General features: G+C 59.8%; 54 protein-coding genes and 1 pseudogene (2 of these 55 running past the window's edge). 27 read left to right on the forward strand and 28 right to left on the reverse strand.

Annotation, left to right across the window (positions count from 1 at the left end):
• On the reverse strand, positions 1-299 hold the 5' portion of the coding sequence (locus PHA8399_RS21465) for an MBL fold metallo-hydrolase (RefSeq protein WP_058288106.1). It extends 619 nt beyond the left edge of the window; the window shows 299 of its 918 coding nt (coding positions 1-299); it begins with the start codon at positions 297-299; its stop codon lies beyond the left edge, outside the window.
• A gap of 84 nt (positions 300-383) precedes the next feature.
• Here PHA8399_RS21465 and PHA8399_RS21470 point away from each other — a divergent pair, with 84 nt between their 5' ends.
• The 6 genes and pseudogenes from PHA8399_RS21470 (at position 384) to PHA8399_RS21480 (ending at position 8,310) form a co-directional block, all read left to right on the forward strand.
• Positions 384-1,703, forward strand: coding sequence for an ATP-binding protein (locus PHA8399_RS21470; RefSeq protein ID WP_058288107.1), 1,320 nt, complete (start codon positions 384-386; stop codon positions 1,701-1,703).
• Positions 1,704-2,172: 469 nt separating this feature from the next.
• Complete coding sequence (locus PHA8399_RS22130; protein ID WP_158509284.1) at positions 2,173-3,690, forward strand: tyrosine-type recombinase/integrase; 1,518 nt, start codon at positions 2,173-2,175, stop codon at positions 3,688-3,690.
• The gene (locus PHA8399_RS21475; protein WP_145977106.1) at positions 3,674-6,853 is read left to right on the forward strand and encodes a VPA1269 family protein; all 3,180 of its coding nucleotides are present in this window, start codon (positions 3,674-3,676) and stop codon (positions 6,851-6,853) included. Before PHA8399_RS22130 ends, PHA8399_RS21475 begins: the two co-directional genes overlap by 17 nt.
• 82 nt (positions 6,854-6,935) lie before the next feature.
• Positions 6,936-7,046: pseudogene (locus PHA8399_RS23055) on the forward strand (VPA1267 family protein); the annotation flags it as partial.
• Positions 7,047-7,367: 321 nt separating this feature from the next.
• Positions 7,368-7,622, forward strand: a complete 255-nt coding sequence (locus PHA8399_RS22985; protein ID WP_158509285.1) for an ATP-binding domain-containing protein — start codon at positions 7,368-7,370, stop codon at positions 7,620-7,622.
• Positions 7,609-8,310 carry a hypothetical protein gene (locus tag PHA8399_RS21480; protein WP_058288109.1) on the forward strand — a complete coding sequence of 234 codons (702 nt, stop codon included), beginning with the start codon at positions 7,609-7,611 and terminating at the stop codon, positions 8,308-8,310. Before PHA8399_RS22985 ends, PHA8399_RS21480 begins: the two co-directional genes overlap by 14 nt.
• 483 nt (positions 8,311-8,793) lie before the next feature.
• Here PHA8399_RS21480 and PHA8399_RS21485 read toward each other — a convergent pair whose 3' ends face one another.
• From PHA8399_RS21485 to PHA8399_RS21495, 3 genes are all read right to left on the reverse strand, one after another.
• Complete coding sequence (locus PHA8399_RS21485; protein WP_082649605.1) at positions 8,794-11,025, reverse strand: AAA family ATPase; 2,232 nt, start codon at positions 11,023-11,025, stop codon at positions 8,794-8,796.
• A gap of 89 nt (positions 11,026-11,114) precedes the next feature.
• Positions 11,115-12,029: a hypothetical protein gene (locus tag PHA8399_RS21490; protein WP_058288110.1), complete on the reverse strand. Its 915-nt coding sequence runs from the start codon at positions 12,027-12,029 to the stop codon at positions 11,115-11,117.
• A gap of 153 nt (positions 12,030-12,182) precedes the next feature.
• Positions 12,183-12,428, reverse strand: a complete 246-nt coding sequence (locus PHA8399_RS21495) for a hypothetical protein (protein WP_058288111.1) — start codon at positions 12,426-12,428, stop codon at positions 12,183-12,185.
• Positions 12,429-12,686: 258 nt separating this feature from the next.
• On the opposite strand from PHA8399_RS21495, the gene PHA8399_RS21500 reads away from it, so the two are divergent.
• Positions 12,687-12,944, forward strand: coding sequence for a helix-turn-helix domain-containing protein (locus tag PHA8399_RS21500; RefSeq protein WP_058288112.1), 258 nt, complete (start codon positions 12,687-12,689; stop codon positions 12,942-12,944).
• Between the two features lie 163 nt (positions 12,945-13,107).
• On the opposite strand, the gene PHA8399_RS21505 is transcribed toward PHA8399_RS21500, so the two are convergent.
• Positions 13,108-13,830 (reverse strand): response regulator transcription factor, encoded by a 723-nt coding sequence (locus PHA8399_RS21505; RefSeq protein WP_145977107.1) that lies wholly within the window; start codon positions 13,828-13,830, stop codon positions 13,108-13,110.
• Positions 13,831-14,128: 298 nt separating this feature from the next.
• Between PHA8399_RS21505 and PHA8399_RS21510 the strand changes: the two genes are divergently transcribed.
• Positions 14,129-14,449, forward strand: coding sequence for a YgiT-type zinc finger protein (locus PHA8399_RS21510; RefSeq protein WP_058288114.1), 321 nt, complete (start codon positions 14,129-14,131; stop codon positions 14,447-14,449).
• Between the two features lie 206 nt (positions 14,450-14,655).
• Here the strand turns inward: PHA8399_RS21510 and PHA8399_RS21515 are convergent, their stop codons facing one another.
• The 5 genes from PHA8399_RS21515 to PHA8399_RS21540 form a co-directional block, all read right to left on the reverse strand.
• Complete coding sequence (locus PHA8399_RS21515) at positions 14,656-14,895, reverse strand: hypothetical protein (RefSeq protein WP_058288115.1); 240 nt, start codon at positions 14,893-14,895, stop codon at positions 14,656-14,658.
• 123 nt (positions 14,896-15,018) lie between these two features.
• Positions 15,019-15,372: an EF-hand domain-containing protein gene (locus PHA8399_RS21520; protein ID WP_058288116.1), complete on the reverse strand. Its 354-nt coding sequence runs from the start codon at positions 15,370-15,372 to the stop codon at positions 15,019-15,021.
• A gap of 631 nt (positions 15,373-16,003) precedes the next feature.
• Positions 16,004-16,399 carry a DUF3775 domain-containing protein gene (locus tag PHA8399_RS21530; RefSeq protein WP_208856360.1) on the reverse strand — a complete coding sequence of 132 codons (396 nt, stop codon included), beginning with the start codon at positions 16,397-16,399 and terminating at the stop codon, positions 16,004-16,006.
• Positions 16,400-16,482: 83 nt separating this feature from the next.
• On the reverse strand, positions 16,483-17,004 hold the full coding sequence (locus PHA8399_RS21535; protein WP_058288119.1) for a universal stress protein: 522 nt from the start codon (positions 17,002-17,004) through the stop codon (positions 16,483-16,485).
• Between the two features lie 79 nt (positions 17,005-17,083).
• Positions 17,084-17,545 (reverse strand): SPW repeat protein, encoded by a 462-nt coding sequence (locus PHA8399_RS21540; protein ID WP_208856362.1) that lies wholly within the window; start codon positions 17,543-17,545, stop codon positions 17,084-17,086.
• A gap of 86 nt (positions 17,546-17,631) precedes the next feature.
• Here PHA8399_RS21540 and PHA8399_RS21545 point away from each other — a divergent pair, with 86 nt between their 5' ends.
• Entirely contained in the window at positions 17,632-19,194 is a 1,563-nt protein-coding gene (locus tag PHA8399_RS21545) for an ATP-binding protein (RefSeq protein WP_058288121.1), read from the forward strand.
• Between the two features lie 188 nt (positions 19,195-19,382).
• Here PHA8399_RS21545 and PHA8399_RS22605 read toward each other — a convergent pair whose 3' ends face one another.
• From PHA8399_RS22605 to PHA8399_RS21560, 3 genes are all read right to left on the reverse strand, one after another.
• The gene (locus PHA8399_RS22605; RefSeq protein WP_058288122.1) at positions 19,383-19,832 is read right to left on the reverse strand and encodes a host attachment protein; all 450 of its coding nucleotides are present in this window, start codon (positions 19,830-19,832) and stop codon (positions 19,383-19,385) included.
• A 296-nt stretch (positions 19,833-20,128) separates the two neighbouring features.
• A complete protein-coding gene (locus PHA8399_RS21555; RefSeq protein WP_058288123.1) occupies positions 20,129-20,485 on the reverse strand; it encodes an SPW repeat domain-containing protein in 357 nt (118 codons plus the stop codon).
• A gap of 28 nt (positions 20,486-20,513) precedes the next feature.
• Positions 20,514-21,164, reverse strand: coding sequence for a BON domain-containing protein (locus PHA8399_RS21560; RefSeq protein WP_058288124.1), 651 nt, complete (start codon positions 21,162-21,164; stop codon positions 20,514-20,516).
• Between the two features lie 159 nt (positions 21,165-21,323).
• On the opposite strand from PHA8399_RS21560, the gene PHA8399_RS21565 reads away from it, so the two are divergent.
• From PHA8399_RS21565 to PHA8399_RS21575, 3 genes are all read left to right on the forward strand, one after another.
• The gene (locus PHA8399_RS21565) at positions 21,324-22,208 is read left to right on the forward strand and encodes a LysR family transcriptional regulator (protein WP_058288125.1); all 885 of its coding nucleotides are present in this window, start codon (positions 21,324-21,326) and stop codon (positions 22,206-22,208) included.
• Between the two features lie 132 nt (positions 22,209-22,340).
• Positions 22,341-23,972, forward strand: a complete 1,632-nt coding sequence (gene groL / locus PHA8399_RS21570) for a chaperonin GroEL (protein ID WP_058288126.1) — start codon at positions 22,341-22,343, stop codon at positions 23,970-23,972.
• A 115-nt stretch (positions 23,973-24,087) separates the two neighbouring features.
• A complete protein-coding gene (locus PHA8399_RS21575) occupies positions 24,088-25,461 on the forward strand; it encodes a magnesium transporter (protein ID WP_082649608.1) in 1,374 nt (457 codons plus the stop codon).
• Positions 25,462-25,481: 20 nt separating this feature from the next.
• On the opposite strand, the gene PHA8399_RS21580 is transcribed toward PHA8399_RS21575, so the two are convergent.
• The 3 genes from PHA8399_RS21580 to PHA8399_RS21590 form a co-directional block, all read right to left on the reverse strand.
• Positions 25,482-25,862 (reverse strand): CBS domain-containing protein, encoded by a 381-nt coding sequence (locus PHA8399_RS21580; RefSeq protein WP_158509286.1) that lies wholly within the window; start codon positions 25,860-25,862, stop codon positions 25,482-25,484.
• Between the two features lie 104 nt (positions 25,863-25,966).
• A complete protein-coding gene (locus PHA8399_RS21585) occupies positions 25,967-26,266 on the reverse strand; it encodes a chaperone modulator CbpM (RefSeq protein WP_058288128.1) in 300 nt (99 codons plus the stop codon).
• Between the two features lie 4 nt (positions 26,267-26,270).
• Positions 26,271-27,203 carry a DnaJ C-terminal domain-containing protein gene (locus PHA8399_RS21590; RefSeq protein WP_058288129.1) on the reverse strand — a complete coding sequence of 311 codons (933 nt, stop codon included), beginning with the start codon at positions 27,201-27,203 and terminating at the stop codon, positions 26,271-26,273.
• Between the two features lie 705 nt (positions 27,204-27,908).
• Here PHA8399_RS21590 and PHA8399_RS21595 point away from each other — a divergent pair.
• The 9 genes from PHA8399_RS21595 to PHA8399_RS22610 all read left to right on the forward strand — a co-directional run bounded on the left by PHA8399_RS21595 (position 27,909) and on the right by PHA8399_RS22610 (position 36,022).
• The gene (locus tag PHA8399_RS21595; protein ID WP_082649609.1) at positions 27,909-28,745 is read left to right on the forward strand and encodes a Crp/Fnr family transcriptional regulator; all 837 of its coding nucleotides are present in this window, start codon (positions 27,909-27,911) and stop codon (positions 28,743-28,745) included.
• A 138-nt stretch (positions 28,746-28,883) separates the two neighbouring features.
• Positions 28,884-29,270: a hypothetical protein gene (locus PHA8399_RS21600; RefSeq protein ID WP_058288131.1), complete on the forward strand. Its 387-nt coding sequence runs from the start codon at positions 28,884-28,886 to the stop codon at positions 29,268-29,270.
• Between the two features lie 102 nt (positions 29,271-29,372).
• Positions 29,373-29,729, forward strand: a complete 357-nt coding sequence (locus PHA8399_RS21605; protein WP_058288132.1) for an SPW repeat protein — start codon at positions 29,373-29,375, stop codon at positions 29,727-29,729.
• A gap of 105 nt (positions 29,730-29,834) precedes the next feature.
• Entirely contained in the window at positions 29,835-30,230 is a 396-nt protein-coding gene (locus PHA8399_RS21610) for an Hsp20/alpha crystallin family protein (protein WP_058288133.1), read from the forward strand.
• Entirely contained in the window at positions 30,227-32,620 is a 2,394-nt protein-coding gene (gene lon / locus PHA8399_RS21615; RefSeq protein WP_058288134.1) for an endopeptidase La, read from the forward strand. Before PHA8399_RS21610 ends, lon begins: the two co-directional genes overlap by 4 nt.
• 319 nt (positions 32,621-32,939) lie before the next feature.
• A complete protein-coding gene (locus tag PHA8399_RS21620) occupies positions 32,940-34,727 on the forward strand; it encodes an SLC13 family permease (protein WP_058288135.1) in 1,788 nt (595 codons plus the stop codon).
• 173 nt (positions 34,728-34,900) lie between these two features.
• Complete coding sequence (locus tag PHA8399_RS21625; RefSeq protein WP_058288136.1) at positions 34,901-35,149, forward strand: EF-hand domain-containing protein; 249 nt, start codon at positions 34,901-34,903, stop codon at positions 35,147-35,149.
• Between the two features lie 67 nt (positions 35,150-35,216).
• Positions 35,217-35,684, forward strand: coding sequence for a CBS domain-containing protein (locus PHA8399_RS21630; protein WP_082649610.1), 468 nt, complete (start codon positions 35,217-35,219; stop codon positions 35,682-35,684).
• Positions 35,685-35,881: 197 nt separating this feature from the next.
• A complete protein-coding gene (locus tag PHA8399_RS22610) occupies positions 35,882-36,022 on the forward strand; it encodes a hypothetical protein (protein WP_158509287.1) in 141 nt (46 codons plus the stop codon).
• Positions 36,023-36,055: 33 nt separating this feature from the next.
• On the opposite strand, the gene PHA8399_RS21635 is transcribed toward PHA8399_RS22610, so the two are convergent.
• The 6 genes from PHA8399_RS21635 to PHA8399_RS21660 form a co-directional block, all read right to left on the reverse strand.
• Entirely contained in the window at positions 36,056-38,308 is a 2,253-nt protein-coding gene (locus PHA8399_RS21635) for a GNAT family N-acetyltransferase (protein WP_058288138.1), read from the reverse strand.
• Complete coding sequence (locus PHA8399_RS21640; RefSeq protein WP_058288139.1) at positions 38,283-39,290, reverse strand: D-alanine--D-alanine ligase family protein; 1,008 nt, start codon at positions 39,288-39,290, stop codon at positions 38,283-38,285. The genes PHA8399_RS21635 and PHA8399_RS21640 overlap by 26 nt, the downstream gene beginning before the upstream one ends.
• The gene (locus PHA8399_RS21645; RefSeq protein WP_058288140.1) at positions 39,287-40,297 is read right to left on the reverse strand and encodes a D-alanine--D-alanine ligase family protein; all 1,011 of its coding nucleotides are present in this window, start codon (positions 40,295-40,297) and stop codon (positions 39,287-39,289) included. Before PHA8399_RS21645 ends, PHA8399_RS21640 begins: the two co-directional genes overlap by 4 nt.
• Positions 40,291-41,613, reverse strand: coding sequence for a KamA family radical SAM protein (locus PHA8399_RS21650; protein ID WP_082649611.1), 1,323 nt, complete (start codon positions 41,611-41,613; stop codon positions 40,291-40,293). The genes PHA8399_RS21645 and PHA8399_RS21650 overlap by 7 nt, the downstream gene beginning before the upstream one ends.
• Positions 41,614-41,826: 213 nt before the next feature.
• Complete coding sequence (locus PHA8399_RS21655) at positions 41,827-43,272, reverse strand: trypsin-like peptidase domain-containing protein (protein ID WP_058288142.1); 1,446 nt, start codon at positions 43,270-43,272, stop codon at positions 41,827-41,829.
• A gap of 600 nt (positions 43,273-43,872) precedes the next feature.
• On the reverse strand, positions 43,873-44,934 hold the full coding sequence (locus tag PHA8399_RS21660) for a DMT family transporter (RefSeq protein WP_058288143.1): 1,062 nt from the start codon (positions 44,932-44,934) through the stop codon (positions 43,873-43,875).
• Between the two features lie 701 nt (positions 44,935-45,635).
• Between PHA8399_RS21660 and PHA8399_RS21665 the strand changes: the two genes are divergently transcribed.
• Both PHA8399_RS21665 and PHA8399_RS21670 read left to right on the forward strand, forming a co-directional pair.
• The gene (locus PHA8399_RS21665) at positions 45,636-45,998 is read left to right on the forward strand and encodes a Rid family hydrolase (protein ID WP_082649617.1); all 363 of its coding nucleotides are present in this window, start codon (positions 45,636-45,638) and stop codon (positions 45,996-45,998) included.
• Positions 45,973-46,665, forward strand: coding sequence for an MOSC domain-containing protein (locus PHA8399_RS21670; protein ID WP_208856364.1), 693 nt, complete (start codon positions 45,973-45,975; stop codon positions 46,663-46,665). Before PHA8399_RS21665 ends, PHA8399_RS21670 begins: the two co-directional genes overlap by 26 nt.
• Positions 46,666-47,020: 355 nt before the next feature.
• Here the strand turns inward: PHA8399_RS21670 and PHA8399_RS21675 are convergent, their stop codons facing one another.
• The gene (locus PHA8399_RS21675) at positions 47,021-47,830 is read right to left on the reverse strand and encodes a class I SAM-dependent methyltransferase (protein WP_058288146.1); all 810 of its coding nucleotides are present in this window, start codon (positions 47,828-47,830) and stop codon (positions 47,021-47,023) included.
• Between the two features lie 132 nt (positions 47,831-47,962).
• Between PHA8399_RS21675 and PHA8399_RS22500 the strand changes: the two genes are divergently transcribed.
• Positions 47,963-48,193 carry a hypothetical protein gene (locus tag PHA8399_RS22500; RefSeq protein WP_145977110.1) on the forward strand — a complete coding sequence of 77 codons (231 nt, stop codon included), beginning with the start codon at positions 47,963-47,965 and terminating at the stop codon, positions 48,191-48,193.
• 219 nt (positions 48,194-48,412) lie between these two features.
• Here PHA8399_RS22500 and phnE read toward each other — a convergent pair whose 3' ends face one another.
• The 4 genes from phnE to PHA8399_RS21695 are packed head-to-tail and all read right to left on the reverse strand — an operon-like array spanning position 48,413 to position 52,444.
• The gene (phnE, locus tag PHA8399_RS21680) at positions 48,413-49,156 is read right to left on the reverse strand and encodes a phosphonate ABC transporter, permease protein PhnE (RefSeq protein ID WP_058288147.1); all 744 of its coding nucleotides are present in this window, start codon (positions 49,154-49,156) and stop codon (positions 48,413-48,415) included.
• Positions 49,156-49,926, reverse strand: coding sequence for a phosphonate ABC transporter ATP-binding protein (locus PHA8399_RS21685; protein ID WP_058288148.1), 771 nt, complete (start codon positions 49,924-49,926; stop codon positions 49,156-49,158). The genes phnE and PHA8399_RS21685 overlap by 1 nt, the downstream gene beginning before the upstream one ends.
• Positions 49,923-50,780, reverse strand: coding sequence for a phosphate/phosphite/phosphonate ABC transporter substrate-binding protein (locus PHA8399_RS21690; RefSeq protein ID WP_058288149.1), 858 nt, complete (start codon positions 50,778-50,780; stop codon positions 49,923-49,925). Before PHA8399_RS21690 ends, PHA8399_RS21685 begins: the two co-directional genes overlap by 4 nt.
• Entirely contained in the window at positions 50,780-52,444 is a 1,665-nt protein-coding gene (locus PHA8399_RS21695) for a cytochrome c peroxidase (protein WP_244270279.1), read from the reverse strand. The genes PHA8399_RS21690 and PHA8399_RS21695 overlap by 1 nt, the downstream gene beginning before the upstream one ends.
• 306 nt (positions 52,445-52,750) lie before the next feature.
• On the opposite strand from PHA8399_RS21695, the gene mntR reads away from it, so the two are divergent.
• From mntR to PHA8399_RS21710, 3 genes are all read left to right on the forward strand, one after another.
• The gene (gene mntR, locus PHA8399_RS21700; protein ID WP_208856366.1) at positions 52,751-53,200 is read left to right on the forward strand and encodes a manganese-binding transcriptional regulator MntR; all 450 of its coding nucleotides are present in this window, start codon (positions 52,751-52,753) and stop codon (positions 53,198-53,200) included.
• A 637-nt stretch (positions 53,201-53,837) separates the two neighbouring features.
• Entirely contained in the window at positions 53,838-54,155 is a 318-nt protein-coding gene (locus tag PHA8399_RS22990; protein WP_369324001.1) for an ankyrin repeat domain-containing protein, read from the forward strand.
• Positions 54,085-54,534, forward strand: a complete 450-nt coding sequence (locus tag PHA8399_RS21710) for a c-type cytochrome (protein WP_082649613.1) — start codon at positions 54,085-54,087, stop codon at positions 54,532-54,534. Before PHA8399_RS22990 ends, PHA8399_RS21710 begins: the two co-directional genes overlap by 71 nt.
• A gap of 1,283 nt (positions 54,535-55,817) precedes the next feature.
• Here PHA8399_RS21710 and PHA8399_RS21720 read toward each other — a convergent pair.
• On the reverse strand, positions 55,818-55,867 hold the 3' portion of the coding sequence (locus PHA8399_RS21720; protein ID WP_058288155.1) for an AAA family ATPase. The gene runs 1,528 nt beyond the window's last position; the window shows 50 of its 1,578 coding nt (coding positions 1,529-1,578); its start codon lies off the right edge, out of view; the stop codon is at positions 55,818-55,820.

Consider the following 55,867-nt stretch of genomic DNA (forward strand, 5'->3'; position numbering starts at 1 on the left):
ACCGGCGCGCCTGTGGCCTGGCTCAGCCCGCGCGCCAGCGGGGAGTGGTCCAGATGGCTGTGGGTCACGATAATATGGGTGATCCGCTGACCGGGCTGGACGGCGGCGAGAATCGCCTCCAGATGCGGTGCGCACTCCGGCCCTGGGTCGATCACGGCCAGGCTGCCGGTGCCGATCAGATAGGTATTGGTGCCGCGAAAGGTCATCGGAGAAGGATTCGGCGCAAGGATGCGGCGCAGGCCGGGCTCCAGCTCCACGGCGCGGCCGGGCTGCGGATTAAAGTCGTCTGCTGAATTCATGGTCTTGCACCGCTGTTGTTTTCCTGCACTGATGCGCCGCTGGACCGTCTTTTCTCTTTTCCTGGCGCCCTATAGGCTTAGCCCATGTCCTTCAATTGGCTCAAACGTTATATGCCGCGCAGCCTTTACGCCCGGGCGGCCCTGATCCTGGTGGTGCCGATCGTGGCGCTGCAGATCGTGGTCTCGGTTGTATTTATCAAGCGGGATCTGGAGGATGTGACCGTTCAGATGACCGCCACCATCCAGCGCGAGCTGGAACTGCTGCGGCAGGTGGCGGAAGCGGCGCCGGATCAGGAGACGGCACTGGCACAGATGGCGCCGCTGCTGCAGCCGCTGAACATGCAGGCGCGGTATCTGGCGCCCGGGGCGCCGCTGCCAAAGGACCAGTTCAGCCTGATCGAGTTTTCCGGCCGGGTGGTGCGCGACGAGCTGGAGAAAACCTTCCCGGGGTTCCTGGCAGCACGGTTTCCGGCGGACCGCAGGGCGCTGGTCTATTTCGGCACCGCGCACGGGCTGGTCGAGCTGAGCTTTGACCGCCGCCGCCTGACCGCCGCGGCACCGCATCAGCTGATTGTCACCATGTTGCTGTTCGGCTTCCTGATGATGCTGATCTCCTTTCTGTACATGCGCAACCAGCTGCGCCCGATCAAGCGGCTGGCCGATGCCGCAGAGGCTTTTGGCCGCGGGCGGGTGGTGCCGTACTCGCCCAGCGGCGCCACTGAGGTGCGCGCGGCCGGCAGCGCGTTTCTGGATATGCGGGCCCGGATCGAGCGGCAGATCGAACAGCGCACGCTGATGCTGTCCGGCGTGAGCCATGACCTGCGCACGCCGCTGACGCGGATGAAGCTGGAACTGGCGATGCTGGACGAGGAAGACGCCGCGCCGATGCTGCGCGATGTCGACGAGATGCAGGCGCTGCTGGATGCGTTCCTGGATTTCTCCCGCGGTTCCGCGGTGAGCGAGCCGGAGCCGGTGGACCCCCACGACCTGGTCCGCACCATCATTGCCGACTGGCAGCGTCAGGAAAACCAGGTGGCATTGGGCGAGATGAGCGGAGCAGGCGAAGTGCTGCTGCGGCGCCAGCCGGTGCGCCGGGCGGTGGAAAACCTGATTTCCAATGCCGTGCGCTATGGCACCAGGGCGCGGGTGTCGGTGGCGCTGACAGAGCGGTCCCTGCGCATCCGGGTCGAAGATGACGGTCCCGGCATCCCGCCAGAGCAGCGCGGCGATGCGATCCGGCCCTTTACCCGGCTGGATCCGGCCCGCAATCAGAACCGCGGCTCGGGTGTCGGCCTTGGGCTGGCGATTGTGGCGGACACTGCCCGCGCCCATGGCGGCACGCTGCGGCTGGGGGAAAGCGCCGACTTGGGCGGCTTGCAGGCCGATATCGTCATCGCCCGCTGATCCGGCGGCCAGGGTGCCGCCCTGTTGCAGGTATCTCTGGTGCCCCTGGGTTGCCAGTCCTGACGCAAAACGGTGTTGAAAGACCTGCCATGCCTCAGACCGAACCGTTCACCAGCTACCGCCCCGGTCTGGAACGCCCGGCTGCGCATCGCACAGCTATCACGCCGCACGCGGGGTGCATCTGCGGGTGCGGAAGCGGGGGGCTTGGGTCCGGCGCGCGGAGATTGCAGGCCGCGTCCGGTGCAGTGGCGGATGATCTGGTAGGCCCGGCAGGATTCAAGTTAGTAGTATGGCCGGGGTTACTAGAGATATTTCAGTCACGTTGCTCGTTAGCATGAAAATTATAAGTTTTATAATGGCTTAGTTGGGGCGTGGGTCGATTTAGTTCTTGCTTTAACTTGATCAAAACTGTTGATGAAAAGTGGTGTTTGGTAGTACAGGTTACTTATTACTAGTAACGAGTAGCTATATGCGGCGCACCACCGGGCATCACTACACTATCGTTCAGATCGGTTTCGACGCACGGCAGCCTGGTGTGCCGGTTATTGTCACGGACGAAGACGGTGGGCGCATTCTGTTTGAAGCGTTCTATTTCATCACTAGAGTTCCACATCGAGATAAATCTAGAACCTGGCAAGGGGAAGCTGTCCGTGCAATAGCTAGGTTTTATGATTTCTATCGGGTGGTTGTTCCTGATTGTGTCATTGCATCCGAACAAATGGCGGGAACTTTAATTGCGAAGTTTATCGAAAGCCAAAAGTATGGGTCAAGTTGGGTGCCAGAGCTGGACAATTCTAGTCTGTATTGGAAGGCACTCTCTCCGGCCGATTTGGGAAAGACAAAGCAGTACCTAAGTAAATTCTTGGAGACTATTGCTGAGGTTAAAGACAACGCACTCTCGAACGCGGGATTTAAGAGCTTCGCTTTGTCAACATACAGGGCTGTGAGCGCCCGAAGGAGGGAGGGCGACAATAGATCTCTTTTGTATCACATTTCTGAAACTGCCCAAAAAGATCGAAAGGGGCGGTACCCGTTTCCTGATAGGGCGGCTTACAAATCTGCCACGGTAAGAGCAAGACACTTTCCGTTTGACGCAGTTGGAGAATTGATAGTCGAAGGTTGTCGTCGTAAACGCAGGAGGTCTGAATATACTGGGCTGGCAAGTGAATACAACCTCAATCTGTTAATGGCGGTTCTCTTGTGTGCTGGTGCAGGGCTCCGTTCCAGCGAAATATTCCATATGTTTGTGCGTGATGTGACTCGAAAACACGTCCGTCTGTTGCACCCAGAGCATGGGAGGGTGAAACACCAAGGTTCATTTGTTTCACGACAACAATTTCTACGTGAGGTCTATTACCGATTACCACGGACTCGGTTATCTGGAGCTCAGTTTGCTGGGTTCAAATCGATGGCGATGACGGAAAAAGACAGTGATCAAGAAGGGCCATACTCTGTCGCACATTTCTTGCCGGAATCCATACATGGAATTCCGTTTCGAGAGTGGTTCTACTCTGCACACCGGGAATACATACTGAATATCTTACCTGAAGGGGCCGATCACCCATACTTGTTTGTTAATTCCTCCAACTCCGATGGTTTTGGTGATCCATGGACCAAAACCGCAATGCGTGACGCTTTCAACGTCGCGGTCAGAAAAATTGGGCTTAACCCCGACAGATCTAAAGGCGTGCATCCGCACGGTCTCAGGCACTTCTACGGCCAATCGCTGAAATCCCTGAATGTCAGCCCTTTGGTTATTCAGACATGCATGCACCACAAAACCTTGGAGGCCCAGTTAGCTTACACCTCGGCGACCGAGGTTGAAGTCAACCGAGAGTTAACGGCATTGGAAGCTACGTTAAAGCGTGGAGAAACTTACATGCCTCAAGGGGAACCAATCGATCTTCTCGTTTTCAAATACAAGAGCGACCCCGCAGGATTATTCACTACAGCAAAAATTGGGGCAAGCAGTGACAGGCTCAGATGATCCGATCCGTACCGACTATGTGACTACTTCCGCTAATAGATACCCTAACGGCCTTTTTATCAACCTGGACCCAATTCGCCTTGCTTTGATTGAGCACTCGGTGGGCAAATGGAAGAGTATCGCCTTACCGATTGATGAAGAGGTTCAGTCCTGGATTCGGCATTCTCCAAAAAACAGGCGTTTCCACATCACTGTAAAACGCCTGAATGAAGGCTTGAACGGGGCTCAAACACTTGATGACGTAGTGCGGGCATTCGATGAGTACTTGAAAACATTCATCCCGGGGAAGTGGCATAGGCAGCACTTAGATGGGCAGAATGTTGTTCTGAATATTTTGACGGAGCAGCGAGCCGCGTTAATTCCCTGGGTGGCAGAACACAAATCTCACTGGTTGAACGAAAAAACGAAGGCGAAAAAGGCTGGGTCAGATTTCTCGAGCAGAGTTGCATTGGAGATGCACCCGAATGCCAAGGGTGAAAGGCAATTGGTTTCCGTAGCTGAAGGGCGATATAATTTTACTCACGCTAGACTTCTTCGCTCAACGAATTGTCGGCACTATTCCGAAGTGTCACTCAAGTTCTGTCGCGATTTTGTAGAATTAGCAAATAAAAACGCTTCAGGTAATACCGAGAAGACTAGAGAGAATTTTAGAACAGCCACTTCGAAAATGTTGAGGGGCCTCGCTGGTCCTCCAAGTGATCTTTCAAAAGACTGGCGAGCACACATTACACCCGGACAACGACGAGATTCATGCAGCGAAGCAAATTCGTGGTGGGTTCTAGATCCTGAGATTGGTCACCCTTCGTTTGAAAGATGGCAGCATATCTTTTCGGCGTATCTGGAGAATCAAGAACAGACAAATACCACGCGAGTTCACAAGGCCAAATACCTAAGAGAAGGGCTGCTGAAATGGCTGCGTACTTATGGAGATATTTTGTCAAGCCCAGAAGATTTGACTGCAGCTGACTTTGTTCAAACGGGAGGAAGCAACAATTTGAACGGCGGCCTGACCTTCGAGGAGTTCATTCTCAATCAAAATGAGGAGTTGATGAGAAAGGGGGAAGGTGGACCGGAAGCGTTGGCAAGAATCGCTGCGACTCCTGGGCAGATGTTCGACTATATCATAAAAAACCGACCCCATCTGTATGGGCATTCGAGAAATCACGTTCCAAGTAGGCTCGGGCAATACCCGACCGGTGTGACGTCCATTGGTGAAAGGCCATCGAAGACGCAGAAGTCGATCTTGCCGGTAACTATCGTGGAAATGGCGTTGAAAATCTTGTCAGAGGATGACGCCGCTTGGCCCAAGCAACAACGAATGTGCCGCGCGGAAGTTTATGATCCAGAAGAACAATGTTGGATGGAAAAGTACTTCCCTGGTCCAGCGGTTCTTCTCGAGACTCTTTTCTCTCTTCCTTTGCGCGGTCTTCAAGCTCGCTACTTAGATAGCGGTGAATTTGATGAATTCTTGGTAGATGCGTCGGGAAATCAGACTTTCAACACCAATGCCAAAGCTATGAAAGGCCGCCAAAGAGGGTTTTGTCAGATCATGTCAACCGCGCTCGGCGAACAAGCATTCCCAGGTTTTAGGGTTAATACCAACAAATCTAGCGTGAAGAAGGCTCCAGGCGTTGAAGAACCTTATGATATCCCGTGGCACAAGAAAGATCTTCTTGGAAAATTGTGCGATCTTCGAGATTGGCAAACCAAGTTTAATCCTGCGGATAAATTGTTGAAGCGCTGCCAACTGCCTTGCGACAACACACCTGACAGCGAACTGGCTACAGAGTTTGTTTTCCTTTTTCGCGATGCCGGAAGGCAGAGGACAATAAATAAATTCGCCGATATCAGGACTTTAGCGCCGTTGGGATCAGGTAAAATTGTGAGCCTATTTCTTTTACTTCTTCGGGAAATACAAGACAGAATTTTGTCGGAGGAGCAGCGTGAAATACAGTTGGTGGAGGTAGACGAGAAAGGTAAAATATCATCCAACTTCACCATTCACGCACTTAGAGCTTCGCTAATTACACACTTTATTGAAGCGGGTCTGCCAGTTCACATCGTGTCGGAGTTCGTCGCAGGGCACGCGAACCTTATTATGACGTTGTATTACAATAAAACAAACCCAGCGACTATCAGTGACCTTTTAAATGATGCAGCAGCAAAATTGGAAGGGTTGGAAACGGACGAATATCTAACGCTTCTGTATGAGCAGTCTGATGACAGCTTCAGGGATGCCTTTGTGTTTCCATCTGACCACAATAATGCGTTCCGAGAATTGGAGCCAGGTCTGTGGCATACGCGGATTGACGGCATTTGCCCTGTCGCGTGTACTCGTTGCCACGAAGGAATGGTGGTTCAGCAAGAGGACAAGAAATGGAGGAAAAGAGCAGAATACACTTCAATCACTAGAAACGAATTCTCCTGCGGAAGATGTAGGTTCAACTTGACCGGGCCGATGTTCCTTTCCGGACAGGTAATCGTCCATACGAATTTGGTCTACACGTTGCGGGAAAAGGCTCGGGCTCGTTCCGAATTGATTAAACGGCACGCCAATTTGTTGGAATCTGGTAGCAAGTTTAAAACGACGCAAAGCCAGAAAAATATCAATAAGTTAAGTGATGAGATCGACGAGCTCATGGTTGATCTCAGCTTCCGCACTCAACGGATTAACCAATCCATCGTACTATTGCAAAAAGCGAAGGGTAGAGGAAAGGGCAATGCGTTGATCACTGGGTTGGAGGAAGCCGACCTAGATGCAGTTCTGGTAGAGACGTCCGAGGAGGCGTTGACAGCTATGGTATCCGAAGCACAGTTTCTTCACCCCGAAGTCGGCCAAGGTTCCGCCCCGTCGCGCCATCGCTTACTTATCCAAAAACTACTTTCAGAAAATGGTTTCGACGATCTCCTGATCCGACTGCCGGAAGATATACAGCATGAGGCATCGGTAAAACTCACACAATTCCTGCGCCGAAACGTTGGTGAGAAAGGTTTGAATGATCTCTTCTCCGGAATAACAAGCTTGGCCGAGTTCGGCTTGATCAATGACTTTGAGAAGGAAGTTCAAAATTTTAGGGAGATTAAAGTTGGCGATGGTATCCTAGCAATGATCGACGGGTCAACTATCAGTGATGGTGTCTTGGAGGGTTTGGAAAATGAATAGGAGTATCGCGAAAATTAAGTTAAAGAGTGTTGATCGTTTCAAGAATTGGATCGCCGAGCAGAAAGCGTGAGATGATCGGTCTGACTACATTCGCCGAGGTCGGCTTAACAGAAGTGAAATATCCACTGAATATGGCTTTGCTAGATCGGCATTCTCAACCAATAAACTTCTTATAGAATGTTTGAGAGGCTGAGGAAGAGTTTACTGCAGGCGGCATTCTTTTCCCGCTTTCAGATTTGACCGAGCTTAGAGATCATCAAGATAAACAAATCCCCATCGCCAACAACCACTGAGATAAGGAGGTCAGGCTATTTCGCGAAACCAAACCGCCCAGCCATGTTAGGTAGACCTGATATCAGAGTCGGAGACCCGTTGGTCTATTTAGCAACAGACTTAAGAAGAGGACTAAAAATGGTATTTTGGGACGTATCCTAGAAGCTTAGTTGGCCAAGTTTGGGGGAGAAAAGTCAAACTGACAAGAGCGGACTCGAGCAATATTGACCTCGACTATTGCTTGACCGTCCATAAGTCTCAGGGGTCTCAATGGGGTCTTATCATCATGCCCATATTCAATACGACGAAGAGTGACTTCATCGATAGGTCAATGATTTATACGGTATTTATGTGTGGTTCCGAACAAGTAGTTTTGGTCGGCGACTTTGAGGCTCTGAAAACTGCTGTGGGAGGTCAAACAGCAGCAAACCGTGGAGAAACAGCAATGGACTACCACATCGGGAGATGTTTGGAGGAGCGCAATGCCCTTGGTTAATTTAGCGGAAGTAGAAATTTTCTATCAAGCACTTAGGGCTAATGCAAAGAGCCCTAAGAAATTGAGGAGCTTGGAACGCCTGTGGGCGGCGCTTAACGAAATGGTAGACCGCGGAGTATCCCTGAATGTAATTCCGGACGTCGGTCAGTACCTGAAAGAACACTATCACGGTTCACCGGCTTTAAGCACGATCACAAATGACACAGATGGAATGAACGAGCTTGTCAAGTTGGCGATCCAAGCTTGCAGGGATGCAGGCCATGGAACCGGGAAGCAGGCTCGAAAGAAATTAACTGAGCGGGAGAAACTCCATGAGACGCTCATGGAGAAAATGATCTCTGAAAAGAGCCGCGCACTGCTCGAAGAGGTGTTTCGTGAGAACGATCAGTTACGGAAAGAAAACAAGATTCTCCGGGGAGCCTATGCCAATCTAACTCAGCGTGACATCAAAAATGCGACACTAAAATTGGGGGAAAATCACAGTCTAGAAAAGCGAGAATTGGTGAAGCCCTTGGTGACAGGTTTGGATTTGATGGAGCGCAGAAGGCTCCAAAGTCTATTCGACGTTCTAAGCCGAGATTTCGATATTACACTTGATCCAAATGCAGGAGACTTGATGCATCCTGCTCTAGGTTATTTGGGTGCGGAGGATGCGGTGTCAGTTCTGATGAAGATGTTAGGAGATTGACCGGGACCGTCTGCTCACCCTTTGACCTGCCCCCACTGGTCCCTCGTTCATAACGTGAGTATTCGGGTTTGGTGATGTGCTACCCAACGTGCCCTCGGCCGTTGTTAGAATTTCCGCGGTTCTGCTCTGAGCCCCAACCTTGGACCGCCAGAAGCTGGATTTTTTCGGCTCTGTCACGATGACGGGCTGGTGACGCCATCGGGATAATGCATGGCAATCGGGACGTTGTATGCGCTCGCAACAAGGCGATTTTGCCGGTAACTTCAGGGGCAATTTGCTGGGAGGGGACTTCGGCGTTCATAGTCTATTCCTTTTCTACCGCACACTCAGGTTTGACCCTCAGTTGGTTTTGACGCCAACGATTGATCTCGCGCTCCCCGCGGATGAGGTCCGGATTTTGGACCAACCGGGCCTGCACCGCGGAAGTTTGCACATAAGAATTGTGCAAACCTCGCGGCGGAGCGGCTTGGTTGGCGGGCGCATCTACTGGTCCTGGACCGGCTCCGGACCATTGTTGCGCGGCACGTCACGCAGCCAGGACCGGACCGCTTTGGCATCGAACTCTCGTTTCTGCACCAAGTCTGCAGCCATGTCCTGCAGCAACTGCTGATGGGGGTACAGCAGCGCGCGCGCTTGGTCCTCGGCGTAGTCGAGCCGCTCCTGCAGGCGCTGGCGTTCGCTGTCCGTCAAGCGGGAGGGATCCTGCGGTCCAAACCAGCCGTTGCCGTGGATGCCGATTCCCAGCTCGTGGTCCATTGCCAACGCAATCCGTGCAGCCTGTGCCAAATCGGACGTCGTGCCCCCGCCGGCTCCGGCAGAAACAACCCCGAAGATGAGCCGCTCCGCCGCCCGCCCTGCGAGGTGGATATACAGCTGGCATTCAAAGTCTGCCGGCAGACCCGCGTTCGCGGGAACATCCCGCTCAATTGTGCCGCCAGATGGAGACAGGCTGATCCGCGTGATCGTCTCGCCGTAGCTCCACGAGGTGATGGCGTGACCGACTTCATGAATGGCGATGCGGTAAAGCAGGTCGTGGTTCTCCTCCTGTGCCATGACTTGCAAATGGCGGCGCAGAAGCTGCAGATCGAGCGCGCAGCCGCTGTGCCGGGCCTCACTGCGGGCAGAGCGCACCGCGGCGTCAACGTCGGCGGCGGTCTTTCCAATGCAGTCCCGCGCCAGCTCCAACATCGCATCCTCGGGGACTGCGTCCTGCAGCCGCTCAGCAAGGAGGTGCTGCAGCATTGCCTTGCTTGGCAGCGGCATCTCGATCTTGATGTCAAACCGCCCGGCTCTAAGAACTGCGGGGTCGATGTGCTGCGGGTGGTTGCAGGCACCAACCACCATGATCCCTGCATCCCGGCTGATGCGGTCCATCTGCTCCAAAAAGCCAGCAACCACTTGCCTTCTATAGCTAGCACTGTTGTCGCCGGCACTGTCGCGGGAACCGATCGCGTCGATCTCATCGATGAAGAGGATACAGGGAGCATTCTTCCGGGCTTCATCGAAGCTTTTGCGCATGGCGTGCAGGAGGTTGCCCAGATGCCCCTTGGCCTGCCATTCGGCGCAGCTTGTCTCGACGCAATTGACCCCGGCGCTCCGGCCCATCGCGCGGGCGAGGTGGCTCTTGCCGGTGCCCGGCAGGCCAAAAAGCAGCAAGGAGTGCGGGATCTCATTCCAGGCCACGCCGCCTTCGTCCCAGAGTCGCAGGTCTGCAACCAGTTGCCGGGCGGTGTCATAGGACCGGCCAATGCCTGTGATCTTCTCCCTTGGCGCGTGGGCTTCGGGCGGTGAAGCGGCAGCGGCGGTTAGCGCCTGGGACAGGCGCTGAGCCATCTTCTTCGCTGTGGGCGCACGCAGGGCGAATGAGAGTGCGGCGGTGGAGAGCTCTTGCAACTGGCCGTTCGGGGGCAGCGCGGCGCAGGTGGCGGCTTCATCGATGCGGCCCGTGCGGCTGTGCGTCTGGCGCAGCAGGGCGATCAGAAAATCCGCGTCCACTTGCGGCAATGCCAGCTGATGACAGTGCTCCGCCACCAGCGGCGACGGCAGTGCCATCTCATCCGGCAGGCAGATCCACAAAGGCTGGCTGTGCGCTAGACCCTTGATGATCAGATCGTGCAGCTCATCAATGTGTTGCTGTTCAATCGCACCATCGCGGGCACTGGGGACAGCGAGGGTCACGCGCTGGTTCAGTTGCACTTGGCGCCGGCCGTCATAGGCCTGCCAGCCCGGCGGCAGCAGGGCGTGGTTGAGGAGATTTTCCACGCTTGAAAACCCGGAGGCAGGAATGTTGTGCAGGATCAGCACGGCGCCACGGGCAAGCTGCGTGTCCACCGCAGCCGGGGAGCCGAAGGCCGCGGCGATCCGAAGCAGAAGAAGCAGCTTGTCTGCCGGCAGGTCTGTGTGCGGCAGCCAGCGACCTGTCTCATCGCAGGCAAATGGGTCGGCGCCTTCCTGCTCCAGGTGTTCCCAGAGTTCTGGCGGCAGATGCCGCGCGTTCGGGTGCTCGCTCAGATGCTGCAGCAAAGAATGGGGCTGTTCCGGGGGCGTGGACACAAGCGGCTCCTCGGTGTCGGCACCGTCGGCTGGCGCGTCTTCTTTGAGTGTCTTGCGCCGCGTCTGCTGCAGCTCTTCGTAGTAGAGATGATAGCGGCGGGCGCAGTCTTCAGCGAACTTCCACCAATCGGGGCGCGCGGGGGAGTGGTTGGATTGGTTCATGGCAAGCCTCCTGTGAACAGGCAAAAGGGATCGGGCGCCCAGCGGGGCCGGGCGGAAAACAGGTCGGAAATTGAAGGGGAGGGAGGCGCTTAGCTGTCTTCTTCCGCCTTGATGGCGTCGAGCATCGCGAAGATCACCTGGGCCGCACCGGCAAAGTAGACCTCGCTGCGGACCCGCAGGGCGTCACTGTAGAGCTCTGGCGGCGCGATCTGATCGGGAAACCCCGCCTGCAGCTTCGCATGCAGCCGCTTCTCGGCCTGCAAGGCCAGCTGCCCGGTTGCCATCGGAACGGTCTTCAGGATCTTCGCGTCCAGGTCACGGTGCTTCAGCAATTGGTGGCGCAGGCGGGAATCCGGGTTCCGTGAAAAACCAAGTTTGACCAAGCAGGTTCCGTTTGGAAGCTTGAACTGCATGGCGTAGAGATGGCTCGGTGCTGCGGGCCAGTCTTCTCCGCATAAGCCGCACCCGAACCGGCCGGTTTGCATGTTGGCACGGGCCACCCTTTGTTCATGGCCGCATTCTGGATGCCGGTACAGACGGTAGTTCTGGTTGCCGTCCGGGTCCGTTCCGATCAGCTCCCAGCCCTGGGCTTCGGCTTCTTCTTGCTCCTTCTGTTGCTGGCAGAGTTCGCAGCGTACGTCGCAGATCCCGGCGGCAGCTCTTTTGATCAGCTCAAACTGGCGGCGCAAACGGTGGCCGCAGTTCGCGATGTAGAAGCTGTGATGGCGGCTTTGCGGGTCGCGGCCTGCCCACTGCAGCCCGGCGGCCTCGGCATCGGCCTGCCACCGGTCTTGAATGCAGTGCGGGCACTGCGGCTGGCTGTTCATAAGAACAAAGATCTTGCTGGCGTGTGTCCGTCGGCAGGTGTGGCAGGACAGGAGCAGGTGATAGCGGTCCTTGACCCGCTGCAGGATGCCGAAGCCCTTGGCTTCGGCGGCGGCGCGCCAGTGGGGGTGAATGGTGAGCGGGAAGGCGGCAGGCGTGGCGGTTGATGAATTGTTCATTGAGAGCTCCATTTGCGCAAGGCGGGAGAGAGGGCAGGCACCGCATATGGGGCACCTGCCGGGAAAATCTGGAATTGGGCATGAAGCGGCCGGGCGCAGGCGGGGAGAACCGCCGCGGGCCGGGTCTGGTTATGTCACGGGGGATTGGGCGGATCAGACCGGCGCGAATTCCGGGGCTGTCCCTGCCATCTCCACCACGGCGCCGACTTGCCGCGCCACGCAGTTCAGTGCTTCGCGGACACCGGGATCATCGGTAGTGAAAAAGTCCCGGTGCTCATGCATCAGCTGCTGGAACCGAAGTGCCTCGTCCAGGCTCTCAGATTCGATCAGAAAGTGCAGCAGCATGCCCATGAGCTGCATTGGCAAATCATCGGCGCTGACGGAAATCGGTTGCTCCATTGCACTTCAGTTCACAGATCGGACGCAAAAACGGGTCGGACAACTAGCGCCAGGCGCGAACGTTGATCGAATTCCTGAGCTTGTCGTTTCAAAGCGATTCCTCTCGTGCGGTGCTGAGATGCAGTTTGCTTTTCAACAAAAATTTCGGTTCAAAACCAGTAGGGTAGTCGATCACGCTCGCTCCAATGCCGTGAAATATCTAAATTTTAGATAATCCGGTTTATAGATCATTGTGCCGCTGAGCAAGGCGAAGCGGCAATGAGCAACACTATTCACAGCAAAGGTCAGGAAGTGCTCTGCCAAGTCTTGGTCGAAGCAAGAAAGGCGGCTGGCCTGTCGCAGGCGGACCTTGCGAAAAAGCTAAACTGTCACCAGTCTATGGTCGCTAGGGTCGAAAGCGGTCAGCGTCGCATTGACGTTGTAGAGCTTATTGTCATCGCGCGCGCCATCGGTGTTGAAACTCGGGAAATCTTGGCCGTCGTTGAGCCGAATGTGTTGTTGGACCAGCGCTTGTGAAGGCCTATTCGCTGTGGAGATGTGCTGGATAGTGGGACACTCCAACTGACCGGTTGCAAGGTTTACAACACGCTGTGCTAGTTTGCGAAAATCCATAGTTAGTGTTTTCCTGGCGACCAGAAATAACGTCCCAAACTGCAGAGCCTTCCAACCTTCCGTGTATCTATTGTGCCGGGTTGTCATGTTGTTGTGGAAGGGGGTTACTGTTCCAGACATAGCCTATCCCGCGAACTGAGCGGATCAGAACCGGGGCTTCTCCAGGTTCCTCGATCTTTCGCCGAAGCCGTGCGACATGGCCGTCGATGGTGCGGTCCAATGGTGCCCAGTTGCGGCCGTGCAAAGCCATTGAGATGTCATCGCGGCTCAGTACCCGGCCAGGATAGCGTAGAAAAAGTTCCAGCAATTGCTGTTCCATGTTTGTCAGATCAATGGTCTGTCCATTCGGACGGAGGATTATTCCACGCTTTATATCCAGCACATTGCGGCCCAGTGTGATCCTGCTACCGGCTACTGATGGCGTCCGATACCGTTCAAGGATGGCTGCAATCCTCAGGATAACCTCCCGGACGAGGAAAGGTTTGACCACGTAATCGTCGGCGCCGTTTTCCAGGCCCTGAACCCGATCAAATGGTTCGGTCCTGCCGGAAATTATCAGGATTGGAAGGTTGCGTTGCTGGCGAAGTTCCCGGGCCAATTCCAGCCCGTCCTCCTGGCCCAGTTTCAGGTCCAGGGTGACAATGTCTATATGGTGGTCCCTGATGGCCGTGAACAGGGATTCCCGGTCCCAAGCCTCAACCACAGTCCAACCCTGTCCCTCCAACCCAATGCGCAGCGTTTCCCTCACATCGGGTTCGTCTTCAACGGCAAGGACAGAAATCTGAGCCATGAGAGCAAATGTCCAGTTCTGGCCCATTGTAGCCATTTCCCACTTGCGAGGGAAGCCACGCGGGGCGGTTCAGCTTCTAGCTGCCAGAACCCTCTGCGACCCGCAGGTGCGCTCCTCATTGACGGCTGTCATTGCAGGTTTTGCAGCACGGCGCACCATTCAGATCCCCGCTGCCGTCCCTGCCGATTCCATGGCCCTAGGGCCAGGGATTTCACATGGGGCAGCGGCTCAATGAAGTTTATGCATCTGGCCAGGGTCAAACCGGTCGTCGGTGCGCCACAATGGGACAGTACGAGTCATGAAAACGAACATCGCCAATATTGATGAGCTTCGGCACCGCCAGGAAGGAACCGGGCAGTTGCCGCTCTGCGGCCGCTGCGTTCAAAGCCAACTGGAGCGGCAGCACGTCAAGACCGCGGTCTGGCGCGAAGCCAAACTGATGGTCGTGGAGAATATTCCGGCTTTGGTCTGCCCGGCCTGCGGTGAGGAGTTTATCGGCCCGGAAACAGCGGCCGGCTTGCAGCAGATGTGTCAGAACGGAGAGAGTATAGTCGGCTTGGTCTCGCGCCTGATCGTGCCGGTGTTCGATTTCGCCGTGCTGAATCCGGAACGCTTATGACATCGGTAAAACCGGTACTCCTTGGACTGGTCATCTTACTGGTCCTGGCGCTTTCCTAGGGCCGGCTTTTTGATTGGCGTGGTGAAATGGGGGATCTGCTGCCAATCGGGGTAACCAGTCTTCTGGTGTCAGACGCGAAACGGCCCTGCTGGCGGGTGGTAACCGCCCAGCAGGGCCGCCCTGTTGCGATGGCTTCAGCCGCAGATTCAGTCCAGCGCAGCCAAAGTTCCCGCTTCAGTCGCGGCGTCCATTTCCTCCTGATCGAGGCTGCCGTCCTCATTGGCGTCCATTGCGGTGAACTGGTCTTCAGTGACATCGGGGTAGACCGCTGTCAGTTCCTCGTAGCTCGCCATGCCGTCTTCGTCGGCATCGACGTCCGACATCGCTGCCAGGGCAGCACTTGCCGCCATGGCCATAGCAGCAGCAGTAAGTGTGTAAACTTTCATGGTAATCTCCACTGCAAAACGGTGCGTACTTTTTACGGACCGGCAACAGCAGGATAGTCACGGTCAAACGGGTTTCATTGACGGGCGTCAACGCTGTTTGCGGGCCAACCCGGACCGGCGGGTTTACGCCTCACGGCTGTCTTCCGTCCATAAGCTGGGCCCGCTCTTAATAGTGCTCACTTGACCGGCGTGGCGGTCCAGAGCGCACCGCGCCGGAGCCAGGCAATGCTGCAGCACCGACGCCGCCAGCCTGCGTGTCTCCAGGCAGCCCGCTGTGGCGGCGGCGTCATATTCCGCCCCGTCCAGGAAACCGTCCCGGCTGCAGTCCAATGAGGCAAAAAGGGTTCTGCTGACATCCGGGTAGGCTTGGGTCAGCTCCTGATAGCTGAGTTTTCTGTCGTTGTTGGAATCGACCTTGCCGAGCGGTTCAACCGGCACTGCGAGCAGGGCAAAGGCGGCTGCAACGGCAGCGGCCAAACCTGGGACTGCATATGTGAATACTCTCATTCTCACCTCCAAAACCAAAAGGCGCCTTACAGATACGCGCCCGCTGGTTCAGGTTAGAAAGCGCCCCGCGACCGGCCATTGATAGCCGTCAACGGCGGCGCGGCTGAGCCGAGGCTATAAGCGGAAAGGGGGATATTTCTAGGCGGGAAGCTGCCGCCGTTGACGCCCGTCAATGTTGTGCGGTCATGCGTCCTGTATCTGCTACGGGAGTTGTCTGTGAAGAGTGCCGGTCCAATGCCCCACCCAGATAAACTGCCGCTGCAGGCGGCTGATGATGACCATGAGATCGCGCCAGAGAGCACTCCCTGGACTTTCGAGACAATCGGAACTGGAGGGACCGCCGGGGGACTGCTTTGTGATTGCGAAAAGCTTGGGTCAGAGCCGGAGAAATCCGTCGGGGCGCTGGCTGACTTGGGTCTGAGCTGTGCCGAAATAGCAAGCTATTACTCGGTGGAGCAGAGGTGTGTTCAGCATTTGCTGGGGCGGCGGCAGCTGGCACAGGGAAAGACCAAGCTGCGCGCGTTTGCGCGGTTGATGCGAGCTAAGCTGTTTCCCCGTTTTCGGTGAGAGCGAACCGCAGGGCGGTGGCGGGTGCAGGGTGCTATCCGTACCGCGCGTCGAATGTACCGCAGTTGAGGCCAATCAGATCAAGGCCTGCCGCCAAGTGGTCGCATAACATGGGAGTGCCACAGAGGTATCCGGCGGTACTGCCATTCTGATGATCTTCTGCCATGGCACGCAATTCCGGCCAGTCGTCAATGCTGGTGCCGTCACGCCCCAGCCACATCAGTGCAACTAGGTCCATCTGCGCATCCAGGCTGAGGTCGGATATGATAGAGATCAGTTCCTCCTCCACAGGATCGGAGGGGCGGTCCTCAAGAATGCCAAGCGCCATGTCGTCCTCGTCCATGCCGCTGGCAGAGGGGTCGGTGCAGTCCGATTTGCCGTCATAGTCTCTGGCGAGGGCGATGATGTAACACACTGTGTCCAGTGGCACCTCTAAGTCCAGAGGTGCGACTTCAGGTTGCACGGTACTGTGGTCTAAACTTGCCATGGCAGATCTTTCTGCGTTGTCTAGCTTTAGCGGGCTAGGATTACTGTGCATTGCGCACGGCGCAGCACCTTATTTGAGACGCTGTCGTGCAGATATCGCCGCGCCGGCCCCAGCCCTTTCTGCCCGACCACGACTATGTCGCACCCTTCCAGTTCGGCGACGTTCAGGATTTCTTCGGCGCAATCACCGGGCAGGGTCAGGGTGCGAATGTTGCTGGCCCCTGCGGCGCGGGCGGATTTCTCGGCCCATCGCTGGATAAGCCGTCCGATTGCGGTCACGGCCTGCGCAATGGTGCCGGCACGGCTGGTTTCACTAATCAGCTGACTGATGTTTTCAGGCACATTGGTGAGCGCCAATTCTCCTGCTACGTGGTCCAAGATGTGCTCGGCCTCTGCCAGATTTATAAGTTCTTCTGAGCGTCGGCTGTGCAGCAGGACATGCAGGATGATCAGCTCTGCCTCCAGACCCGCGGCCAGGCCTGCAGCGAACTGAACCGCCCGCTTCGCAGCTTTGGAGCCGTCTGTTGCCACAAGAATTTTCTGAGCCATGGCGGGACCCTTCAGTATCGGCAGGAACGCAGGCGCCAGCCCGTCGACATTTTGTCCGGCAGGCTGGCGCCGGGATGTGTCAAGCGTGGCCGCCGCGATAAACCTCGATGGCGGTCCAGCCGCTGAGAGCGGCGACTATCAGACCGCTGACCACAGCATTCGCCGTTGCGGGGAAGGATACTTGGAACCCGAGCACCCATGGTGAGATCACCAGCCAAGCGCCGAGCGCTGCGCCAATCCATTCTTCCCATTCGCGGAAGGCGAACAGCTCAAAGGCTGCAAGGACCGCGACGACGGCGCCAATGATCATGAAATTCCAGGTGGCGGCTGAAACACCAGCAGCTGGTTCTGCACCACCATCTGGCAAGCCGAGCAGCCGGGGGGACAGTATCAGCCAGATCCCAACAATCAGCGTGATCCAGTCTTGCCAGTGCTGTTTACTCAATTGCCGTTTCATTGGTTCATCCTCATGTCTTGAACCGCGGCTTTCTGCCGCCTTAGCAATATTGCCATGTTGGTGCGGATCTGCATTGACTGCCATCAATCCGCCCCCCCCTTGTGCCTGTGCCGCTCCCTTGGCGTGGTCTGCTGTGGTATCATCCAGAGGCACAGGGCGGAGCGCAGCTGATGGCCAAGCCGGAACAGCCATTTTCCGAACAGGAAGCCGCATCCCTCGGCGGCGCGCTGGTGCGGTTCATTACAGCTGCACCGGCGGCACTGGCGTTTCTTGACGCGGATCTTCGCTATTCCGCGTGGTCGAAGGCCTGGGCAGGGTTGCACGGGTTTGGGGCCCGCGATCTCGCTGGGGTGCGGCATCAGCAACTGCGTCCAGATAGCCCCGCGGCCTGGTGCGCGGCTCTGCACCGGGCGCTGGAGACGGGCAGTGGCAGTGCAGGAATGGACAGTTTTGCGACGGGCGGTCACCGGACAGTATTGCTGCGGTGGCGGGTAGAGCCGGTGAAAGACCTGGACGGAGCCGTAGCGGGGCTCAGCCTGTATTGCGAGGCGGCGGAGGCGGACGGTGACTATGAGACGGAGCAATCCAAGCGGCAGCGGCTGGAAACCATCGGGCGGCTGGCTGGTGTTATCGCTCATGACTTCAACAACCTGCTGACGGTGATCCTCGCCAATCTGGAGCTGGCGGCGTTCCGTATCCGGAATGAGGACGCGCGCGGATTGCTGCGGCGGGCGAGCGAGGCAGCCGAGATGGGAGCCAGCTTCAATAAGCGGCTTCTGGCACTGGCGGGGGGGCGGAGGTCCGAACCGGCTGTGATTAAAGTGAACCGGCATATCACCGACACTTGGCAGGTCGTGGAAAGAATTCTGAGTGAGGATACCCGGCTGCAGTTCCATCCCGGCGCGGATGTCTGGCCGGTAAAAGCCGACCCAAGCGAGTTGGACGGTGCTCTCTTAAACTTAGTGGCGAATGCGCGTGATGCGATTGACGGCAGCGGTGAGGTCACGATTGCCACGAAGAATGTTCAACTAACGACTGCGGAGGCTGCCCGAATAGCCGGAGCGATGCCTGGTGATTTTGTGCGTATCTCCGTCGCTGACACTGGAAGCGGAATGCCGTCCGAAGTTGCAGAGCAGGCGATGGAGCCGTTTTTCACCACCAAACCAACCGGTGCGGGCAGCGGGCTGGGGCTGACGAGCGTCGGGATGACAGTGGCCCGGGCGGGTGGCTTCCTGCTGCTGGACAGCCTGCCAGGGGAAGGGACCACGGTCAGCCTATACCTGCCGCGCACTCTTGAGGCTGCGCAGGATCCGGACGACGGGGAGGATGCGGATCTCCCCTTTGGCGACGGTCAGTTGATCCTGGTCGTAGAAGACGACCCACTGGTGCGGGAAGCGGTCCTGCAGCGGCTGGAAGTGTTAGGCTATGCCGTTCTGGAGGCCGCCGACGGCGAGGCAGCACTAGCGCTGCTGAAACAGGGGGAACCGGTAGACTTGGTGTTTTCCGATGTTGTGATGCCGGGCAGGCTTTCGGGCTATGACCTGGCACTGCTACTGCGCCGCAGGTTTCCGGGGGTCGGGGTTCTGCTGACCTCGGGCTATGCTTCGCGCATGGTGCCACGGCGGCGGCGGATTATGGTTCGCTCCGAGCTGATCGCTAAGCCTTATTCGTTGCAGGTGCTGGCGCGGGCGGTCCGCCGGGCCCTATTGGCAGCAGGAAAGGCGGAGGGGTAAGACGCAGGCCGGAACGCCGGGGCGGATCCGGCCTGCCGGAATGCCCGCGGCCTCGCTAGGAACAGGGTTGCAAGGGCATTCGCTCTGCCGCGCAGCCCGTGCAGCGGGCGGCGGCGGCAGCAGTCTGGCAGTTTGCACCGCAAAGTGCATTGACAGCCGTCAACGGCCATGAAGAGAGGTGCAGTGTTTCAGGAGGAGAGTGCTTCGCGAATTGCATCAGCCAGCGAATGGTAGGGCAGGCGCACCAGGTTCTTTGCAAATTCCCGTGTCACTTTTGCCTGCAGACTGTCCGGTACCTCTTCGCGCCAGACTCCCAGAATGCTGGGCGAAGCAAACAGCACAAGCCTGTCGAAGTTCTGATCACGTAGCGCCGAGTTCAGGAAATCGGACACATCGCGCAAGAATTCGCACTGGTCGGCCCGCTGCGGCGACTGGTGCGATTGCCTGGCCGGACGGCGTCCGTTGCCGGTGGGGGCAAAGGCGCGCCCGGGTTTGCCGGCGATGATGCCGCGGACGTGCCGTTCTGGAGCCTGCAGCACAATCTCCAGCCCTGCGGGGCTATGGGGTTTAGGCAGCCCCTGCAGGATCCGCGCACGGTGCGAATTGATGATGACATACCAGTTGCGGTCCGAGTTCATGAGGTTCTCCGGAACCTGCGCATTCAGCGGTGCTGGGGCTGTCGTGCCATGCTGCAAACTCACTGATCCGATGCGGGCAGGCGGCAAAGAAAGCGTGGAACAGGATGCGGTAGGCTTCTGAAGGGGGCCCTGGGGTTGGCAAGCTGCTTTACGTATCGTGTCCGGTGCGGGCATGGCATCCTCGCTGTTCGCCTCTCCAGAACTATTTTGAACGGTTTTGCGAAGCGCGCATTGACTGCTGACAAGACTGATGGGGCTATTGTCTCCCATGGCCCGCTGCCCGATGGCGAAAAGGGTCAGGGCATGTCGTCCCAAGAAGGTTGCAGCAGTGATAAGCCTCCCATCAGCGCCAGCACAGAGCCGCAGACCAGTGATTGGGCCAGTGCGGCGGGAACCAGATAGAAACCGAGCATCCAAGGCGCCCAGATTACCCAAAGCCCAAGCAGCGTGATGGCCAGTTCCAGCCATCTGAGAAAGACAAACATTTCCAGCATGGCCAGTGCCGCTGCCGCTAGACCGGATGCCAGGGAGTTCATGGCGATATGCGTAAGGTCAAGGCCGACAGGCCAGTCGATGCGGAAGGCAAGCGGTGCCAGTAAAAGCCAGAGGCCAGCAGTGAAACTCACGCAGTCCTGCCAATGGGCGCGGTTCATCGTGCGAACCTTCTCTGAGTTGGGCAGATCACGGTTCCACGCTGAGACCGTCGACTACGCTGCTGACGCCAGGCACCGCCCAGGCAGCTCGTCGGGCGGCATCCCGTTCGGCCTCGGTGCGCACTCGCCCGGTCAATGTGACCGCGCGGTCGTCGATATTGATCTGAATGCCCTTGGCCTCCCTGGCGGCGTCGCGCCGCAGGGCGGTTTCAATGCTCATCCGAACGTTTGTGTGGCTGACTGCGGAGGTGATCCCGATTTGGTTGATGATTTGCTTTACACCTGAAACCTTCTGCACAGCCCGTTCAGCCGCGGCTTTCTCAAAGCTCCAGCCGGCCTGTCCGGTGAGGGTCAGAACGCCGTGCTCGACCTCGACCTTGACCGTGTCCTTGGGGACCGAGTCGCCCCAACGAAGCGCCTCAACCGCACGCCGGGCGATTTCATCGTCGGCGTCCAGATGCTCACCGATGGGCCGCACTTCAATTTCCATCACGACAGCGCGCACGCCGCTGACGCGTTTGACGGTCTTGCCGATTGCCTGTTTCTGCGCGCCGGTTGGAACATGGCCGGTGAGGGTCGCGATCCCATCCTCCACCGAGACGCCGATTGAGGCCGCGTCGATGCTGGGGACGAGGTCCAGTTCCTCGATGATTTCCCGTCTGAGTGTGGTGTCTTTCATGGCTGGCTTCCCGAACGCGCCGCAGCGCCTTTCGCCGCGGTGACACCAGTATGAACCATTTGCCGGAAGTTTCATTGATGGCGGGCAAGAGTTGTGTCTCTGCGCTTCGGGACACGGGCGGCTTCTGCTAGACTGTATCGCCCGCATTGGAGTTGAGCCATGGATATCGAACTGGCACGGACCTTTCTGGCTGTGGCCGAAACCGGCAGCTTTCTGGAGGCCGCCAAGCGGGTGCATGTGGCTCAGTCGACCGTCAGCCTGCGCATCCGGGCGCTGGAACAGCAGCTGGGGCGGAGCCTGTTTGACCGCAGCAAGACTGGGGCAGCGCTGACAGAGGCCGGGCGGCATTTTCAGCGCCATGCGCAGACATTGGCGCGGACCTGGATGCAGGCCAAACTGGATGCGGCGCTGCCTGCTGGGATGGAGACGGTGCTGGCGGTCGGGGCGCCCTCCAGTCTGTGGGACGGGTTCCTGACTGGGGCCTTGCCGGGTCTACGGCGGGCGCTCCCGGAAGTGGCAGTGCGGGCATCAGCCATGGCGTCTGACGCTCTGGTTCAACTGTTCGGCCAAGGCGGACTGGACCTGATGGTCGCCTACCGACCTAAAGCGGCGGCGGGGCTGGCGGTGGAGCAGCTGTTCGAGGATGAATTTGTGCTGGTCAGCAGCGACCCGGACACCAGCACGGATCCGTTCGGCACCGAGTATGTGCTGGTCGACTGGGGACCGGAATTTCGCGCCGATCACCTGCTGGTCTTGCCGGACATTCGCACGCCGGGGTTTCAGCTGGACATCGGAACGCTGGCCTTGCAGCACCTGAGGAACGTGCCGGCCTCCGCCTACTTTCCTAAACGGCTGGTTGCGGCGGATCTGAGGGCGGGCTGGCTGCGCCGGATCGAAGGGGCGCCGCGGTTTGGCTATTCGGCCTATGCCGTGATCAGTGAAGGTCAACGCGGTGAGTATGCGGGGCAGGCGGTGCAGTTTTTGCGGCAGTATGCCCTCGGTGGCGGAACCGTGGAGCGGGATGAGGCGGTAGGTGGCGTGTAGAGCACTGAAAAATATGATGTATTCGAATACTCGATAACATCGGTGAGAAAAAATCATCACTGAAGCGCTTTCACAGATCAGGCGCATGGCACATTTTCGCGGGACGAGACAACTTTTGGCTGGATCAGTCCCATGAGTGCGAAAGACATCATTTTTTCCGAGAACGCCCGGCACCGTATGCTGGGCGGTGTAAATGTTCTTGCCGATGCGGTGAACGCGACGCTGGGTCCTCGCGGCCGTAACGTGCTGATCGAAAAAAGCTTTGGAGCGCCGCGCTCGACCAAAGACGGCGTGTCCGTTGCCAAGTCCATTGAGTTGCCGGACCCGGTGGAAAACACTGGTATCCGGCTGATCCGCGAAGTGGCGGAGCGCACTGCCAAGCTGGCAGGCGACGGCACGTCCACTGCCACTGTTCTGGCCCGCTCCATCCTGCGCGAAGGCTGCAAGGCGGTTGCAGCAGGGATGAACCCGATGGACGTGAAGCGCGGAATTGACCGCGGCGCCGAAGCCTTGGTGGAAGCGTTGACGGGTCTGTCGCGCCCGGTAAACACCAGCGCGCAAATCACACAGGTTGCAACCATTGCTTCCAATGGCGACACCGAGGCCGGGCAAATTCTGACCGAAGCGATGGAGCGGGTAGGGAGAACCGGGGTGATCACCATCGAGGAGGCCAAGTCGCGCGAAACCCGGTTGGAAACGGTGGAGGGAATGCAATTTGATCGCGGTTACCTTTCCCCTTATTTCATCACCGAGGCGGACAGCCTCAGCGTGGAGCTGGAAGCGCCGTTCATCCTTCTGTTTGACAAGAAAATCTCAAATCTGGCGCCGTTTATTCCGGTGCTGGAGGCGGTGATCAAACACGGTAAGCCGGTACTGGTGATTGCCGAGGATGTGGATGGGGAGGCGCTGGCGGCTCTGGTTGTCAACAAGCTGCGCGGCAGCCTGCAATGCGCTGCGGTGAAGGCGCCCGGTTTTGGCGACCGCCGCAAGGAGATGCTGCAGGACATTGCAGTGCTGACCGGAGCCACAGTCATTTCCGCCGATTTGGGTATGAAGCTAGAGAATGTCACGCTGGACATGCTGGGGCAGGCGGCGCGGGTTATGGTCAGCAAGGATGACACCACACTAATCGGCGGCGGCGGTGCCAAACCGGAAATAGAGGCGCGCTGCAAAGCGATCCGGCAGCAGATCGAAGAAACAAAGTCTGACTATGACCGAGAAAAGCTGGAGGAGCGGCTGGCGAAGCTGAGCGGCGGTGTCGCGATTGTCCAGGTCGGCGGTGCCAGCGAAGCGGAGGTTAAGGAGCGCAAGGACCGGATCGAGGATGCGCTGCATGCCACCCGCGCGGCGACCGAGGAAGGGATTGTGCCGGGCGGCGGCGCAGCGCTGCTCTATGCGGCGCGGGCGCTGGATGGGCTGGAAGCCGCAAACGGCGATATGCGGGCCGGCATTGCCATCGTCCGCAAAGCGGCGGCAGAGCCGGTGCGCCGGATTATCCGTAATGCGGGCAAGGACGAAGCGCTGATCGCAGGCAAGCTGCTGGAGAAGAACGACACCGCCTGGGGCTACGATGCGCAGAATGACTGTTTGGCCGACATGTTCGAGGCGGGGATCGTGGATCCTGCCAAGGTGGTGCGGATCGCCTTGCAAAACGCAGTGTCGGTTGCCGGTCTAATGATGACCACCGAAGCGGTGGTGGTGGACCATCCCAAGGCGGCAGCGCACTCCGGTTATCCGGGTGGCTTGGACGGCATGGATTTCTAACGCGGCCTTGCGGCTTCCGGTGCAGCAGACTGAAGCCTCGTGGTGAAGTTGCAGCCGGGCGGCACTGCCTTTCGATGGTTTGTTTCCGCTGCCGCACAGACAGAATGAGAAAAACATGGCCGATGCCAGGACAGACCCCGGTAACGTGAACGAGGCCGAAGATCGGCTCAACCGGGCACTGGCGGAGCGGGACGGTGCGGCGCTGGCAGAGGTGCTGGAGCCGCTTGCAGTTAGTGATGCGCTGCGAGAGCTGACCAACCTTCCGCCAGAGGACCGGAGCCTTGCGCTGTCGCTGCTTCCTGCTGCGCGGGCTGCGGAAATCGTCGAGGAAGCCCCGAACGAGCTGGCTGCCAGCCTCGTGGTGGGGTTGGAATCCGGGACCGCCGCCGGGATCATTGATGAGCTGGGTTCGAACATCAGGGCCGATGTGATCGGCGGTCTTGATGATACGGAGGCGGAGGCTATTCTGGCTCGTTTGACGCCGGCTGATGCAGCTGACGTCAGGCGTCTTTCAAGTTACGAAGGCCACGTCGCCGGCGGTCTTATGGCAGCAGAGGCCTTCACGTTTCAGGAATCTGACAAGGTCGGCGATGTCTTGCGGCGTTTCGTTTCGGATTCCGAGGATTTCGAACGGTATCGTGGTCAGCACCCCTATGTGGTCAATTCCAGCGGCGTTCCTGTAGGAGTGGTTTCGCTGCGACGGCTGCTGACTACCCGCCGGGGGGCCAGCCTGACGGAGATCATGACAGCGCCGCTGACTGTTCCGGCCAACACGCCGCTGGAGGAGCTTCAGGATATTTTCAGTGAACATCCGTTTCTGGGGCTTCCGGTTGTGGAGGAGGGCGGTGTGCTGGCTGGTGTGGTCTCGCGCTCTGCCGTGGATGAGGCGCTGCTTTCGCGGGCTGAGACGGAGAACCTGCGGCGGCAAGGGGTGTTTGGAGACGAACTGCGGACGATGCCGTTGAAACTGCGCGCCCGCCGGCGACTGCAATGGCTGTCGGCAAATATCGTTCTCAACGTCATCGCTGCGAGCGTTATTGCAGCCTACGAGGAGACCCTGGCGGCGGTGATTGCTATTGCTGTCTTTCTGCCAATGGTTTCGGACATGAGCGGCTGCTCCGGCAATCAGGCTGTTGCAGTCAGCATGCGCGAGCTTTCTCTGGGTTTGGCACGTCCCGCTGATGTCTGGCGTATTTGGAAGAAAGAAGCGGCAGTTGGTGTGATCAACGGGATTGTTCTTGGTATCCTGATCGGGCTTGTGGCCTGGGGCTGGAAGGGCAATCCGTTTTTGGGGCTTGTGATCGGCGGGGCGCTGGCTCTGAACACTTTTGTGGCTGTGTCAATCGGCGGTATCGTTCCCTTGGTGCTGAAACGTGCCGGCCAGGACCCTGCTGCCGCCAGCGGGCCGTTGCTGACCACGATCACCGACATGGCCGGGTTTTTCCTGGTCCTCAGCTTTGCCAGCGCGATGATGCCGTTCCTGGTATGACACCTGTGTCTCCCGGCAAATCATGCCGCGGATTCACTCCCTTGGCCCTGCGCCGCCCGTTGTGGCTCGCCTCCTAGGCGGAGCATTCCGCAAAGCCGCCCCTTTCCGTCCAGCACCGGCATTTGCCGGAACCGCCCGATCTCCATCAGAAATACCGCATCATCCAAAGGTTCATCGGCACTGCAATAGACCGGGTTGCGGGTCATAACTTCACCGGCGGTCACCGTGGCGGGGTCGCCGCCGGCTGCCAGCACCCGGATCACTATATCCCGGTCAGTGAGAATGCCTAGCAGGCAGTCCCTGCTGCCGATGACAACCGCACCCGTGTTCTGCTGCTGCATGATACGCGCGATACTGCGGATGGGAGTATTCGTCCCAGCGGTCGCAGTTGCACGTGACATGGCCTGCCTGACTATCATAGCTGCATTCCTGTGCTGAACGTTGGGAGGATAACCTTCCGGGCCGAAACGGCATTGACCGCCGTCAACAGCCCGCGAACCGCCAGTCAGAGGTTTTCGTACCGGCCGAGCCGCCGCAGGAGATATTCCCGCTGCTCCAGAAGGTCCAGCACCAGTGCCACGCCGACGGCATTGATACCCAGATCGCAGCTGAGCCGCCGCGCCTTCTTGGCGCGGGTTATGGATAGGCCGTGGAAGCGCCAGTTCGCCGCTCCGGTGCCTTCGGGTTCCAGGACGCCTTGCTGCACCAGTTCCACGACCCAGCTCTCTTCGGCGCGGCAGAAACGGCATAATTCCTGCAGCGTAAGACTGTCGAGAATCTGGCTATCCGGTGCGGTGGTTTTCATGCGCTTATCCCCCTATACTGGCGCGCGGGTTGAACGGGATTTCCCGGGCCATTTGCTCAAACAGTCTGCGAGCGGTATCGGTCGTGACCTTCGGGTTTACTATCTTGAAAGTTGCGTAGATGTCGCCGGAGGGCGATCCTGGCAGCCCCTTGCCCCTAAGGCGAAGGATCTGGCCATTGCGGGCGTTGGGCGGCACTTTCACCGCGAGGCTGCCAACTGGCGCGGGCATCCGGATTTTGCCACCGAGAACCGCCTCCCAAGGCGCTAGCGGCAGATCGAGGTACAGATCCTTTCCGTCGGCCCGGTAAACCGGGTGGGGTGCAAAAAACACTTCCAGCAGAAGGTCGCCGGGCGGACCGCCGCCGGGAGACTGCGGACCTTGGCCGGGCAGACGGATGTGCTGGCCTTCCACAATCCCCTTGGGGATATAGACCGGGATATCGCGGGACTTCAGCTGTACGGTCCCATCTTCGGCTGCTACAGGGGTCTGCAGCGTCAGCACCCGGCTGCCGCCAGTGTAGGCGTCCGGGATATCGATCCGGATGCGGGCATGCTGGCTGGTGCTGCGTTCGTGCCTTGCCTTGGCAAAGGGCGAGGGCCGACGGAACAGGGTTTCGAAGAAGTCGCTGAAAACTTCGCCCCGATCAGTGCCGCCGCTGGTAAAGCTGAACCCCTGCTGCCAGCCTGGCGGCGGTGTGAAGGCCCCGCCGGAGGATTGTTGCTGCTGGTTCCAGAGCCGGTCATAGGCGGCGCGCCGCTCTGGATCCTTCAGCACCTCGTAGGCTTCGGTAATCTCCCGGAACCGCGTCTCGGCCTCGGGAGAGGCGTTGATGTCGGGATGAAACTGACGTGCCAGCCCGCGGTAGGCTCGCTTGATCTCTTCGCTGCCGGCGTCCTTCTGCAACTCCAACGCCTGGTAATAATCCTTGAACTCCATGCCAGCGCCTCCGCTGCTCCAGTCCTTCCGCAACTGTGCCACACCGGGGCCGGGGCGCGGTTGACGGCCATCAATGCCGTACAGTCGGGAATCTGCGACATTTGTGCGGTACGCAGCTTGTCCCCATGACGGCTAGATGCTGCCGGAGCTTTCCGGCTGCCGCGGAACCTCCTTCAGCCGGGAAATCCGGCCAGGACAACCGGCTGAAGGATCAATCGGACAGAGGAGCTTTGGGTGTCTTCAAGAGTACGCGGCTTTCAGCTTGCAGGACGGGTGCCGCTGGGCGGGGACAATAAGGTATTTGTTGTCTGGGGCATGAGGCTGGCCGGGTAGCTGAGGACCTGGAGGCTTTTGCCCGGCGAAAGAAGTTTTTTTTGTGACGCATTTCAAGCCGGAAACGGCACAGGCTGAGGAACGGATAATCGGGGTCTGTGCCGGCTGAAAATGCCTTTGCACAGCAGTGGTCCGCGGCAGGCCGAGAAGAGAGCAGACTGTTCGGGGGAAGGTCTGCTGCCAGCCGCGGATCACGAAACAATTTTGCACTGAAAGTTTCACAGCTTTGGGAGCGCTTTGCGCACAATTCTTTACAAAACAGTCTCTTCCTCAAAACAGCGTGCAGGTGCAGACTGGCACTCCGCTGGCAGCGCTGCGCCGGTGAGTCGCGCCGTGCCTGCCTGGTTCATCCTGTCTGGGGGGAGAGCCGGAATGCATTATGGGAAAGTCACAGCCACTGCTTCAGCAGGGCGTTGCCGGGAGTGCCCGGTCAGCCACTTGAGTATTTGCGCAGCAGCGGGAGAGCAAGCCTTTGCTTCATTTTCAAGCCGGGCCCGTCTGGCAGGGTTCCGGGCGGGGGAAACGATTGTGCCGCAGGGCGAAGAGGCCGGGCACGGCGGCATCATCGTGGAAGGCGCGGTGAAAATCGTTTGCATTACGGAAGCCGGTGCAGCGTATGTGCTGCAGGTGCTGCAACCAGGTGAATGGGTCGGTCCGGTGTTTCCGGAACGGCCGGGAGTTGCCTGGGAGGCCGCGAGCGATGTCATGCTATGTTGGATCGCGCTGCCCGCGCTGGAGACGCTAATGCAGATGGAACCCAAGCTAAGCCGGGCGTTGCTCGCCTCAGTCACCCGACAGTTGAAAGCACAGTGGGACTGGGCAGTGCTGCTGCGCAGCGGCGGCACATTGGGTAGGATTGCCAGCTGGCTGCTGCGCGAGGTTGAGGGGGCAGGTGCTGGTCAGGGCAACTGTAGCGAAGGTGCCGTTGTGGTTATCGACCTGCGGCGCCGGGATTTGGCCTCGTTGCTGGATATGACGGTGGAGACCCTGTGCCGGGGATTGAGCCAGCTGGAGCAGCGCCAAGCCATTGTCATGCTGACGCCTAAACAGGCGGCGGTAAGCAATATGGGTGTGTTGCAGCAGATCGCTAACGGCGAGCGTGGCGCAGGGGAGGGAAAGGCAGCAAAGAGAGTACTGCGGTCGAATAATTCTCACATTGTGACGCAGTCGCCGTCTGCCATCGGCGAAGCTTTCTTTCGCGGCGCTTGATCAGCCAAAACCTGCCGGGACCCGAGCGGGCAGGGCAGGAACCAGCCGGCCTATGACCGCTGTCAATGCCCCTCCGGCAGGGGTGTGGTTTGGGTGGCCTTGTTCATACTATTGCGGAGCAAAATCCCGGAGGGTGTCATGAAAGTGTCCAGTCAGCAAATTCAGAATGAGCGACCAGCCATGGCTGCGGATCGAACGGTCCCTTTGCCGGTAGCGCAGGCAATGCAGGTCTGTGCCGAAGTCTGGGGGGAGGCCTGCAGTTTCACCATGGCCCGTCTCGACGAAAACTTCAAAACGCAGCACTGCATACTGGGCTGCATCAGTCTTGACGAGATCCAGATGGTGCAGTGGCGCCATGTTCAGAAGATGATGGATGATTACCACGAAGAAGCCGGGCGAATGGCCCGGTACTGGCAGGGATTGCCGGAAACTCCGCGGTTTCAGCCTGCGCCGTGGGGGCAACAGCCGGCAGGGCGCCGCGATGGAAAGGCTCCGGAGCACCCGGCTGGCAGTCAGGCAGCGTAGGGTCTGCGGTCCGGCGGGTTGACTGCTGTCAATGAAATCCTGTGCCGATGCGGCAGACTGGAGGTAAGGCAGTTTTCTGCCGTTTGGGGAAAGGACGTGCCGATGATACGCAAGCATTGGCAGAATTGGATCATCACCGCCCTGGGTTGCTGGCTCGCCGTCACGCCGTGGCTTCATAATTCAGGGCTAGCCGACGGCGGTTTGGCCATCCCGGTCAGCTGGAGCTTCATCGCAGCCGGATCGGCAGCCGCAGTCCTGGCGGCCGCAGCCCAGTACACAGGAAACAGCTGGGAGGAATGGGGCTGCGTGGCAATTGGTCTTTGGCTGGTCCTCTCGCCTTGGACACTTGGATTTACTGACAATGGGCCGGTTGCATGGACGGCGGTTCTAAGCGGTGGGGCTATCATGGTGCTGGCCGGTTGGTGCATCGCGCAGGACCCCTGGCGGAGGAAAACCTGACCCAGCGCTTGGCAGGCGGATGCTCTGAGGCCTGCGGCAGAAACTCCGGGTAAGGGATACTAGGATAAACTTTGGTGAAGCATGGACCGTCAGCCTCCTGAGAACATGTTGCTTTCCGAAGCGATGGCGCAGCTTGCGGCGACAGAGAAGTTCTGCCGTCAGCTGTTTCTGCTCACATCCTTGCAGGACGGGCAGCCCTGCTGGGAACCGCCGGTGGATCTCTTGGAAACCGACGACGAGCTGCTTGTCTATGTGGTGTTGCCAGGCGCCAAGGCCGATGACGTTGAGGTGCGCATCAGAAACAACGAACTGATCATCCGGGGGCGGCGGGAGCCGCCGCCGGAGCTGTGCCATGCCACAGTGATCCGGCTAGAGCTGCCCTTTGGCCGGTTCGAACGGCGCATTCCGATCCCGCCGGGCACCTATGCCGTCAAGCGGCAGACGGTGCGGGGGCATTTGCTGATCCGGCTGTGCAAGAGCGGAGAGGGAGAGACGGCATGAACCAAGCCAGCGCTTCAGATATGGCCCAGCTGCAGGACATGCAGAACGTTCCGTTGCCGGAAGACGGGTTGATTCTGCTGCCGGTGCGCGACGTGGTCGCCTTTCCCGGCACAGTCTTCCCTGTCTCTACCGGGCGAGCCAAATCCATTGCGGCAATCCAGCAGGCGATCCGCCAGTCGCGGCCTGTAGGGCTGCTGCTGCAGCGCAACCCGGCGGTCAGCGATCCCAGGGCGGAGGATCTATTTCGCATTGGCTGCGCTGCGAATATCCTTCGGCTGATGACTTCGCCCGACGGCGCGCATCACATAATCTGCCAGGGAGTGGCCCGGTTTAGGCTGGTCGAGATGCTGAAGGGGCCGCCGTTTCCGGTGGGCCGGGTGCTGAACCTGCCAGATGTGACCAGCCATCTGCCGCAGGTCGAGGCCCGGTTTTTGCATCTCAGAAGCCAAGCGGCAGAGCTGCTGTCGCTGTTGCCGCAGAGCCCCGCTGGGTTGGAGGAGGCGGCCCAAGCAGCCACCGAGCCGGGGGCGTTGGCGGATCTGGCAGCGGCCTATTCCGACATCCCAATTGAGGATCGGCAAGAGATCCTTGAAACCGTCGATATTGCTGCCCGGTTGGACAAGGTGTCGAAGATCCTGGCGCGGCGGCTGGAAGTGCTGCGCATCACCCGAGAGATCAGCGAACAGACGCGCGCTGCTTTTGACGAACGCCACCGCGAGGCAATCCTGCGCGAGCAGTTGGCGGCAATCCAGCATGAGCTGGGCGAGGACGGCGGCAATGCGGAGGAGATTGCTCAACTGGGCGAGGCAATCACTCGGGCCGGCATGCCACCGGAAGCCGAGGCAATGGCACGCAAGGAACTGGCCCGCTATGCGCGCCTGTCTGACGCTGCGGGGGAAGGGGCGGTTCTGCGAAACTGGCTCGACTGGATGGTGGAATTGCCCTGGCAGGCGCCAAGCGGCCGACCGGTTAGCCTGATCCAAGCGCGGGGCATTCTGAACGCCGACCACTATGGGCTGGAAAAAGTCAAAGCGCGGATCATCGAGTTCCTGGCTGTGCGCAAGTTATCACCTGAAAGCCGGGCGCCGATCCTGTGCTTTTCCGGGCCGCCAGGGGTTGGAAAAACCTCCCTGGGCCAGTCGATTGCGCGCGCCCTGGGGCGGACCTTTGGCCGGGTCAGCCTGGGCGGGGTGCATGACGAGGCCGAGATCCGGGGCCACCGGCGCACCTATATCGGGGCGCTGCCCGGCAGTATTATTCAGGCGGTGCGGCGGGCCGGCAGCCGAGATTGCGTGCTGATGCTGGATGAAATCGACAAGCTGGGCCACGGTGTCCAGGGCGATCCCTCCGCAGCGCTTCTGGAAGTGCTGGACCCGGAACAGAACAGCACATTCCGCGACAATTACCTTGGGGTGGATTTCGACCTGTCTCGAGTGGTGTTCCTGACCACGGCCAACATGCTGGAAGGCATTCCGCGGCCGCTCCTGGACAGGATGGAGGTAATCAGCCTGCCGGGGTACACCGAAGAAGAAAAGCTGGAGATCGCCAAGCGCTATCTGGTGCCGCGGCAACTGAGGGCCAACGGTTTGATGTACGAGCGCCTCCGGTTCACACCGCCGGCGCTGCGGCTGATAATCCGCAGCTATACCAGGGAAGCCGGGGTGCGCCAGCTGGAACGTCAGATCGGCGCCGTCCTGCGGGCTGCAGCTGTGCGCTATGCTGAAGGCAAGCCAGCGAAAAACAAGCTTGGGGTGGATCAGGTGGAGGCCGCGCTGGGTGCGCCGCTGTTTGAAAATGAGACCGCGCTGCGCATCAGTACGCCGGGAGTTGCCACCGGGCTGGCCTGGACGCCTGCCGGAGGCGACATCCTGTTTATCGAGGCCAGCCGAGCGCCGGGCAAGGGGCGGCTGATCCTCACTGGCCAATTGGGTGAGGTGATGCGGGAAAGCGCCCAGACCGCGTTGTCGCTTTTGAAGGCCCAGGCCGGGAGTCTGGGTCTGGAGGCCAAGAGCTTTGACAGCGTTGACATTCACGTCCACGTGCCCGCCGGCGCCACGCCAAAGGACGGTCCCAGCGCCGGGGTAGCGATATACACCGCACTGGCTTCCCTGTTTCTGGATCGTACTGTGCGCAACGATACTGCGATGACTGGAGAGATATCGCTGCGCGGGGTGGTGTTGCCAGTGGGCGGAATCAAGGAAAAAGTGCTGGCCGCCGCTGCAGCGGGGATTAACCGGGTGATGCTGCCCGCGCGCAACCGGCGCGATCTGGAGGACATTCCCGAGAGCACCCGTAAGCAGCTGGATTTCATCTGGCTCGACACTGCCAGCGAGGCGCTGCGCAAAGCGCTGCAGCGCGCTGCGGGCAGAAAGGGCGCATCGGCTGGGTAGGGGGCAATTACACTCCGGGCAGATGAATGCCCTTGAGGCGTCCAGCGGTGCCAATCTGCGATTGCAAATTCTTCATTTTCTATCATCACATGATCTTCGGTTGGGAAAGTCGGCACAATGCCGTCGGCCAGTGTCAGCAAGCAGTCTTCATCACATGCCTCTAAAGGCGGGGCACAAGGATCCGGCATATTGCATCAAACTCGGTGCTCATGATGTTGATACTTCTGCGTGGGCAGTGTCTGGGCCGCCTTGCTGGGCTGAGCCTGCTCGCAGGGTTTTCGATTTTTCTGGAGGGCGCAGGCATGAGGGGAGCTGAGCGGTGTTCATAGATCCGGGCAACTTTGCTCCGGCGCTGGCGCTGGCATTGACGGTAATGGTCTTTGCTGCCTTTGCCAGCGAGCGGTGGCCTGCGGATCTGGTGGCCTTCACCGGTGCCTGCGCCGCGCTGGCGCTGGGACTGGTAAGCACGGAGGATGTGCTAGCGGCACTGGCAAATCCGGCACCGGCAACAATTGGCGTCATGTTCATTCTGAGTGCCGCGCTGGTGCGGACCGGGGTGCTGGAAGGGCTGACCAGCTTCATGGCGCGGATGGCAAAACGCCATGCTGTCCTAGCGGTGGCAGCTTTCTTTGCCACGGCGGCTGCGGCTTCGGCGGTACTGAACAACACGCCGGTGGTAATGGTGCTGATCCCGGTTGCTATCGGCCTCGCCCGGCAGGCCGGTACGGTCCCGTCCAAGCTGCTGATCCCCTTGTCTTATTCTGTGATTCTGGGCGGCACGGTCACTATGATCGGCACCTCCACCAACCTCTTGGTGGACGGGGTCGCCCGTGGCCTGGGGATGGTTCCGTTCGGGCTGTTCGAGATTGCGCCGCTGGGGCTTGCGGTTGCATTGGCGGGGGGCGGGTTCCTGACTCTGGCCGGGCGGCATCTGCTTCCGGAGAGGGTAACGGTTACTGCCCAGACGGCTGAGCGGGAGGCGAAGAGCTGGCTGGTGGATGTCTTCATCCCAGCGGGCTCGCCGCTGATTGGCGCGCCACCGCTTACGGCGTTGGAGCTGACACGGGGCGGTACGCGAGTGATAGACGTGGTGCGCGGCGATGCGTCACTGCGCCGCGATCTGGCGGCGGTACGGCTGGAGGCCGGAGATATTGTGGTGCTGAAAGCCCGTGACAGCGCACTGATGGCCTTCAGCGAAGGAACCGCGCGGGGAGCCGGGATTCCGGACTTAGAGAGCGGCCGCACCCGATTGTCACAAACTGCTGAACTGCTGGTGGGGCCGGGGTCAAAGGCCGTGGGTCGCACCTTGGGGCGGCTGCGCTGGCGGCGGCGGTTTGGGGTCTATCCCTTGGCGCTGCACCGAAAAGGCGCCTCTGCCGGGAGGCGTCTGGAAAATACCGTGTTGCGGGTAGGGGACACGTTGCTGGTGGAGGGAACGCTTGCTGACATTCAGCGGCTAGCTCTGGAGCAAAGCCTAGTGAGGCTGGTGCAGCGGCAGGCCCGCGCCTTCCGGCACCGCAAGGCGCCGCTGGCAGTGGCGATCCTGCTGGGAGTTGTGGTGCTGGCTGGGTTTAATGCGGCGCCGATCCTAGCGTTGGCGCTGATTGGAGCGGCACTGGTGATGCTGACACGCTGCATCGAGCCGGACGAGGCGTTTTCGGCGGTGGACGGTCGTCTGCTGATCCTTATTGTTTCAATGCTTGTTATCGGCCGCGCATTGGACAGCAGCGGCGCCGTCGAGCTGATTGTTGGAGCGCTGAAACCGTTGATGGCCTTGGCAGGGCCATGGGTGGCGCTGGCCATTGTCTATGCCGTAACTTCGGTGCTGACCGAAGTTCTGACCAACAGCGCGATTGCGGTGATCATGACGCCGCTGGCAGCGGGGCTTGCGGCAGCCCTGGGAGTGGATCCGCGTCCATTTGTCGTGGCGGTGATGTTTGCGGCATCCGCCAGTTTCGCCACCCCGATCGGTTATCAGACAAACACTCTGGTCTATGGAGCAGGCGGCTACAAGTTCGCGGATTTCCTGCGTATCGGCGTGCCAATGAACATAGTCACAGGCGCGGTTACCGTGCTCTTGATCCCGCTGTTGTGGCCGCTGGCTTGAGTCTGGTGGACAGCTAGGGGATGTGGAAAGGGGCGGGTTTGCGCGGGGTTGGGTAAGTAACTGAATTTGCTTTTTTAAAAGTTTACTTTGTTCCCTTGCCTTCAACGATTGCCGGTCCCATTTCAACGATAGGCAGCTCATGACGGGTTGCCGGGTTTCTGATGGAGAAACACATGAGCAGAGTAGCTTTCGGCGCTCTTCTCGCGGCCCTGGCGGCAGTTTCGGCCAATGCAATGAGTGCCGGAATTGATACAGACGGCGACGGCAAGGCGTCCTTGGAGGAACTGCAGGCTGTCTATTCCGGCGTGACCAGCGAACTGTTTGCGGAAATTGATGCAGATGCGGACGGTTTCGTGGATGACGAGGAAATGGCGGATGCGGTCGCCGCCGGAGTTCTGGAAGACCCAGTGACAGAGTTGTAGCAGCTGGAGCGGCGGCGTTCCTGCAGCTTCTTCCGGCTGAACCCTTGTTTCGGAAAGGGGTATCACCATGACAATTCGCAGACTGCTTGATGAACTGGAAGCAGACATCCAGTGGATTGCTCCAGTCTCACCCATGGATGTGGCCATCGCTCTGCTTGCGCAGGAGGATACATCAGCGCTGCTGGTGTCCTCGGACAAGCGGTCGATGGCCGGCATTCTGACCAGCAGTGATATCGTACGTTATCTTGAGGCCCACCAGAAGCTGCCCGGTCATTTGCGGGTGCGGAGCGTGATGACGCACCCCGTCATTTCCTGCGATGCCCGCCAGTCCGTGCAGCGGCTGGAATGGCTGATGTCAAAGCACCATGTGCGCCATATTCCAGTTACTGAGGATGGGGAACCTGTTGCGGTGATCAGCATTCTGGACGTCACCCGCTACCGGCTGCTGACCGCGGAACAGGAGGCAGCTGAACTTCGGGACTATGTTGCTGGGGCATCCTGGCGGGTCAGACCGCGCCCGCACCGGCAGAACTAAAGCGGATCGAAACCGCGCCCGCCTGGCTGGCGCATCTGAGGACTACGCTTATGGTTTTGGCAGGCCATACCACATTGGCAGCCGCCAGACAGGCGGCACATGCTCTGGCGGGGAAGCTTCTGCGCCTGATTCCGCGAACCCGTTCGCGTACTGAGTTGCGCCAAGGGGATACGCCACCGCCGCGTCCGGAAACCCTGATGGAGGATGGCTGGGAACCGGCGGAAACGCTCCAGCAGGAAGCGGCAGAGCGGCGGTGCCTGCCGCCGGATTGCGATGCCAACGAAGTGGAAAACGGCGATACGCCTGGACGCTATGGCGGCGGCCGGTACCGCGGCTGAACTGCTGGAAAAGGCTCCTCGCGCAGCGTCCTGTCAGCGGTCCAGGGTTTTCTCGTAAACCGATTTGCCGTCGCCGTCGCGGTAGAAATCTGGAAACTCGGCGCAAATAACGTAACCCATCCGTTCATAGAACCGGCGCGTCGCCGCATAGGGCGGGCTGCTTGAGGTGTCGATATAGACCTTGCGGCCCTGAGCCTGGCGGATTGCGGCCTCGGACCGTTGCATCAGCAGCCGCCCCAGGCCCGTGCCCTGATGGGACGGGTCTACTGCGATCCAGTAGAGATCCCAGCTGTGATCGCTGCCCGGCACCGGGCCGAAGCAAGCGTAACCCTGCAGCCTGGTGCCGGATTCGGCCAGCAGGAAGTGGTAGCCGGAGGCAGCTCCGGCGCTGAGCCGCTCCTGAGCCAGCTCGCCAGCGATTTCGATCTCCTCCGTGGAGAACTTACCGGTTTCCGCAACCAGCTGCGTGATTCGGGCGGCGTCTCCGGCCCGCAGGGTCTTGCGCCAGCGGCGTTTCGGGGACGGGGCGGGGCGGGGCGATGCCGCCGGTTTCGGGCGCTGCGCAATTCCCTCGGCCAGTCCGCTAAAAAAGGCAGCAGCATTGTCGCCCAAGGTGCGCACCAGGTAGCCGCCTTCCTGAACCACAAGAATGGGAAACGGCTGCCGCCCGATGCAGGCACCAGTCTGGCGGAAGTCTTGCGGTCTCAGCTTCCAGGTGCCGGTCGGGTCGCCGCGGCCAGTGTCAAATCCAAGGCAAAGGACCAGAAAACCCGGATCATGTTCCGCAATCCGCGCCAGAGCCTTTTGCAACGCGGTGTGGAAGTCTCCAGGCGTTGCCTGTTCGGCCAGAGGCAGGTTGAGGTTGTACCCGGCGCCGCTGCCTTGCCCTGTTTCATCGCGAAAGCCGGTGAAATAGGGGTAGGCAAAGCTGGGGTCGCCGTGGATGGAGACCGTCAGCACGTCGGCGCGGGTGTAGAAGATATCCTGCTGGCCGTTGCCGTGGTGGTAGTCAATGTCGAGCATCGCGACCCGCCCGTGCCGGGACAGGAAGTTGGCGGCAATAGCGGCGTTGGAGAGGTAACAGAACCCGCCGAAGGTCTTGTATTCGGCGTGGTGGCCGGGCGGGCGGACCAGTGCATAGGCGGCAGGGGCGCCGTTTAGCACCTCCTCTGCAGCGGTGAGCGTGCAATCGACAGCGCGGCGGGCGGCAGGCCAGGCATTTCGGTTGATCGGGGTGAAGGTGTCGATGCACCAGTAGCCAGCCAGCACGGTGCGTTCGCGCGGGCGGCGGGCCGAATTGCGGACCGGAAAGACATAGGGGTAGACCGCGCCTTTTTCCGGCGCTTCGGCGCAGGCGCTGCGAAGGTACTCCACCAGTTTCGGGTCATGCGCCGCCTTGATCCAGCGGTCCGGGAAATGCCGCGGCGGCAGGCGGGCGAACAGACCGGTGGCGTCCAGCGCTGCGGTAACGGCGGCAATTCGCACCGGGCTTTCGACATAGCCGCGGGTATGGACATGGTGGATGTCGTGGCGATCGTTGATAACCATCGGAATCTGCAGCCCGGTCGGCGGCGGCATGCTGACCGCGCGGGCGGCATAGCGCGGCGGCCGCAACCCGTAGCCCCCCGAGATGGCAGAAGCCACTACTTTCCGGACGTATTCCGGCGGGCAGAGGTCCGCGTATTTACGTTCCAGGATGGCGCGGAAGATCTCTTTGAGCCGTTCCGCTTGCGGCAAGTCAAACTGGCCTAGGCCATCGAACACCAGATGCGGCATATCGGTGTCCTCTGGCGAGAGCGGCAACTCATAGCTTGTGCCGGTGATGGGACGGGCACCGTAGCGTTCGTAGAATTTGAGCCGGGCCGCGTTTTGGGCCAGGGCTGCGCTGTCGTGGACGCTTTCAGGATTATCGGGCAGGCATTCGAAGTAAAGCCCCGCAGCCCCAAGCGCGGCTGCCTCCTGCCGGATCCGCTGATAGAGTGCCCCGCCGGTGCCGGAGCCTGCGGCCTCTACCGGGGTTGCCGCCAGAATGTCCAGGAATGCGAAATCGAGTTCCGGGTCGAACAGCAGCAGGGCAGTACCGCGCACGTCGCCGCGCCCGTTTTCCGCGACAAAGAGCGACGGGATGAACCGTTTGGCAAACGGATTGTTCAGATGCTCCGGCAGCGCGTCGATATCGGCGGACCGTTTGCCCGGAAACTGGGCGCGCAAGATCGCCAGAGCCTTGCCGATTGCGGCTTGGCTGGCGGAGGCGTGGGCATCAGCAATCTTGCGGATGCGGAACATGGCGCGGGTCCTTTTCAGCTGCGGCGAGGGGGAGCGCTGCGAGATGCGCGATCAGGGCGTCATAGCCCATCCCGGCCTGCTCAGCGGCGGCGGCGAAACCGGCATCCGGCGCGAGGCAGGGATTGGTGTTCACTTCCAGGATCCAGGGCCGGCCGCCCTCATCGACCCGAAAATCCACACGCGCGTAGCCAGAAAGACCAAAGATCTGCCAGGTGCGCCGGGCAAGATCCGAAAGCAGGCCCAGCAGAGCATTGTCGCGCTCCGGAAAGGTGAACCGCCGGGGTGTGTGATGGTAGCTGTGTGCGGTTTCATCCCATTTGGCGGCGTAATCGACGATGCAGGGGGCATCGGAGGTGATATCCTGAAACAGGATTTCGGCGGGCGGCAGCACTTTTATGCCTTCGCCGCATTCCAGCAGCGACAGGTTGAACTCGCGCCCGGGAATATATTCCTCTGCAAAGAACCTGCCGCCAAAACGGGCCTCGCGGCGGACAATCTCCTCAGTTGCGTGGGCGCCGGACACAACTGATTGAGCATCGATCCCCAGCGAGGCATGTTCCGTGACGGATTTGACAATCACCCGGTCAAGCTTCGCGAGGGCAGGGCCGGATTGCGGCCAGACCGGTGTCGGCAAGCCGTGCCGGGACATGAGATTCTTTTGCGCGGTCTTGCTGAGAGCAGCCAACTGCGCTGCCGCGGAGCAGCCGGTATAGGGAATACCCACTTCTTCCAGCAGCGGCAGCACCTCAGCCGCGCGCTGCATGTCGCGGTCGATGGCTTCCACCATGTTGAAAACCAGCTCCGGGCGGTCTTTTGCCGCCCAGGGCAGCTTCGCAGGACGGCCCGAGACATGCGCGAGCCGGGCGTCAAAGCCTTGCCGGCTCAACGCGGCGCGGATTGCCTCCGCAGTATCGCGGGTGTCACGTTCGTCGGGATCGTCTCCGCTCGCCCCGTGCAGAACGATGATGGACAGCGGTTTCATAGCGCTGCGCTGAGCGCCTCGGTTCTGTCCGCCAGGCGGCAGCGGCGGATGGCGGCATCCAGAATGCCGCCGATCAACCCCTGGTAATCAAGCCCCGCCTTGGCCGACAGGATCGGCAGGTCGGAATGGCTGGGGTGCAGGCCCGGCAGGGTGTTCACCTCCAGGAAATGCGGCGTGCCGCCAGCGTCGGAGCGCAAATCGATCCGCGCCGCGTCGCGGCAGCCGAGCGCGTGGTAGGCGGCCAGTGCGGAGGCGCCAGCGGCGCGTGCCTCCAGGTCTTCGGCAAGGCGGTAGATGACCCGGGTTTCCCAATGCTCTTTGTTCTGGAAGCTGTAGATTTCCGGCTCTGCCGAGTCGAGCAGAAGGATTTCCATCACCGCAATCACCCGCGCATCCGCCCCGTTGCCGAGAATGCCGACGGTGAATTCGCGCCCGGGCAGGAAGCTCTCAGCCAGAACCGGCTGGCAGAAGCGCTGGCGCAAGGAGCGGGCAGCGGCAGCGGCCTGGTCCACGCCGTTCGCCTTGGAGGCATGTTCGCACCCCTTGCCGGTGCCCTCGGCCAGAGGTTTCAGAAAGACCGGGAACGGCAGGTCCAGTCCGCTATCGTCCGCCGGTGTCTCCAGCACCGCAAAGGGGGCTGTCGGGATGCCCGCATCGCGCACAACCCGTTTGGCCATCGCCTTGTCCAGCCCCAGCGCCTGGGTCAGCGGGTCGGAAAAGGTATAGGGGATACCGAAAGCTTCCAGCAGGGCAGGGACCTGCGCTTCACGGGCGCGGCCTTGCAGCCCCTCTGCGATATTGAAGACCAGATCCCAGCAGTCGCCTGCCGCCAGCCGCTGCGCCAGGATACGGACATGGCCGATCCGTTGTGTTTCGTGGCCCCGCGCACGCAGGGCGTTTTCTATGGCGGTAATAGTTTCCGGGCTGTCGAACTCGGCCATCGCCTCATCGCTGAGGCTGCTGCCCCGGTAGTCGTCGCGCAAATCGTATGTCAGGCCGATCAGCATGGCCGGTGTTCCTTTGATGCGCCCAGGCTGCCGCCCGGATCGGGGTAATGGTAGAGATTGTTTTCGAAGTTGCGCAGGATCAGGTCGCTGCTGCCGCGCCCTGCAACATAATCCGGCAGCAGCGGGATCTTGCCGCCGCCGCCGGGGGCATCGATCACAAACTGCGGCACCGCATAGCCTGTGGTATGGCCGCGCAGGCCCTCAATGATCTCCAGCCCCTTGGCTACCGGCGTGCGGAAATGGGCGGAGCCGGTGATCGGGTCGCATTGGTAGAGGTAATAGGGCCTGACCCGCCGCATCAGCAGCGCCTGGTACATCGGTTTGAGGATATCAACGCTGTCATTGATCCCTTTCAGCAGTACGGTTTGCGAGCCGAGCGGGATGCCCGCGTCCGCCAGCCGCTTGCAGGCCTCTGTGGCCTCTGGTGTCAGCTCGTTGGGGTGGGTGACATGGATCGACGTCCACAGAGGGTGGTGCCGTTTTAGCATCCGCACAAGCTCGCGGGTGACCCGCATCGGCAAGACGATCGGTATTTTTGTGCCAAGCCGGATGAATTCCACATGCGGGATCGCGCGCAAGCGGCCCAGAAGGTAATCAAGCTTGTCATCCGCGATGGTAAGCGGGTCGCCGCCGGACAGCAGCACATCGCGGACCTCGGGGTGCGCAGCGACGTAGTCCAGCGCCCGGTCCCACTGGGAGACCGAAAACTGGTATTCACCGCCTGCCTGGCCCACCATCCGCGACCGGGTGCAATACCGGCAGTAGGTCGAGCAGGTGCCGGTGGTCAGAAACAGCACCCGGTCCGGGTAACGGTGGACCAGTCCCGGCACCGGGGTGTCGTGGTCCTCGCCCAGCGGGTCACCTGCTTCTCCCGGGAGTTGTAAGTATTCCTGTCCGACGGGAATATGGGTGCGCCGCAGCGGCTCATCCGGATCATCCAGCCCCATCAGGCTGGCGTAATAGGGGGTGATGCCGACCGGCAGCCCGCCCTGATGCTGGGCCAGTGCCTCCTGTTCCTCATCGCTCAGGTCAAAGATCCGGCTGAGCACCTCCTGGCTGCGGATGCGGTTGCGCATCTGCCAGCGCCAGTCGTTCCAGTCTTCCGCGGCGGCCTTCGGGAAGTAGATCTTGCGGAAAGCTTTTGTCCTTTCCCCGGCCGGGAATTTCGGTGGCCGTGCCCGGCGGTTTCTAAGGAGGGGCGGGGAGATGCGGGCCTTAGCGTGGTCTGGCAATTGCAGATCAGCGTGGTCCGCGGCGGTCTCTGGTGGGTCCTGGCTTTCCTGAACGCCGGGACCTGCAGCAAGGGGATGGTCCATCCATGGTTTTCCTTGCGCCCAGAGTGCCGTCGCGCGCCAATCGTCGTTGCTGTCGCAGCTCTGGGACAAGAAAAACCTGTGGCCGATTCAGGATAAAATCAAGAAGTTTTGCAGGCGCTTACACAGAATTTTGGCGGTTTTTTGCCAAGGGCTTCCGTCCGCGGGCCGACCGTGGAAAACCCGCAGGTGAGGCGGCTGAAATGGGCTGCATTATTACTCTTCCGTGAAGCTGCCAGACTTGACTGAACGATGCACTGACTTGCTCCAGACCGGAACAAACAGGGCGGATCCGTTGCGCCAAACCCGGGCTAGGACGGCATCCTTGCGGCTAGAGGCCAGCCTGGCTTCGGCAGTGCGGAAAGCAGCCAGATCGGGCAGAGGTATTCCGTCCAGGTGGGTGATCACATCGCCGGGGGCGAGGCTGCCGGGCCGTTCCGCGCCACCGGTCCACACCAGCAGCCAGCCCTTCTCATCAGCTGGGATAGCCAGTTCGCGCCGTGTTTCGTCATCCGCTGGAACCGCGGCCAGCACTAGACCAAAAAAAGAAAGTTCCACCTCGCTCTGCGGTTCCTGCATTGCCATCCCTGCCGGGGCAGAGGCGATCCTGATCGCCTGTTGTGACGGCGTGCCGTTGCGCCACAGCGATAGCTCTGCGACGCTGCCTTCCGGCAGTCCGGCGATTAACTCAACCAAATGCTGTGTGGCGGTAACGTGGGTGCCGTTCACCGCCAGAACGATATCTCCAGGCTGCAGCCCGGCGGCCATGGCCGGAGAAGCGGGCTCAACCCTGGTGATGATCTCGCCTGCCTGCCCCTGCGCATCTGTGAGCGTGGCCAGCCCTGGCGTAAGCGGCTGGCTCTGGGCGCCAATATAACCGCGCGGCACCCGGCCGTTTTCCAGCAACTGGGCGGCGACCTCCATCGCGAGGTCGGCCGGTACCGCGAAACCCATTCCCGTGCAGCCCTCGCACCAGGACATCATGGCAGTGTTGACGCCCACCACATAACCGCCTGCATCGATTAGCGGGCCACCGGAGTCGCCGCTAACCACCGAGGCGTCGATCTGGATGAACCGGTCATAGGGGCTGGTCAGCAGATCGCGGTCCAGCCCGGCGATAATGCCTTCGGTCGCAGACAGGCCAAGGCCGAAGGGGTTACCCAGCACCACCACCCGGTGTCCGGGTTTAAGGCTGTCGGGATTGCCCCAGCCAAGAACCGGCAGCGGCTCATCTGCTGATATTGCTAGCAGCGCAATATCGGTGTGCTCATCCTGCCCGATCAGGATTCCCTCATAGGAACGGCCGTTTAGCAGGCTGACAATTATGGAACCTGCACCATTCACGACATGGGCATTAGTTACAATCAGACCGTCCGCACTGATAATGAAGCCGCTTGCCGAGGTGCCGCTTGGCTCCGGAGACGTTGGGTCGTCCTGTGCCAGAGCGTGGCCGGAGGTGTTTTTGCCGGCTACGGCATAGCCGCCATAGGTCCTGATCATAACGGTGGCAGGCAGGAGTTCTTCGACGATCGGCGCAAAAGAACCGGTGGAATCCAACTTGGACGGCTGTGGGTCGGATTGCGCCTGGACGGCAATGGGGAAGGCTAGCAGGCAGGCGGCTGCAATCTGCAGAGCTGCATTTCGGAAAAGGTCGATAGGCATAGACTGATCACGCGGGGTGGGTTGTACGCTGCGGCGTGAGACTTTCCGTCTGTCCAGCGGTCCGGCTGCACCTGCCGCAGTCCCGTAGAGCGGCAACACAGAGTAGACATGCAACTAGATGGCATCGATGCCGGGAAAGAAAAGATGCTGCCGCGGATTTTGTTTCGCAGGGTTGCAGGTCCTAACCAGTCCGGCAAATACTGTACTAGAGGCGTAGGACCTAGTGGCACTTGTCTTCTTGAAGCCTCTTTGGACCAAAATGCGGAATGTGGCTGGTAGGCTGAAAAGAACAAGCTGCCAAGTGTAGCGGGTTTTGGGGCGACAGCAGAGTGCCGGTCACGTGCTGCGCTAAACTGTGAAACGTTATAGAACACAGTCGGAGCGGCAGAGGCCGAACGCTGGAGGGGCATCGGGCTGCTCCTAGTTGTCTGCTTAACCATGCTCGCTTGATGAGAGAAAATGGGTTAAGCATCGCAAAATGCTCTGTTCGCAAACTCGGCATCGACGTACTGCAACCAGACATCGGATCCATTGCTAATTAGCTCGTGGGCACGCACTCGCTTCTTGGATATGTAATCCTGAGCCCCAGCGGCCCGTCGATCAGTTCAGCTGCTCTTCAGATTCATCAAGTTCCACCGCCTCCGCATCCAGCGCATCCTCCAGTACCACTGCGGGCGCACCTGGCGTAAAGACGGTCTGAGCGATGGGGGGATTGTCGGCCTCGGCGCGGTTGACGCGCAGTTCCCGATATGCGGTATACAGTCCGCTCGCTACGATCAGCACCATTCCAGCGAAAGTCGTGTAGGGCGGCACCTCTCCCCACAGCAGAAATCCGAGGGCCGCAGCCAGAGGCAGATAACTGTAGTCAAAAGGTGCAATCACGCTGGCGTTAGCGATTTGATAGGCGCGGGAAACCAGCGTGTAGGCCACTGTTCCGATACTCCCCAGCAAAGCGAGCATGGCAACGCCCTCCGCCTGAGGTACCGGCCAGCCCATGCGGAGGTGGCTCAATTCAGGTGTGATCACGATCATCTGCGACACGGCGTATCCCATCGGTACAATCAGAACACCTGAAAATGAGATTGTGTAAAGACCGATGGTCAGCGAGGTATCTTGCTCACCGATCTTGCGCACAATCGTCTGACTGATGGCATAAGTGAGAGCGCAAAGGAGCGGAAGGATGGCAATCCAGCCAAAACTGTCGCCTGCCGGGTTCATTGCAATTACTACACCTGTGAAGCCAACAAGCAGTGCTGCTGCACGGTGAAGCCCGATTTTTTCGTGTAGAAAAAGAGCCGCAAGTGCCGCTGTCATTAAAGGTGCCGAGAAAAACAGCGTAGTGACCTCAGCCAGTCCCATGAAGGGAAATGCTGAATAGAACATCGCGAATCCGGAGGCGAAAAGCATGGCCCGCGCCAGATACCACGGCCAGAGAGGGGTGAAGATGCGATGCGGTGCGCCTAGCCAAATGACGAGCGGCAGTAGAGTGATCAAGGCTACGATGGACCGGACAAATATCAGCATCCAAACCGGGTAATGGCTTAACATGTCCTTCATCAGAACGTCCTGCCCGACAAACAGGACCATCCCGGAAAGCACACAGGCGATCCCTTGGGTAGTGCGGGGCAGCGGCGGTGCGCCAATTTCGGGTGAGGCTGACATTAGGGCAGCTTGCAAATTCCAATAGGTTTGTCTTGCTCTGCAGCGACCTGAATGTCGAAAATACCTGATTGCGGGTACCAGCGAACGCATTGGTTTGTCTTGTATAGTGAACCGCAAAACCGGAGGGGGATATTGCATCCGCCTGGCGTGAACAGTGGCCTCAGGACCCAAGGAAGAAGCCACCCGCGCCAATGCCGTGGAGCAGCTTCGTCCTTGGGCTCTTCAAGGTCATCGGAAGCAGCGCAGCATCCAGCCGATTAGGTTCCGGCTAAGCGTTGAGGACGGCCCATTCCTGCCGTTCATCCATGACAGTGCTCGCCGCAGTGCGGCCCGTCAGACCGGACTTTCGCCGCGCTGCAATAATCTTTGCCTGCTCGAATTCACAGTTCGCGGGACGGAGCCGCCCTTTGCTCTTGCAGCTATTGCTGACGCAGCATCCGCTGAGCTGCTGCAGCAAACCTCTCGCTGCGATGCAATCCACTGTCGTCAAAATGGTCAATGAAAGCCGGGTTGAGGCGCGAATTTCAAACTGCCTATTCGCCGCAGTCTGGTCCTACAATAGAGACGCGGGACAAAACCGACATTCCGCAAAGCAGAAATCGGCGAGATACCTTGGTTGTTTCATAATAGAATTTCACCAAGCTCAACAAGGAAGATCAGATATGGCTGCAAATCGGAAATTGATCTCGAACGGGAACCCGATGGAGGAAATCGTCGGATTCAGCCGCGCGGTAAGGGTTGGCCCCTTCATTGCGGTAGGCGGGACAGCGCCTGTTGATTCCGAAGGGAAGACTGTTGGCGTTGGCGATGTATTTGCGCAGACCAAGCAGTGTTTTGAGATTATCAAAACGGCCCTGGAGGATGCAGGGTCGGGGTTGCACGACATCGTGCGGACACGTGTCATCCTCACGGATATCGAGAATTGGAAGCAGGCTATCGAGGCTCGAAAACTCTACTGCAAGGATGCCCGGCCAGTAGACACGATTATGGCAATTGACCGGTTTGTGAACCCTGAGTGGCTGGTGGAAATCGAAGTGGATGCCGTGGTTTCAGAACCGCGATAAGGCCGGGGAGGGCGCGATGCAGGTTTTGGCGCTTAGTGTCGCACGGCCTGTCGAGATTGAATACGGCAGCCGCAAAATATCGACTGGATTCTATAAAAGTGCGGTGGAGGGCCCGCGTATGGTGCGGGAGACCAATATCGACGGGGATCAGCAGGCCGACCTGACAGTCCATGGCGGCCCGCACAAAGCGGTCTATGCGTTTCCTGCGGAACACTACGAATTCTATCAAAACCAGCTGGGCCAGTCAGGCTATGCCTTCGGGCATTTCGGGGAGAACCTGACGACTGAGGGCATGCTGGAGACTGAAGTGCGCATCGGTGACCGCTACCAAATAGGGGAGGCACTGCTGGAGGTCTCCCAGCCGCGGTCGCCTTGCTTCAAATTCGGGATCAGGATGGGGGTTCGTGAAGCGATCAAAACATGCCTGGCAAGTGCCAGGACAGGGTTTTACTTCCGGGTCATCAGCGAAGGGAGCGTTGAAGCGGGCGATGCGATTGAACTCGCGCACCGGGACAATGGGGCGCCCAGCGTGACCGCGGTTCATAATCTCTACTATCATGAGAAACTGAATGAGGAATCTCTGGTTCAAGCCGTTGGCTGCCAGGCGCTGGCGCCGGGCTTCAAGGATGAGTTCATCGAGCGTCTGAAGATACTGCAGGCAAAATAACTCAGGCAGAAGCTCTGTTTCCGGGCTTCAATAGGTTTTCACAGGACTTGAAGCGATGGACTGCTGCTCATTGCTGGAATGACTTTATGCCGGGCAACGAACCGCACGCGGTAGTCGAGGCAATCTGATAAAAATTCACGTTTACAGACGTTTGACCAGAGTGTGCGGCGGCCTTTTGGGCACGAAACTTCTCCCATCCCTCCCTCCCGCTCCAGGCGCCGGCTTAGTGCTGGCTGGCGGATTTTTTCAAAGCATACAAACGTCCGGTCGCGATCCTGGTTCGAGCGACCTGATGCAGCGGCTCCGCATGGCAGCGTGGAGCCGTCTCCGGTCGTTGACCGAAAGCCTTGGCGCTTCAAACGGCGGTGGCGTTGAACAACCGGGCTGTCTGCGGCGAGATTAGATCATTGCCACGAAGCAAGTCGGAACATGTGGCCAGGACCTCGGAGACGATGCTTGCCATGACCTCCTCACCTCGTCCTAAGACCGCTGGTCCTACAGGGTTTCCGGTGATCTCCAGCGGTATGCTCACTTTCGGCTCGTGAATGACCCGTTCAACCGTCAGGTCGGTCGACCAAACATCGGCGAAACCGCATGAACACAGTAGTTCAGGTATGGCGTCAAGGCCCGCGTAGGTGAATGGCGCGAGAGAGCGCGTTGCGTCTTCTGGTGACACGTGGCGGCCGATGGCGTCTGCCAGTGCAAGGAAGAAACGGGACGGTTCGGCCCAGACTGTCAGAATGAACCGGCCGCCGGGCTGCAGCACGCGGCGAATTTCCTTCAGGGCCGCCTCTTCATCCGGAAAGAACTGAAAACCTTGCTGGCAAATGGCACTGGTGAAGGAACCATCGTTAAAAGGCATGCCGGTCACGTCGCCAGTGTGCCAACTGAAGGCGTCAGGAGTATTGCTTGTAACTCCGCGGGCCATCTCGATCATCCCTTCGTTGAGATCGATGCCGGTTATCGCCGCTTCTGGCGAGCTCCGTTCCCATAGGACACGGCTGACGATCCCGGTACCACAGGCTACATCCAGCACAACGTCTTTATTGGAGATTTCGATGGCGGACAGCGTCGCCTCGGCCAGCGGCCGGAAGATGGCTTTGACCTTTTGCTGCTCGTAGGCCGCTGCAGCGGCTTTACCAAGCTGGAACGTATCCCGTGCCATGCGAAGCTCCTCTCACGTGCTAATGCCTCGGACGCAAGCGAAGTCTACAGCTAACAAAGACTATTCTCCAAACGTCTGTTCAGTCCCGCGCGGCTTGATTTTGTGGTTCCAGATTTTCCGCAGGCTGCCGGAATGGCCGCATTTCCTGCTGCCGTGCAGCGGGCGGAATTCAGCGGTTGCAGCGGACTGCTGCGCTGCGTGCGCACGCAGCAATATTCCAGCACTTCCGGTGTGGGCTTTCCCGGCACCTTCGCCGTACCGGTCACAAATGGCCGGTTCGGGAAGCAACGCAGTTTGCTGCGTGGTGCGCGAACAGGTAAGACGCCGGACGGAGCCGCCATTGCCCTTCCTGTTTTTTGCTAACGTAGCATTCGCTCGCGGGTGCGGCACGCTCATCGCTGCGATGCAGCCGATGTCGCCAGACCGGTCATTCAATGCCAGTCTGGGGCGCGAAATTCGAACCGCCCTTTTCGTTGCAACCACGACCGGCTAACGAGGAGCGGACAAAGCCGCCACAGAGCTATTTCGCTCAAATGGCAGCTTCGCCTAATATAACCTTCATAATAATCTGGAAGGGTCCGCTCAGGAAAACCGCTTGTGCAGGGCGGAGTTGACCGCCTCCGACGCAAGCACAAGCACAACAATGGCCATGGTTACCGTCGCGGCCTTGTCATATTGGAACGAGCGAACGTAGGTCTGGACATAAAGCCCGATGCCGCCCGCACCGACAACGCCAAGGATCAGGCTTTCGCGCAGGTTCAGTTCGAAACGGAACACGGTGTCCCGCAGGATGACCGGCGCCATCTGAGGCCAGATCGCCCATCGCAGCTGCTGCGTGCGGCTGGCGCCAGCACTTTCCAGTGCTGCCACCGGGGCGGCGGCCACATTGTCGATCGCTTCGGCATAGAATTTCGCCAGCATCCCAGTTGCATGGAAGGTGATGGCGAGGATCCCGGGCAAGGGCCCAAGCCCCACCGCACCGACCATGAGCATCGCCACAAGGATCAGCGGAATGGAGCGGATCATCGCCAGAAGCCCGCGCACCGGGCGCCAGACGGCAGCAGGCACCAGGGTCTCGGCTGCGAGAACTGCCAGCCCAGCGGACAGGAGGACGGCAAAGAACGTGCCCAGGATGGCAATCCGGAGAGTCTCCGCCAGGCCTTGCAGAACTTCGCGCCAAACTGACAGGTCCGGCGGCATCATCCGTCCGAGGAACTCGCCCAGGCGCGGTGCCGCGCCGGGAAGCTTGTCCAGGCCCATTTCCGCGCTTGCGGCCGACCAGAGAATGGCCAGCGCCAGCACGATCCAGACCAGCCCCCGGCCCATCAGCTGACCACGCGCAGCCCGGCGCCAGGTGCTGCCCCATGATACAGCGCATCGATGTCATCGCTGGTGACCTGGCCGGATGGTTTGTCGAACTGCACTGCGCCGGCCCGCAGCCCCACAACCCGGCCCGCAAAACGGCGCGCCAGCTCCGGCTGGTGCGAGCTGAAGACAACTCCAATGCCGCGCTTGTCTGCCGCACCTGTGATCAGGCCGAGGATCCGTTCCGCATGGGCAGGGTCAAGGTTGCTCACCGGCTCGTCCGCCAGGACCAGCCTGGGCTCCTGCGCCAGGCAGCGGGCAATTGCCACCCGCTGGCGCTGCCCGCCCGAAAGCTGGTCGGCCCGGCGCCGGGCCAGGCCGGAAAGGCCGGTGTCTTCCAGCGCCGCGGCCACCTTGAGGTGATCCTGCTCGCCGAACCGTCCCCAAAGGGAGGGCCAGGTCCGCATCCGGGCAAGCCGCCCGTTCATCACATTCTGATAGACAGTCAGCCGGTCAACCAGCGCAAATTCCTGAAAGATGAACCCGGCACCGGTGCGCAGCTCACGCGGCAGAGCGTGCGTTGCCGAAAGCGGCACCCCCAGAACCCCGGCCTCGCCGTGCCAGCCGCGCAGGCGGCCGTCGAGCAGTGCGAGCAGGGTGGATTTTCCGGCGCCCGACGGGCCAAGCAGTGCCACCCGTTCACCCGGAGCAGCGCTGAGCGACACTTCGCGCAGCGCCGCGGCGCCGTCGAAGTGGTGGGACACTGCATTCAGGGTGAAGGCTGCTGTCATTTCAGATACCCGTAGCGCCGGGCGGTCTCGCGCACGCCTTCGTAAACGTCCCGGTCCGCCGCGATGTAGCCGTCCGGCCCATAGAGATACGCCAGCAGGTGGCGGTTGCCGGGCTCATTGAGCTGCAGCATGGTTTCGACGAACCTGGCCTGCACACCCTGATCCAAGCCGGGCCGGGCAACAACCGCGTGGCTTGGGATCTGTTCGCTTTCGGCCAGGACTTTGACTTCTGCCTGCTGATCCGGTGTCAGCAGAAGATCGGCATACTGGCTGGCGCCGGCGGCATCCACGAGGCCATTCGCCATGGCTTGCATCGCCTGCTGATAGCCCCCGGCGAAGAACTTCCGGCCAAAGAAATTGTCCGCATCGGCTGCATCGGCGATGAGCCCCTCGCGCACGAAAAGGTCAAGCGGGTAGAGATAGCCGGACTCCGACACAGGATCGGCAAAGGCAATGTCGCGCCCTTTGAGGTCGGCCAGCGTCTCGATGCCGCTGTCTTTGCGGACAAACACGCGGCCCGCATAGCTCGGCTGCCCGCGGTAGACCTCTGACAGCAGTGGCACGGCACCAATCTGATCCTCGGCCAGAACATAAGGCAGGGCGCCCATGAAAGATATGTCTGCATCGCCGTTGCGCAGCGCCTCGACGGCGGCGGCATGGTCGAAGGTCACAAACCCTGTCACCGTCATTCCCATGCGTTCGGACAGCCAGCCGGTGATTGCCCTGACGTCGCCCAGCAGCTTTTCGGGGTTTTCTTGCGGAATAAAGGCCAGTTTCAGTTCCTCACCCGCTGCCAAGGCTGGCGCGGCGAGGATTGCGGCCGATACGGCCAGAAAATTGCGGCGCGACAGCATCAGTACATCCTCTCGTCAATTTCAGCCTGCATTGCCTTGAACTGGCTCCACTGGAGGCCTGCCTCGTCCCAATCGCCGGCAGCGCTTGCATCGCCGACAGCCCGCAGGATGGCCGCGAATTTATAGATCTCCGGCTTGGAGTTTTGATTAACCATGACGCTTGCATCTGCCGCCAGATCAGGGGCGACCGTATCCACCAGAAGGGCGATATTTTGCGCATCCCGCATCGGCAGCAGCGTGTCGAGGGTACTTGCAAAGGTGGTCAGCTCTTCCCAGGACAGGCGGAACACGCTGTCGCGACCTTCAAACGCCTGATAGGGTTCCTCGCCATCTCCGACAGCCTCGAGGTAGGCGGTCAGATCGGCGCGCTGCGCCTCATCCAGCCCCAGATTCTTGCTTGCATCGAACCAGTCCACCACGCTGGCCAGCGTTGGCAGCGACCCGTCGTGCAGATAGGGCGCAGTGAAGTTGATATTGCGCAGGGTGGGGGTTTCAAAGTGGATTGGCGTGCCGCCCGGGAAGGGCGGTTCGGCAGTGCCGATGTCGTATGTGAGACCGTCGCGGAAGTTACGCTCGGGCGTGTGGCACGAGGCGCAGGAGCGGTCTCCCAGTCCGGTAAATTCAGTGTTGAACAGTTCTTCCCCGCGCTTGGCAGCGTCCGAGGCCAGATCCGTCAGCCTGCCCGCCCGGTCAATCTTCGGGTTCGGGAGGAAATCGAACTGTTTGACATACGCTTCCAGCGCGTCCAGCTGGAAGGGTGTCGGTTCCTCCCCGGCAAACTCGGTCACGATCACGTTGCGGATGAACCGCCGCAGGCTGGGCTCGCGCCCGTCGCGGCCGTAAGGCGCGGTAAACCGGATGCCCCGCATCGACGGCGTATCCAGATGGTCGTCCGCCCTGTCATTGAACATTGGGTTGAAGAAGGAACCGTCGACATCCATGCCACCCGCATATTTCGACAGTCCGGGGATGAAGAAGTCCCGGTTCACGTCCGAACGGTTGTGGCAGGTGGAGCAGGCAATACCCAGTTCGCGGGCCGGGGCGCCAAAGATTTCCGGGCTGTCGAACAGCATGTCACCATAGGCAACCAGCGGCAGGTTGGCCTCATCCTCGCCAGCTTCTTCGAATTGCAGCACCAGCCGGGGCAACTCCCGCTGATCGGCGATATTCGACCCCGGCGGCAAGGTTGCAGGCAGCGTTACCGGCGTTCCCGAGCGCACTGCGCTTTCGGGGACCGGGGTCAGCTTTTCGCGTTCCGCATAGGCGGCAGGCAAATAATTCTCCGTAAGATAGGTTTCGAGCGTTGCATGTGCTGCGGCAAAGCGCTCTGCATCGGTCTCTTGTGCCCCATGGCCAAGCACGCCAGCGGTGCCAAGCGAGGAGTTCAGGACGAGCCATGCCCGCCCCAGATCCCGCGCAGCTTTGGCATCAGCTGCCTTGATGCCGTCCTCGAAGGCGCGGAACAGCGCTTCGGCCTTGGCAACCTCATGTGCTGCGTTGGGCTGTCCAAGCGCTGCCTCCGCCGCCTCCAGGTGACGCAGAATACCCTGGGCCACGACCGCCGTGGCCGCCTCGAACAGCGCCTGGCGGTCTTGTGCTGCAAGCGCCGCGCTGATCGCACTGGCCTCAGCCGGGGTGACCCGCGACATGGCATCTTCAGACAATGCGCTGCCTGGCGCCGGTGCGGTCCAGCTGTTTTTGATTTTTTCCCAAGGAACCGGGGTCAGGTTCCCCATGAACAGTGTCAGGCGATAAGCGGCGGAGCGCGGCGCCCAAGGGGCTTGCTCAACCGCTGTGGCCCCGGCGGCCACCGGCAAAAGGCCGACCAATGCCGTTGTGATGAGTTTTTTCATGGCTGAGCCTACAAAAGTTAGCTTTGGCTAAATTTTGTAGTTTCTTCTATACCGTTGTCAACCCGCTTTGATGCAGGCATACAGGGAGGCCAAACTGACCGCGGCCTTATGAGCAACATGACTGACACCAACGAAAACGCCCTCAGCCGAAGCCCGGACGAACAGGCAAGTGGGTTTGAGGCCGTGCGCACGGCTCATCAAAGCGAGATGGTCGAAGACTATGTCGAGCTGATTGCCGAGCTGATACAGCTGAATGGCGCAGCCCGGCCTGTCGAAATCGCCGAGCGGCTTGGCGTCACCCAGCCTACGGTTTCCAAGAACCTGAACCGCCTGAAACGGGAAGGGCTGATCCTGCAGGAGCCCTACCGTTCGATACGCCTGACGGAAGAAGGCCGCGAGCTGGCCGAAGCCTGCCGCCAACGGCACAGGATCGTGGTGGATTTCTTGGTGGCTCTTGGCGTGTCTCAAGAGGTGGCTGAATACGACGCCGAAGGTATCGAACACCACGTCAGCGAAGAAACCCTCGCCGTGTTCCATGCCTTCACCAAAGAGCGGGCCAAGGGGTGAATTGTTGCTCGCTCTGTTGGTGAATGCCTGCTGAAGCAACCAGCGCACCACCCTTGCCCCTCATTAGGTTTGCTTTGCCTTTCCGCACCAGTGGGATCCTCTACTGGCACCAATCGGTTGTGTAGCTCTCACTCGATGTCCATTTACAACGCTTCACGCTCATTGGTTTGAGGCGCAGCATTTGGCGAATTGGGCTCTCATCAAGATTTCGCCGCTACCGGGCCGAACCACGGCTTTGCGCGCGCGGGTGGCAGCGCATCACCGGAAACGACGCAGGAACAGCCCCTTGGCCAGAACTGTCGATGGCCGTTTCCTGCCCAAGCACGACAAGGGCCTTTCTGCACAAGCATTCGGCGGCTGAGAGTCCGTAGCAGGCCTTTGCGGACCGGAGATTTGGCACAGAAAACGTGCTAATATCCCGGTACATATGTTCGCCAAGAAAGGAGAGAGTCCAATGAAACCTCTTTTCGCAAGCCTTTCTGCGACGGCACTTTGTGTTCTGCCTGCGCTCGGATCCGATGCCGGTGAAGTAGCAAATGCCGCGCGTTCGGGGGATGTCGCCGCGTTGACCGGCCTTCTTGCGAACGGCGCGCCGTCAGACGAACCGGGGGTCGCCAACCCGCTTCACTTCGCGCTCATGGCGGGCCACGAAGAAGCGGCGCGCATCTTGCTGGAATACGGTGCCGATCCCAACGCCGATACCGCGCTTGGCACCCCGCTGATGGTTGCAGCAGGGCGGGATCGGACGGAGCTTATTGAGCTGCTGCTTGACCACGGTGCCGACCTTGAAGCCACCGGAGGGCGTGAAGAACGCACGCCGCTTCACTCAGCTGCCGCTTCAGGTGCGGTGAGTCCGGGCACTCCTCAAGTCCGGTGCCAACCCGCTGGCGCGCGCAAAGTTCGGCGATCCGCCGTTGCATCTGGCCGCTCAGAAGAACCACACGGCAGTTGCTGAAATTCTGCGCGAAGTAACAATTTGGGAGCCGCCCCAACCGCCAACCGAAGGCGACCTTCAGGCGGCAGGCAAGGAAAAAGGCCGGGTCGCCGTTGAAACGTGCAAGATATGCCACCCGCTTGAAGCGGGTGAAGTCTCCAAAGGGCCGACCTTGTGGAACATTGTTGGAAGGCCTGTTGCCGGTTCTGAAAACTACCGGTATTCCAACGCCCTGCGCCAGGACGGCGGAGTTTGGGATATCGCAAAGCTTGATGCATTCCTTGCAGATCCAAAGATGGCTTTGCCAGGCAACATGATGGCAACCAGCAATGATCGTGTCGAAATCGCGGATCAGGAAATCCGCTGGTCTTTGATTGCCTATCTCACAACCCTCAAGTGACGCCTTTTTCTTCGCCAAGTTGCGAGAGGGGTGTTCACCAATCAACGGCAACTTCGTCCCGCGACCTGTAGATTGCCCGCTTCATCGTCGCTGCGCGCTGAACCAATGGCCGGTATTTCCGCCGCCGCGCGGCGGAACACTTTGTGCCAACGCAGCGATATTCACGCTGCGGGCGCGCGCAGCACAAAATCACAATGACTGGGACGGGCTCATAGCTGGCCTCGGGTGCAACGCAGCATCAGGGCAATAGAAACAACTTCCACCGGCGAGAACGGCCCAGAGCCGACCGTCGTGCCTGGCACGGAGCGTGACCGGTCCCTGGCCCTTTCCTGCCCTTCGGGCCGGACGCAGCGGATGACCGGTCCCAGCTAAACAAGGCAGACGGGGTGGCAGCCTTCCAGATTCGGCGTGATTGCGGAGCAGTTCGATTAAGCTCTGAAGCCCCCATTGCAAAACCAATCACTATGGGACGCTGCTTCGTATAACGCGCCGTCCCAAGAATTGAGGCTAACGTCGGCACAACTCAAGCTCCTTTCCAGCAGATCCGCGCTGACCGCATCAGCTCCGGCTGCGTCGTAAATATTGGATAGAGAGCGTCGGATGTTTTGTATTTGTCGACCGGCTTGGGACGCATAGAGCCTCGCCAGCTTGAGTTTATCGAAGTGCCTCCTAACCCTTGACGACGTCGCGTCCGTCCATTCTTCCGGCGGATCGACATGGAACGCCGCTCCAGGCGGAGAACCCTCCACGATTGTGCCAAACAGCCAGCGATCGGCAGTAAGGTCGTCATAGTAAGCGTGTAGGAACTGTGTCTCAGTCGAGTTAGGACCAGAGGTCCCCTTGTTGTGGTTGCAATCCTTGCAGCATGGGATGAGGTTTAGGGGGGTGAGTGCGAGGGCAGGGTGCCGCGCCTTAGGCAGGGAATGGTCCAGCGTAGAAACCGGTAGATGTCCGCAGAATGGGCATTGTCCGTGTACGGCAGCCATCATAATCTTGTCGTAGATTTGCCGGCCACGGCTCTTCTGTCGCGCCAGATGACGGTCGTATAGCTGCTCCATCTCCTTTGCTGTTACAGGGCCATTGGCTCCGGCAACGGTATCTGCCTCCACAACAAGATGGAGCTCAGTCGCCGCAGCTCTGGCATCAAAGTCAGTTTCGGCTTGTTCTATTTGCTCTCGGATGCCTTCGAGGCGCGTCTTCTTGGCAGCATCCGCGATCCCTTGTGCGCAAGTATCAAAGATATCGAGTGCAGTGAGCTCCGGCCGGGGGGCAGTCCACATGTGTTAGCCTTCTTGCTCTCGCACGGCGATCAGCGAACGGACGATGCTTCTTG

It is taken from the genome of Leisingera aquaemixtae, assembly GCF_001458395.1.
Lineage (GTDB): Bacteria > Pseudomonadota > Alphaproteobacteria > Rhodobacterales > Rhodobacteraceae > Leisingera > Leisingera aquaemixtae.

Excerpts from the sequence above, each read along its gene's own strand:
- PHA8399_RS21650 (WP_082649611.1), bottom strand. The coding sequence starts at position 41,613 with ATGGACCATCCCCTTGCTGCAGGTCCCGGCGTTCAGGAAAGCCAGGAC.
- PHA8399_RS21630 (WP_082649610.1), top strand. The coding sequence starts at position 35,217 with ATGACAATTCGCAGACTGCTTGATGAACTGGAAGCAGACATCCAGTGG.
- PHA8399_RS21640 (WP_058288139.1), bottom strand. The coding sequence starts at position 39,290 with ATGAAACCGCTGTCCATCATCGTTCTGCACGGGGCGAGCGGAGACGAT.
- PHA8399_RS21580 (WP_158509286.1), bottom strand. The coding sequence starts at position 25,862 with ATGTCACGTGCAACTGCGACCGCTGGGACGAATACTCCCATCCGCAGT.
- lon (WP_058288134.1), top strand. The coding sequence starts at position 30,227 with ATGAACCAAGCCAGCGCTTCAGATATGGCCCAGCTGCAGGACATGCAG.
- PHA8399_RS21665 (WP_082649617.1), top strand. The coding sequence starts at position 45,636 with ATGGAGGAAATCGTCGGATTCAGCCGCGCGGTAAGGGTTGGCCCCTTC.
- PHA8399_RS21690 (WP_058288149.1), bottom strand. The coding sequence starts at position 50,780 with ATGCTGTCGCGCCGCAATTTTCTGGCCGTATCGGCCGCAATCCTCGCC.
- PHA8399_RS22605 (WP_058288122.1), bottom strand. The coding sequence starts at position 19,832 with ATGAACTCGGACCGCAACTGGTATGTCATCATCAATTCGCACCGTGCG.
- PHA8399_RS22130 (WP_158509284.1), top strand. The coding sequence starts at position 2,173 with ATGCGGCGCACCACCGGGCATCACTACACTATCGTTCAGATCGGTTTC.
- PHA8399_RS21685 (WP_058288148.1), bottom strand. The coding sequence starts at position 49,926 with ATGACAGCAGCCTTCACCCTGAATGCAGTGTCCCACCACTTCGACGGC.
- PHA8399_RS21655 (WP_058288142.1), bottom strand. The coding sequence starts at position 43,272 with ATGCCTATCGACCTTTTCCGAAATGCAGCTCTGCAGATTGCAGCCGCC.
- phnE (WP_058288147.1), bottom strand. The coding sequence starts at position 49,156 with ATGGGCCGGGGGCTGGTCTGGATCGTGCTGGCGCTGGCCATTCTCTGG.
- PHA8399_RS22500 (WP_145977110.1), top strand. The coding sequence starts at position 47,963 with ATGGCCGCATTTCCTGCTGCCGTGCAGCGGGCGGAATTCAGCGGTTGC.
- PHA8399_RS22610 (WP_158509287.1), top strand. The coding sequence starts at position 35,882 with ATGGAGGATGGCTGGGAACCGGCGGAAACGCTCCAGCAGGAAGCGGCA.
- groL (WP_058288126.1), top strand. The coding sequence starts at position 22,341 with ATGAGTGCGAAAGACATCATTTTTTCCGAGAACGCCCGGCACCGTATG.
- PHA8399_RS21515 (WP_058288115.1), bottom strand. The coding sequence starts at position 14,895 with ATGAAAGTTTACACACTTACTGCTGCTGCTATGGCCATGGCGGCAAGT.
- PHA8399_RS21605 (WP_058288132.1), top strand. The coding sequence starts at position 29,373 with ATGATACGCAAGCATTGGCAGAATTGGATCATCACCGCCCTGGGTTGC.
- PHA8399_RS21490 (WP_058288110.1), bottom strand. The coding sequence starts at position 12,029 with ATGAACAATTCATCAACCGCCACGCCTGCCGCCTTCCCGCTCACCATT.
- PHA8399_RS21565 (WP_058288125.1), top strand. The coding sequence starts at position 21,324 with ATGGATATCGAACTGGCACGGACCTTTCTGGCTGTGGCCGAAACCGGC.
- PHA8399_RS21510 (WP_058288114.1), top strand. The coding sequence starts at position 14,129 with ATGAAAACGAACATCGCCAATATTGATGAGCTTCGGCACCGCCAGGAA.
- PHA8399_RS21535 (WP_058288119.1), bottom strand. The coding sequence starts at position 17,004 with ATGGCTCAGAAAATTCTTGTGGCAACAGACGGCTCCAAAGCTGCGAAG.
- PHA8399_RS21505 (WP_145977107.1), bottom strand. The coding sequence starts at position 13,830 with ATGGCTCAGATTTCTGTCCTTGCCGTTGAAGACGAACCCGATGTGAGG.
- PHA8399_RS21635 (WP_058288138.1), bottom strand. The coding sequence starts at position 38,308 with ATGTTCCGCATCCGCAAGATTGCTGATGCCCACGCCTCCGCCAGCCAA.
- PHA8399_RS21500 (WP_058288112.1), top strand. The coding sequence starts at position 12,687 with ATGAGCAACACTATTCACAGCAAAGGTCAGGAAGTGCTCTGCCAAGTC.
- mntR (WP_208856366.1), top strand. The coding sequence starts at position 52,751 with ATGACTGACACCAACGAAAACGCCCTCAGCCGAAGCCCGGACGAACAG.
- PHA8399_RS21670 (WP_208856364.1), top strand. The coding sequence starts at position 45,973 with ATGCCGTGGTTTCAGAACCGCGATAAGGCCGGGGAGGGCGCGATGCAG.
- PHA8399_RS21625 (WP_058288136.1), top strand. The coding sequence starts at position 34,901 with ATGAGCAGAGTAGCTTTCGGCGCTCTTCTCGCGGCCCTGGCGGCAGTT.
- PHA8399_RS21675 (WP_058288146.1), bottom strand. The coding sequence starts at position 47,830 with ATGGCACGGGATACGTTCCAGCTTGGTAAAGCCGCTGCAGCGGCCTAC.
- PHA8399_RS21590 (WP_058288129.1), bottom strand. The coding sequence starts at position 27,203 with ATGGAGTTCAAGGATTATTACCAGGCGTTGGAGTTGCAGAAGGACGCC.
- PHA8399_RS21480 (WP_058288109.1), top strand. The coding sequence starts at position 7,609 with ATGCCCTTGGTTAATTTAGCGGAAGTAGAAATTTTCTATCAAGCACTT.
- PHA8399_RS21575 (WP_082649608.1), top strand. The coding sequence starts at position 24,088 with ATGGCCGATGCCAGGACAGACCCCGGTAACGTGAACGAGGCCGAAGAT.
- PHA8399_RS21485 (WP_082649605.1), bottom strand. The coding sequence starts at position 11,025 with ATGAACCAATCCAACCACTCCCCCGCGCGCCCCGATTGGTGGAAGTTC.
- PHA8399_RS21595 (WP_082649609.1), top strand. The coding sequence starts at position 27,909 with ATGCATTATGGGAAAGTCACAGCCACTGCTTCAGCAGGGCGTTGCCGG.
- PHA8399_RS21555 (WP_058288123.1), bottom strand. The coding sequence starts at position 20,485 with ATGAACCGCGCCCATTGGCAGGACTGCGTGAGTTTCACTGCTGGCCTC.
- PHA8399_RS21585 (WP_058288128.1), bottom strand. The coding sequence starts at position 26,266 with ATGAAAACCACCGCACCGGATAGCCAGATTCTCGACAGTCTTACGCTG.
- PHA8399_RS21560 (WP_058288124.1), bottom strand. The coding sequence starts at position 21,164 with ATGAAAGACACCACACTCAGACGGGAAATCATCGAGGAACTGGACCTC.
- PHA8399_RS22990 (WP_369324001.1), top strand. The coding sequence starts at position 53,838 with ATGGCGGGCCACGAAGAAGCGGCGCGCATCTTGCTGGAATACGGTGCC.
- PHA8399_RS21600 (WP_058288131.1), top strand. The coding sequence starts at position 28,884 with ATGAAAGTGTCCAGTCAGCAAATTCAGAATGAGCGACCAGCCATGGCT.
- PHA8399_RS21545 (WP_058288121.1), top strand. The coding sequence starts at position 17,632 with ATGGCCAAGCCGGAACAGCCATTTTCCGAACAGGAAGCCGCATCCCTC.
- PHA8399_RS21610 (WP_058288133.1), top strand. The coding sequence starts at position 29,835 with ATGTTGCTTTCCGAAGCGATGGCGCAGCTTGCGGCGACAGAGAAGTTC.
- PHA8399_RS21470 (WP_058288107.1), top strand. The coding sequence starts at position 384 with ATGTCCTTCAATTGGCTCAAACGTTATATGCCGCGCAGCCTTTACGCC.
- PHA8399_RS21540 (WP_208856362.1), bottom strand. The coding sequence starts at position 17,545 with ATGGCAGTCAATGCAGATCCGCACCAACATGGCAATATTGCTAAGGCG.
- PHA8399_RS21660 (WP_058288143.1), bottom strand. The coding sequence starts at position 44,934 with ATGTCAGCCTCACCCGAAATTGGCGCACCGCCGCTGCCCCGCACTACC.
- PHA8399_RS21495 (WP_058288111.1), bottom strand. The coding sequence starts at position 12,428 with ATGGAGCAACCGATTTCCGTCAGCGCCGATGATTTGCCAATGCAGCTC.
- PHA8399_RS21645 (WP_058288140.1), bottom strand. The coding sequence starts at position 40,297 with ATGCTGATCGGCCTGACATACGATTTGCGCGACGACTACCGGGGCAGC.